The 57,671-nt window shown below is 27.1% G+C and carries 46 protein-coding genes, 3 tRNA genes and 1 pseudogene (2 of these 50 only partly in view); 34 read left to right on the top strand and 16 right to left on the bottom strand.

Annotated elements, in window-relative coordinates; genetic code table 11:
• From BINT_RS08775 to BINT_RS08765, 3 genes are all read left to right on the top strand, one after another.
• Positions 1-432, top strand: the 3' portion of a protein-coding gene (locus BINT_RS08775; RefSeq protein WP_014488216.1) for a bifunctional metallophosphatase/5'-nucleotidase. Its footprint begins 1,413 nt before the window's first position; 432 of the gene's 1,845 nt are visible here — the last part of the coding sequence; the start codon falls outside the window, past its left edge; it ends in the stop codon at positions 430-432.
• Between the two features lie 177 nt (positions 433-609).
• A complete protein-coding gene (gene nadD, locus BINT_RS08770; RefSeq protein WP_014488215.1) occupies positions 610-1,167 on the top strand; it encodes a nicotinate (nicotinamide) nucleotide adenylyltransferase in 558 nt (185 codons plus the stop codon).
• 45 nt (positions 1,168-1,212) lie between these two features.
• Positions 1,213-2,112: an ABC transporter substrate-binding protein gene (locus BINT_RS08765; protein WP_014488214.1), complete on the top strand. Its 900-nt coding sequence runs from the start codon at positions 1,213-1,215 to the stop codon at positions 2,110-2,112.
• A gap of 55 nt (positions 2,113-2,167) precedes the next feature.
• Here BINT_RS08765 and BINT_RS08760 read toward each other — a convergent pair whose 3' ends face one another.
• The 3 genes from BINT_RS08760 to gyrB all read right to left on the bottom strand — a co-directional run bounded on the left by BINT_RS08760 (position 2,168) and on the right by gyrB (position 5,472).
• The gene (locus BINT_RS08760; protein ID WP_014488213.1) at positions 2,168-2,470 is read right to left on the bottom strand and encodes a PTS sugar transporter subunit IIB; all 303 of its coding nucleotides are present in this window, start codon (positions 2,468-2,470) and stop codon (positions 2,168-2,170) included.
• A 27-nt stretch (positions 2,471-2,497) separates the two neighbouring features.
• Positions 2,498-3,469, bottom strand: a complete 972-nt coding sequence (locus BINT_RS08755) for an NAD(P)-binding domain-containing protein (RefSeq protein WP_014488212.1) — start codon at positions 3,467-3,469, stop codon at positions 2,498-2,500.
• Between the two features lie 92 nt (positions 3,470-3,561).
• A complete protein-coding gene (gene gyrB / locus BINT_RS08750; RefSeq protein ID WP_014488211.1) occupies positions 3,562-5,472 on the bottom strand; it encodes a DNA topoisomerase (ATP-hydrolyzing) subunit B in 1,911 nt (636 codons plus the stop codon).
• A 383-nt stretch (positions 5,473-5,855) separates the two neighbouring features.
• Between gyrB and tyrS the strand changes: the two genes are divergently transcribed.
• The 10 genes from tyrS (at position 5,856) to BINT_RS08700 (ending at position 20,191) form a co-directional block, all read left to right on the top strand.
• Positions 5,856-7,052: a tyrosine--tRNA ligase gene (gene tyrS / locus BINT_RS08745; protein ID WP_014488210.1), complete on the top strand. Its 1,197-nt coding sequence runs from the start codon at positions 5,856-5,858 to the stop codon at positions 7,050-7,052.
• A 27-nt stretch (positions 7,053-7,079) separates the two neighbouring features.
• A complete protein-coding gene (locus tag BINT_RS08740) occupies positions 7,080-10,016 on the top strand; it encodes an LPS-assembly protein LptD (protein ID WP_041177365.1) in 2,937 nt (978 codons plus the stop codon).
• A gap of 41 nt (positions 10,017-10,057) precedes the next feature.
• Positions 10,058-11,440 carry an ankyrin repeat domain-containing protein gene (locus BINT_RS08735; RefSeq protein WP_234944309.1) on the top strand — a complete coding sequence of 461 codons (1,383 nt, stop codon included), beginning with the start codon at positions 10,058-10,060 and terminating at the stop codon, positions 11,438-11,440.
• A 154-nt stretch (positions 11,441-11,594) separates the two neighbouring features.
• Positions 11,595-14,255: an ankyrin repeat domain-containing protein gene (locus BINT_RS08730; RefSeq protein WP_014488207.1), complete on the top strand. Its 2,661-nt coding sequence runs from the start codon at positions 11,595-11,597 to the stop codon at positions 14,253-14,255.
• 168 nt (positions 14,256-14,423) lie between these two features.
• Positions 14,424-15,458, top strand: coding sequence for an NADH:flavin oxidoreductase/NADH oxidase (locus BINT_RS08725; RefSeq protein ID WP_014488206.1), 1,035 nt, complete (start codon positions 14,424-14,426; stop codon positions 15,456-15,458).
• 210 nt (positions 15,459-15,668) lie between these two features.
• Positions 15,669-16,331 carry an ankyrin repeat domain-containing protein gene (locus BINT_RS08720; RefSeq protein ID WP_014488205.1) on the top strand — a complete coding sequence of 221 codons (663 nt, stop codon included), beginning with the start codon at positions 15,669-15,671 and terminating at the stop codon, positions 16,329-16,331.
• A 354-nt stretch (positions 16,332-16,685) separates the two neighbouring features.
• Positions 16,686-17,033 (top strand): immunity 51 family protein, encoded by a 348-nt coding sequence (locus BINT_RS08715; protein WP_014488204.1) that lies wholly within the window; start codon positions 16,686-16,688, stop codon positions 17,031-17,033.
• A 50-nt stretch (positions 17,034-17,083) separates the two neighbouring features.
• The gene (locus BINT_RS08710; RefSeq protein WP_014488203.1) at positions 17,084-17,959 is read left to right on the top strand and encodes an Rpn family recombination-promoting nuclease/putative transposase; all 876 of its coding nucleotides are present in this window, start codon (positions 17,084-17,086) and stop codon (positions 17,957-17,959) included.
• 67 nt (positions 17,960-18,026) lie between these two features.
• Complete coding sequence (locus BINT_RS08705; protein WP_014488202.1) at positions 18,027-19,430, top strand: tetratricopeptide repeat protein; 1,404 nt, start codon at positions 18,027-18,029, stop codon at positions 19,428-19,430.
• A 257-nt stretch (positions 19,431-19,687) separates the two neighbouring features.
• A complete protein-coding gene (locus BINT_RS08700) occupies positions 19,688-20,191 on the top strand; it encodes a flavin reductase family protein (protein WP_014488201.1) in 504 nt (167 codons plus the stop codon).
• 112 nt (positions 20,192-20,303) lie between these two features.
• Here the strand turns inward: BINT_RS08700 and gdhA are convergent, their stop codons facing one another.
• Complete coding sequence (gene gdhA / locus BINT_RS08695) at positions 20,304-21,656, bottom strand: NADP-specific glutamate dehydrogenase (RefSeq protein ID WP_014488200.1); 1,353 nt, start codon at positions 21,654-21,656, stop codon at positions 20,304-20,306.
• A 190-nt stretch (positions 21,657-21,846) separates the two neighbouring features.
• Here gdhA and BINT_RS08690 point away from each other — a divergent pair, with 190 nt between their 5' ends.
• The 6 genes from BINT_RS08690 (at position 21,847) to BINT_RS08665 (ending at position 28,019) form a co-directional block, all read left to right on the top strand.
• On the top strand, positions 21,847-22,392 hold the full coding sequence (locus BINT_RS08690; protein ID WP_014488199.1) for a BspA family leucine-rich repeat surface protein: 546 nt from the start codon (positions 21,847-21,849) through the stop codon (positions 22,390-22,392).
• Between the two features lie 11 nt (positions 22,393-22,403).
• Positions 22,404-23,042: a GNAT family N-acetyltransferase gene (locus BINT_RS08685; RefSeq protein WP_234944308.1), complete on the top strand. Its 639-nt coding sequence runs from the start codon at positions 22,404-22,406 to the stop codon at positions 23,040-23,042.
• 233 nt (positions 23,043-23,275) lie between these two features.
• Positions 23,276-24,946, top strand: a complete 1,671-nt coding sequence (locus BINT_RS08680; protein WP_014488197.1) for a Na/Pi cotransporter family protein — start codon at positions 23,276-23,278, stop codon at positions 24,944-24,946.
• Between the two features lie 17 nt (positions 24,947-24,963).
• Positions 24,964-25,896 (top strand): GDP-L-fucose synthase family protein, encoded by a 933-nt coding sequence (locus BINT_RS08675; protein WP_014488196.1) that lies wholly within the window; start codon positions 24,964-24,966, stop codon positions 25,894-25,896.
• 14 nt (positions 25,897-25,910) lie between these two features.
• Entirely contained in the window at positions 25,911-26,912 is a 1,002-nt protein-coding gene (gene gmd, locus BINT_RS08670) for a GDP-mannose 4,6-dehydratase (RefSeq protein WP_014488195.1), read from the top strand.
• A gap of 39 nt (positions 26,913-26,951) precedes the next feature.
• Complete coding sequence (locus BINT_RS08665) at positions 26,952-28,019, top strand: glycosyltransferase family 10 domain-containing protein (RefSeq protein WP_148258789.1); 1,068 nt, start codon at positions 26,952-26,954, stop codon at positions 28,017-28,019.
• 2 nt (positions 28,020-28,021) lie between these two features.
• Here the strand turns inward: BINT_RS08665 and BINT_RS08660 are convergent, their stop codons facing one another.
• The gene (locus BINT_RS08660) at positions 28,022-29,365 is read right to left on the bottom strand and encodes a transglycosylase SLT domain-containing protein (protein ID WP_014488193.1); all 1,344 of its coding nucleotides are present in this window, start codon (positions 29,363-29,365) and stop codon (positions 28,022-28,024) included.
• 387 nt (positions 29,366-29,752) lie between these two features.
• Here BINT_RS08660 and BINT_RS08655 point away from each other — a divergent pair, with 387 nt between their 5' ends.
• From BINT_RS08655 to BINT_RS08640, 4 genes are all read left to right on the top strand, one after another.
• Complete coding sequence (locus tag BINT_RS08655) at positions 29,753-30,172, top strand: Rrf2 family transcriptional regulator (RefSeq protein WP_014488192.1); 420 nt, start codon at positions 29,753-29,755, stop codon at positions 30,170-30,172.
• Positions 30,173-30,249: 77 nt separating this feature from the next.
• Positions 30,250-31,812 carry an AbgT family transporter gene (locus BINT_RS08650; RefSeq protein ID WP_014488191.1) on the top strand — a complete coding sequence of 521 codons (1,563 nt, stop codon included), beginning with the start codon at positions 30,250-30,252 and terminating at the stop codon, positions 31,810-31,812.
• Between the two features lie 83 nt (positions 31,813-31,895).
• On the top strand, positions 31,896-33,077 hold the full coding sequence (gene pepT, locus BINT_RS08645) for a peptidase T (protein ID WP_148258788.1): 1,182 nt from the start codon (positions 31,896-31,898) through the stop codon (positions 33,075-33,077).
• A 614-nt stretch (positions 33,078-33,691) separates the two neighbouring features.
• Positions 33,692-35,035 (top strand): MATE family efflux transporter, encoded by a 1,344-nt coding sequence (locus BINT_RS08640; RefSeq protein ID WP_014488189.1) that lies wholly within the window; start codon positions 33,692-33,694, stop codon positions 35,033-35,035.
• A 303-nt stretch (positions 35,036-35,338) separates the two neighbouring features.
• On the opposite strand, the gene BINT_RS08635 is transcribed toward BINT_RS08640, so the two are convergent.
• Positions 35,339-37,993 (bottom strand): valine--tRNA ligase, encoded by a 2,655-nt coding sequence (locus BINT_RS08635; RefSeq protein ID WP_014488188.1) that lies wholly within the window; start codon positions 37,991-37,993, stop codon positions 35,339-35,341.
• Positions 37,994-38,245: 252 nt separating this feature from the next.
• Between BINT_RS08635 and BINT_RS08630 the strand changes: the two genes are divergently transcribed.
• A complete protein-coding gene (locus BINT_RS08630) occupies positions 38,246-39,556 on the top strand; it encodes a bifunctional folylpolyglutamate synthase/dihydrofolate synthase (protein ID WP_041177617.1) in 1,311 nt (436 codons plus the stop codon).
• A gap of 35 nt (positions 39,557-39,591) precedes the next feature.
• Here BINT_RS08630 and BINT_RS08625 read toward each other — a convergent pair whose 3' ends face one another.
• The 6 genes and pseudogenes from BINT_RS08625 to BINT_RS08600 all read right to left on the bottom strand — a co-directional run bounded on the left by BINT_RS08625 (position 39,592) and on the right by BINT_RS08600 (position 45,687).
• Positions 39,592-40,296: a hypothetical protein gene (locus BINT_RS08625; RefSeq protein WP_041177364.1), complete on the bottom strand. Its 705-nt coding sequence runs from the start codon at positions 40,294-40,296 to the stop codon at positions 39,592-39,594.
• A 394-nt stretch (positions 40,297-40,690) separates the two neighbouring features.
• Positions 40,691-41,367 (bottom strand): annotated as a pseudogene (locus BINT_RS08620) (hypothetical protein).
• 495 nt (positions 41,368-41,862) lie between these two features.
• A complete protein-coding gene (locus tag BINT_RS08615) occupies positions 41,863-43,125 on the bottom strand; it encodes a 3-deoxy-D-manno-octulosonic acid transferase (RefSeq protein ID WP_014488184.1) in 1,263 nt (420 codons plus the stop codon).
• Positions 43,126-43,145: 20 nt separating this feature from the next.
• Positions 43,146-43,430, bottom strand: a complete 285-nt coding sequence (locus tag BINT_RS08610) for a hypothetical protein (RefSeq protein ID WP_014488183.1) — start codon at positions 43,428-43,430, stop codon at positions 43,146-43,148.
• A 93-nt stretch (positions 43,431-43,523) separates the two neighbouring features.
• Positions 43,524-45,140 (bottom strand): ComEC/Rec2 family competence protein, encoded by a 1,617-nt coding sequence (locus tag BINT_RS08605; protein ID WP_014488182.1) that lies wholly within the window; start codon positions 45,138-45,140, stop codon positions 43,524-43,526.
• Entirely contained in the window at positions 45,118-45,687 is a 570-nt protein-coding gene (locus BINT_RS08600; RefSeq protein ID WP_014488181.1) for a TetR/AcrR family transcriptional regulator, read from the bottom strand. The genes BINT_RS08605 and BINT_RS08600 overlap by 23 nt, the downstream gene beginning before the upstream one ends.
• Positions 45,688-45,869: 182 nt before the next feature.
• Here BINT_RS08600 and BINT_RS08595 point away from each other — a divergent pair, with 182 nt between their 5' ends.
• From BINT_RS08595 to BINT_RS08570, 6 genes are all read left to right on the top strand, one after another.
• On the top strand, positions 45,870-46,805 hold the full coding sequence (locus BINT_RS08595) for a hypothetical protein (protein WP_014488180.1): 936 nt from the start codon (positions 45,870-45,872) through the stop codon (positions 46,803-46,805).
• Positions 46,806-46,859: 54 nt separating this feature from the next.
• Positions 46,860-46,932, top strand: a tRNA-Met gene (locus BINT_RS08590).
• Between the two features lie 32 nt (positions 46,933-46,964).
• Positions 46,965-47,038, top strand: a tRNA-Met gene (locus tag BINT_RS08585).
• Between the two features lie 20 nt (positions 47,039-47,058).
• Positions 47,059-47,277, top strand: coding sequence for a 30S ribosomal protein S21 (gene rpsU / locus BINT_RS08580; RefSeq protein WP_012669718.1), 219 nt, complete (start codon positions 47,059-47,061; stop codon positions 47,275-47,277).
• Between the two features lie 186 nt (positions 47,278-47,463).
• Positions 47,464-49,095, top strand: a complete 1,632-nt coding sequence (groL, locus tag BINT_RS08575; protein WP_014488179.1) for a chaperonin GroEL — start codon at positions 47,464-47,466, stop codon at positions 49,093-49,095.
• Positions 49,096-49,759: 664 nt separating this feature from the next.
• Positions 49,760-50,665 carry a leucine-rich repeat domain-containing protein gene (locus tag BINT_RS08570; RefSeq protein WP_014488178.1) on the top strand — a complete coding sequence of 302 codons (906 nt, stop codon included), beginning with the start codon at positions 49,760-49,762 and terminating at the stop codon, positions 50,663-50,665.
• Between the two features lie 242 nt (positions 50,666-50,907).
• Here BINT_RS08570 and BINT_RS08565 read toward each other — a convergent pair whose 3' ends face one another.
• A complete protein-coding gene (locus BINT_RS08565; protein ID WP_041177363.1) occupies positions 50,908-52,737 on the bottom strand; it encodes a methyl-accepting chemotaxis protein in 1,830 nt (609 codons plus the stop codon).
• Between the two features lie 69 nt (positions 52,738-52,806).
• Positions 52,807-54,531: a YihY/virulence factor BrkB family protein gene (locus BINT_RS08560; RefSeq protein WP_014488176.1), complete on the bottom strand. Its 1,725-nt coding sequence runs from the start codon at positions 54,529-54,531 to the stop codon at positions 52,807-52,809.
• Between the two features lie 52 nt (positions 54,532-54,583).
• On the opposite strand from BINT_RS08560, the gene BINT_RS08555 reads away from it, so the two are divergent.
• Positions 54,584-54,664, top strand: a tRNA-Leu gene (locus BINT_RS08555).
• Between the two features lie 17 nt (positions 54,665-54,681).
• On the opposite strand, the gene BINT_RS08550 is transcribed toward BINT_RS08555, so the two are convergent.
• Positions 54,682-54,945 carry a hypothetical protein gene (locus BINT_RS08550; protein ID WP_014488175.1) on the bottom strand — a complete coding sequence of 88 codons (264 nt, stop codon included), beginning with the start codon at positions 54,943-54,945 and terminating at the stop codon, positions 54,682-54,684.
• A gap of 36 nt (positions 54,946-54,981) precedes the next feature.
• Positions 54,982-55,335, bottom strand: a complete 354-nt coding sequence (locus tag BINT_RS08545; protein WP_014488174.1) for a hypothetical protein — start codon at positions 55,333-55,335, stop codon at positions 54,982-54,984.
• A 315-nt stretch (positions 55,336-55,650) separates the two neighbouring features.
• On the opposite strand from BINT_RS08545, the gene BINT_RS08540 reads away from it, so the two are divergent.
• The 3 genes from BINT_RS08540 to BINT_RS08530 all read left to right on the top strand — a co-directional run.
• A complete protein-coding gene (locus tag BINT_RS08540) occupies positions 55,651-56,451 on the top strand; it encodes a thymidylate synthase (RefSeq protein ID WP_014488173.1) in 801 nt (266 codons plus the stop codon).
• Positions 56,448-56,954 carry a dihydrofolate reductase gene (locus tag BINT_RS08535; protein WP_014488172.1) on the top strand — a complete coding sequence of 169 codons (507 nt, stop codon included), beginning with the start codon at positions 56,448-56,450 and terminating at the stop codon, positions 56,952-56,954. Before BINT_RS08540 ends, BINT_RS08535 begins: the two co-directional genes overlap by 4 nt.
• Positions 56,955-57,101: 147 nt before the next feature.
• On the top strand, positions 57,102-57,671 hold the 5' portion of the coding sequence (locus tag BINT_RS08530; protein WP_014488171.1) for a tetratricopeptide repeat protein. 504 nt of this gene lie beyond the right edge of the window; the window shows 570 of its 1,074 coding nt (coding positions 1-570); the start codon lies at positions 57,102-57,104; the stop codon falls past the right edge of the window.

Raw genomic sequence — 57,671 nt, 5'->3', positions numbered from 1 at the left:
GGAAAATTAATATTTAATAAAAGGTACAATTCTTATGATACTATAACACCTTCATATAATTATGAAAGTGTTGCAGGATTAAATTATACTGTTGATGTAACTAAACCTAATGGAGAGAAAATTATAATAGAATCTCTTTCCGATGGAAGAAGTTTTGAATTGGATAAAGAATATAAAGTTGCAATCAATTCTTATAGAGGAAGCGGCGGCGGCGGACATCTTACTCAAGGAGCAGGAATAGATTTAGAAACATTACAGAATATGGATTTGGTATTAAAATCTACTGATAAGGATTTGAGATATTATATAATAAATTGGTTTGAAGAACAAAATGGTCCTATTACAGTAGAAAAACTTAATAATTGGAAAGTTGTTCCTGAAAATTATGTTAAGGCTGGAAAACAAAGAGATTATAAACTTTTATATCCTTAACAATTAATAGAGCATTAATAAATAAAATTTTTAATTAATGAAAATGTATAAATTAAGCCTGTTTAAATAATGATTAAATGGGCTTTTTTATTTAATCTTATTATAAAATTTCTTATTGCAAATTATTAATCTAAATATTAAAATACATGTCAAAATAAAATATAGGTTTTATAAATTATGAAAATAGCTATTCTAGGCGGTACTTTTGATCCTCCTCATTTAGGACATTTAATATTAGCTGATACTGTTATAACAAACTGCAATTATGACAAAGTAATTTTTATACCAGCAAAAATTCCTCCTCATAAGAATATAAGCGGTGAGGTATCAAATGAAGATAGGCTCAATATGCTTAAACTTTCAATAGAAAATGATGAAAGATTTTTATTGGATGAATATGAACTTAATAATGATGGTGTTTCATATACTATCAATACATTAAATTATCTATATAAAAATTATGATATTGAAGGAAAAATAGGGCTTATAATAGGGGCAGATTTGATAAAAGATTTTGATAAATGGAGAGAGCCTGAAAGAATAGCTGAAATATCAGATATAACAGTTGTGAATAGGGAAGATGATAAAAATCTATATAAAGAAAATATTGATAAATATAATATTAAAGTGATAATGGCTCCGCGTATAGATATATCATCAAGCCTTATCAGAAATAGAATAAAAGAAAAAAAGGATTCAGATATTTTGTTAAAGAAAAAGTTTATGATTATATAGTATCAAAAAATTATATTTATAAATTTGTAAAATAGGAAAAATAAAATGAAGAATATAAAATTAATATTGATAATGATTTTTATTTTTATAGGAAGTCTTTATTCTCAGGAAATGTATCTTCTTAGCGGCCCTACAGGAATAGGTGGTTTAAAAATGATGAAAGATTATAGGGGAGTAAATATTCACTTTGTAAATGCCCCTAATAATATGCTTTCATTGATAGTGAAAGGGCAGACAGATATAGCTGCAATTCCTGCTAATATGGCGGCTATAATTTTTAATAGACAATTAGATTATAAAGTTATTGCTGTAATATCTGAAACTAAACTTTTTATAGTGTCTGCTGATAATAAAATACAAACTATAAATGATATAAAAAATAAAACTGTATACTGCGGTACTAAATTGGCAGCACCTGATTTAATGCTTCAGTATTTAATATCAAAAGAAAATCTGCCTAAGGTTAATATTAATTATTCTTTGAGTAATCCTGATTTAGCAAAAGCTGTTGCATCAAAAAATGCAGATATTGCAATATTGCCTGAACCTTTTGTATCTTCTGCCATGCTTGAAAATAAAGATGTTCATATAGTTGTTGAAATGTCTAAATATGTTGAAAATTATCCTGTAGCTGTACTCATTGCTAAAAATAGTTTTATTAATCATAATAGGGCATTAGTTCAGGAAGTTTTACAGCAATACAAAAAATCCACTGATTATATAATAAATAATAAAAATGAAATAGAGAGTTTAATAAAAGATTCATCTATGATAATTAATGCTAAGTCTGCTGTTTATGGTATAAATAGAATGGGACTTACTTTTTATACTGGTGAAAAAATGAAATTTGCTTTAAATAGTTATTATAATTTTTTATATAACTTTGATAAGAAGTTAATAGGAAATAAAATACCTTCAAATGAATTTTATTATATAGAAAAATAATATATAGCTGCATAATACAAAATAATTTTTAATCGTATTATGCAGCATATTATAATTATTTATGTTTTAGCTCGTCTAAATATCCTGATTCTTCAAGTTTTTGCTTGAACTCTTCTTCAGATAATATATTTTTTATTCCGATTAATTTAGCACCTTTTTGTTCAGCCTCTTTGAAACTATCAAGAAAACTAGTAGGACAGAAAATTAAATCATAATCTCCTGTTTTACAATGATTCATATCACAATGGTCTATTGATAAATTTTCTATTCCTAACTTTATCAAAGCCATTTGAGCTTTTTCCTTCATCATTAAGCTGGTACCTGTTCCATTAGCACAAACCACTAATACTTTTAACATAATTAACTCCTTAAATATATTAAATTATTAATTACCAGATTTTTTCATTAATTCATCTATATATTTAACTATATCAAATCCGGCATTTAATGCTTTAGCAATAGATCCTCCTGATTTATATAATATATCTCCTGCTATAAATAGATTCTGAACAGAACTTTCATGATTATCATTAACCATAGGTACTCCATTCGCATCTAATTCTATATTACATCTTTTCAAGAAATCTACAGGGGCAACTCCTCCTAATGCATATATTACTCTGTCATAAGTATCTTCTGTACCATCAGTATAATGTACTAATACTTTTCCATCTTTGTCTTCTATTGAAGTTATATCAATTCCAAGTTTTGCCTTTACTTTTCCGCTTGATATATCTTCTTTAATAGTTTCCAAATTCTTTTCATTTGGTCTTGTAAATTCAGCTTTTCTATAGTTTATTGTAACATTATTATCTTTTCCTAACAAGTAGGCATATTCAACTGCTGAATTTCCTCCGCCTACAACTAATACCTTTTCATTTTCTTTACATTTATAAATATTGAAATTTACTACATTATTTAAACTAGCAGGTATAGTATAATCAGGTTTATTTGGTCTTCCCATTTTACCAATAGAAACTACAACATATTTTGATAAATATTTTTTATTATCGGAAGTGTTTACTTCTAAATATTCACCATTTTTTTGTATAGATTCAACTTCAGTATTAAACATAGCCTCTATATAGTTGCCGAATAAACATTCACTGAATAAATCTAATACATCACCTTTAGTAGCAGTTTTAAATTTTATGTTGCCCTTTAAATCTAGAGCCTCACCCTTATAGTCTTTATCAACTCTTTTATCATCTTTATAGAATTTCCTTATAGTAGTAGAGTGATTATCTCCTTTTTCTAATAAAAGAACTTTTTTCATTTCTAATATGGAAGCCTCAACAGAAGCAGCAATTCCTCCGGGACCGCCTCCAACAATAATTAAATCATATTTATTATCCATAATTTGTCTCCTTTTTTTAAAGTATACAATTAACCTATATTTGAAATAAAGATATTTAAGAAAAATACAAATATGGAATTATAAAGATATAATCAAACGTCTAAATTTTTAACATATCTTGCATTAGATTCAATAAAATCTCTTCTAGGCTTAACTTCATCACCCATAAGCATAGAGAATAATTGATCTGCTTTTTCAGCATCTTCTGTTAATACCTGATACATAAGTCTAGTTTCTGGGTTCATAGTAGTTTCCCATAATTGATCGGCATTCATTTCCCCCAAACCTTTGTATCTTTGTATATCATATTTTTTGTCTTTATTTTCAGCTAATATTTTATCTCTCTGCTCATCAGAATAAGCATAAACAAAATTTTTCTTGTCAAAACTTATTTTATATAGTGGAGGAACAGCTATAAATATATGCCCTAAATCTATTAAAGGACGCATATATCTAAAGAAGAATGTTAAAAGCAAAGTTCTTATATGTGAACCGTCAATGTCGGCATCGGCCATTATAATAACTCTGCCGTACCTTATTTTTGATATATCAAAAGAAGCTCCTACACCGCAGCCTAATGCCGCTATTATAGGTTTTAAACTTTCATTATCTATGATTTTATCAAGTCTTGCTTTTTCAACATTCAATACTTTACCTCTAAGCGGTAAAATAGCTTGGAAATGTCTGTCTCTTCCGCCTTTAGCAGTACCGCCTGCAGAGTCTCCCTCTACAAGATATACTTCGCATTTATCCACTTCCTGTTCTGAACAGTCAGCCAATTTTCCAGGCAATGAATCGCTTTCTAATGCATTTTTTCTTCTAGCTAAATCTCTTGCTTTTCTAGCAGCTTCTCTAGCCTGTGCTGCAGATATTATTTTTTCTAATATAGCTTTTATAACTTTAGGATTCTGTGAGAAATAGTCGTTTAATCCTTCAACTACAAGTTTTTCTGTTACTGCTCTTACTTCTGTATTACCTAATTTAGTTTTTGTCTGTCCTTCAAATTGAGGATTAGGAATTTTTACAGATACTACAGCAACTAAACCTTCTCTTGTATCTTCGCCCATAAATGTTATTTTGCTTTTTTTATCCAATTCAAGTTTTTTAGCAAAATCAGTATATACTCTAGTTAAAGCAGTTCTAAACCCAACTAAATGAGTACCGCCTTCAGTAGTATTGATATTGTTACAATATGTGAATATATTTTCATTATATGCATCAACATACTGCATAGCTACTTCTACATCTGTTTTATCTTCATTTTTGTGAAGATATATAGGCTTGTCATGCAATGGTTTTTTATTTTCATTGAGGTGAGCTATAAACATTTCTATACCGCCCTCATAATAAAATTCATTGCTTACAACTTCTGCTTCTCTTTCATCTACAAGAGTAATCCTTATTCCTCTATTTAAGAAAGCTAATTCTCTAAGTCTGTTAGCTAATATTTTATAGTCATATACTGTTGTTTCAAATATCTCATCATCAGCTTTAAATGTTACGGTAGTTCCTGTTTTTTTGCTTGTTCCAACCTCTTTTACAGGTTCTTCAGGAATACCTCTATGATAAACTTGTCTGTATAATTTACCGTCTTTATTGACTTCAGCTATTAACTCTGTACTTAAAGCATTAACTACTGATACACCAACACCATGCAAACCGCCCGATACTTTATATGTTTCATTATCGAATTTACCGCCTGCATGCAGTTTAGTCATAACAACTTCTAAAGCAGAAATTTTAAGTTTCGGATGCATATCAACAGGTATACCCCTTCCATCATCTTCAACTTGTATTATATTGCCTTTCTTTATAGTAACAGTTATATTCTTACAATATCCTGCCATAGCTTCATCTATACTATTGTCTACAACCTCATATACTAAGTGATGCAAACCTTGAGCACCTGTAGAACCTATATACATACCAGGACGCTTTCTAACAGGGTCTAATCCTTCTAAAACTTGAATATTCTTCGAGCTATATGTTTTTTCTGCAGCCATATTTGTAATTTTCCTCTTAATTTATTTTCAAATTTTAATGTATATATTATACAATGAATAGTTAAATATTACAAATTAATATTACTGTATTTTTCTATAAAAATTAGAATATTCTAACTTTTTTCTTCTTTTTGTATTATAAATAATTTTAATAAAATACAAATTCAAATCAGTTGTTTTTTATATAAATATGTGAATAAATGAGAAATATTTTCAAAAATAATGAAACATGAAATTATCTTCATATATCATTATTTTTTATATTATAAATTAACATAATAAAAATTCTTTATTTGACTTTAATTGAAATTTACATTATTATTAATATTCTAGTAAAATTATATATTTATAAAAAATAATTTTTTATTAAAAGGGATATAAAAATGGAAGATAAAAAATACAGTATAGATGAGTCTATAGAGTTAATTACAAGAGGAATAAGCGAAGTTATAGGACTAGAAGAAATAAAAGAAAAATTAAAAAGCGGAAAACAATTGACAGTTAAAGCTGGATTCGATCCTACAGCACCTGATATACATTTAGGTCATACTGTACTTTTAAGAAAGATGAGACATTTTCAGTTATTAGGACATAAGGTTATATTTTTGATAGGTGATTTTACAGGAAGAATAGGAGACCCATCAGGAAAAACTAAAACAAGACCAAGACTTACTTTAGAAGATGTTTTGAAAAATGCTGAAACTTATAAACAGCAAGTTTTCAAAATTTTGGATCCTGAAAAAACTATAGTTGAATTTAATTCTAAATGGCTTGAAAAAATGAGCTTTGCCGATGTACTTGGACTCACTTCAAGATATACTGTAGCTCAAATGATAGAAAGAGATGATTTTTCTAAGAGATATAAAAACGGACAGCCTATTAGTATTATGGAATTTTTATATCCATTAGCACAAGGATATGATTCAGTTTCTTTGGAATGCGATGTTGAGCTTGGAGGAAATGACCAAAAATTTAATTTGCTTGTAGGAAGAACTTTAATGAAAGAATACGGATTATCTCCTCAGGCAGTTATTACTGTTCCTTTATTAGAAGGTTTAGACGGTGTTGAGAAGATGAGTAAATCTTTAGGAAACTATATAGGAATATATGACAGTCCTAAAGATATGTATGGTAAAGCTATGAGTATACCAGATAGTTTAATAGCTAAGTATATGGAACTTCTTACAGATATACCTTTAGATGATATAAAGAACTATGTTAAAGCTATGGAAAATGGAGAAAATCCTAGAAACATAAAAGGAATATTAGCAAAAGAAATAGTAAAAATATATCATGGAGAAGCAGAAGCATTGAATGCTGAAGAAGAGTTCAAAAGAATATTTAGTTCTAAAGGACTTCCTGATGAGATAGAAGAAGTTAGTATTAGCAAAGATGATAATATTTTAAATGTGTTATCTATTTGTATGTCATCAGAAAGTAAATCTAACTTGAAAAGACTTGTATCTCAAGGAAGTGTTACATTGGATAATGAGAAGATAAATGATATAAATGCTGTTATTTCAAAAGAGGGTATTTTAAAAGTAGGTAAACGCAATTTCTTTAAAATTAAATTTTCTTGAAATTAATGATTGGTTTTAGAGGATACAATGCGAATCTTTATCTTGTTATTATTTACATTAATATTTAATGTGTGGCTTTATGCCCAAGATACTAATGCAGATAATACTATTGCAACAAATAATAATACTATCTCTACTAATAGAGGTGAAAGTGCAATAATGCAGATAAATAGATTCGATGCCAAAAGAAACCCAGTATCCTTTATTAATTTAGTTAATTTTACCCCATATTATGTACTTCAGGAATATGCCAGAGTTAATAATATAGAAATTTATCCTTATGATACAGAAAGCTCTTTAAGAGCAAGAATTATTGAAAGACAGGTAAATATAAAACAAGAAGTCATAAAAGGTAATGATCAAGTAAAAGAAGTTGCTAGAACAACTATAAACAAAGGCGGAGCTCAAGTAGAACTCATAGGAGCAGATTTTGCTGAAAGATATGCCGTAGAAGAAGCAGGAGAAGAGCTTATATCATTATATGGTAATGTTACCATGAAAATGTATAATAATACGTTAGTTGCTGATAGAGTTGTTTATAGTTTAAAAACAGGAGAGGTTTTTGCATCAGGAAATATAACTGTTAAGGCAGAGGGTAGTACGCTTAATGGTGAATGGTTTATGCTAAATAGAGAAAATAAAAAGGGTATTCTATTCAATGGCGGTACTAAATTTATGGGTTTTACAGTTGAAGGCCGTGTAATAAAATTTAATGATCAGGATTTTTTTGCTGAAAATAGCAGTGTTAGTTTTTCCCGTCTTACACCTGTAGCCCATGATTTTTTAGCAAGCAGGGTTTATCTTTGGGATAGTAAAAAGATGATGGTCTTTAACAGTATTTATAGGGTAGGAAGACAGCCGGTATTTTATTTCCCTCTATTTATTCAAAATAATTTTGGTACAGGTATTATAACTTCTTTCGGACAATCTTTGAGAGAAGGGGTTTATATACAGAACTATAAAATATTTGATTTGTATGGTGTTCAGCATAAGGTAAGATTTGATGCTTATCAAAAATTGGGTTTTTTAATTGGTGATGAGATAAGATATACAAGTCAGTATCAGAATTTAGCACTCGATGCTATGTTTGCTTTAGGAAGACAATATTATTTACTTGACTCCTATATAACATCAAGTATAGGTTATGGTACTAGGTATGTTAACTATTTTGCTTCAGGGGAATCTGGAAAATTTGTACCAAGATATAAATTTCAATATGATCATACAATTCAATTATATAACAGTAAAAATATAAATAGTTATGTTACAGGTAAATTGAATTTGAATAGTGATTTGTATTTTAGATCTGATTTTTACAATCAAAGAGGGCAATTTGATATATTAACATTTTTTACTTCTCTTACAGGAGAGTTGCAGGATATAGGAGATTCTTATCCTGAAAGATATATTGAAAATTCTGTATATGTTAATAATAATATTTACGGATTAAATTTAAAAGTAGGTGCTGAATGGGATTTGGAAGCAGTTAGGAATATATCAGTTGATGTTAATACTAATTTCGATTATTATATGCCTAAACCGTATAAGCTTATTCTTCCTTCTGTAGAAGCTAGCTACAGTTCTGTATTTGGAGATGAAACATCTTACTATTTTCCAAATGTTAATATTAACTATAATTTAAGAGCTAATTATAATCATACTATTAATTATAAAACTTCAGAAGGTATTGCTTTTTATAATAATCCTAGACTTGATTCTCAATTAAATGATAAACTTGCAGAAAGAAATAATCTTAATTTGTACGGGGATTTATCAAGAACTTTCACTAATGAATTCATAAGATTTGTACCTAGTGTTAATATGGAATATGCATATCAAAATAGTATATCTCCTACAGCTGAAGATTTGATTTATGATAAGGATAATACATATTTTGGTATAGGAACAGGAATGAATTTTTCTATGTTTTTACCATATAGTATATTACCTTATAATTTTACTAAGTATTTTGAACCTACTATCAGATGGGATACTACATATAGTTTGGGATATAGATTTAAAGAAAAATATATTGATAATAATTATGGAAATTCACAATTCGGCGAATTTAATAATCATAATTTTACAACTAAATTTTCTATGGGTGGAACAGGATATAGTTTATTTTATTTACCTGATTTAAATCTTAATATGGAAACATTTATAACAACAGGTTATGATTTTATACCTAGTTATAATGCTGAAACAAAAACTTATCAAGTTGAATTTTCTACAAATAAAATGTTAACAACTGAAGTTGGAGCTTCTGCAAGACTTTTATATAATCAGTCTTATATTTCTTATGATATAACTAGAAATTTATTAGGAACTAATTTAACGGCCAATAGAATAAATGCGTATTTTCACTTTCCTATACCTTTAGGTAAAATTACAGATTGGATTTTAATAAAAAACAATAAAAAGCCTTTTTTTGACGGCATAGTTAATGATTTTAATTTATATTTTGGTTTTTCTTTTACTCATGATTTTATCAATTACAGATACAATACAGCAGCATTTACATTTGGTATAGAACTTCAGGTTTTAGAGCAGTGGAAGTTTAGAATAGCAACTACTAGTGCGAATGAGAATGCCTACAGATATATAAAATCATATGCTGAGAAAGAAAATCAAACTTGGGTAAATCCTTTCTGGGATATTATAAATTCATTTAATTTCTCTGATTCTAAAAAGCGAACTGAGAGTTTATTCAAGTTAAAATCAATAGAGGCTAGTATTTGGCATGAATTAGATGGATGGCAGATTCAGGCTACTTTTGCTGTTAGACCTTCTACATTGCCTTCTGATATTACTTCTGGTTCAGTAAAAGGTGTTTATTGGAATAAAGAGTTTTGGATTGAGTTTACTCTTACAGACTTTCCTACTGTTGGTTTGCCTAAAAAAGAATATAATCTTAATAGTACCATTACTGATTTGCAAGATAGTGCTGCTAGTACACAATAATGATATATTAATATTGATTCTATGTAGAGAGTTATTTATTTATGAAGAGAATTTTTATTATAATGTTTTATTTCAGTACTTTCATTTTTTCTCAAGAAAATGATAATTATATATTTACTAATTACATTATGAATGATAATGTATATACTAATGAAGTTGTAAACAGTAATTACAATATTGATTATACTAATGAAGTAGAATACGATTATAATTCAAATATAAAATATAATAGTTTATATGAAGCCATAGATAATTATGATGTTGAATATGTAAGAACAGTTATAAGCAATGAAGATATAAATATCAACTCAAAACTTCCAGATGACTATCCAAATAATTTAGGAGGAGCTACTCCTTTACTTTATTCTATATATAAAAATGCTGGAGAAATAACTGAAATTTTAGTAAATAATGGAGCCAATTTAAAAGCTAGAGATTTTAAAACTTGGAATAGTATTATGTATGCAGCTGCTTTTTCTGATTTAAATACTATAGCATTACTTGCTGAAAAGGATAGCACTTTACTTGATACTAAAACAGAATTTAATGTAACACCTTTGCATATAGCTTGTGATTATAACAATCTTGACACAGTAATGTATTTATGTACTAATTCTAATATAGATATTAATGCTAGGGATATAGACGGCTGGACTGCTCTTTATCATGCTGCACATTCTAAAAGTATGGAAACTTATAATTTATTAATAATACTTGGAGCAGATACTAATATTGCTGATAATAATAATGTGCTTCCTGAAACTGTACTTACTAGAAAAATTGATAATGAAGTTAATGAAGTAAGAGAGATTGATATTGAATTATTTAAAGCTATAGAAAAAGATGATTCTAGGAGTATAAGAGCTTTAATAAATAGGGGAGCTAATATTAATGCTAAAGATGGTTATGGATTAAGTGTTTTACATTTAGCTATAAAAAATAATAGTATTAGATCTGTTAATGTACTTCTAGCAAATAAAAATATTGATTTAGAATCAAAACTTCCGGAGGGATATTTTACTCATTTGGGAGAAGACTCTTCAGATGCTGTTTATATAGGAAATGCGACTCCTCTTATCTATGCTATATTTAAAAGTAAAGGCGATTCAAGAATAGTTAATGAACTTATAAAAAAAGGTGCTAATGTGAATGCCACAGATGAAGAAGGATGGTCTACATTTTTATATGCGGCTGCTTTTGGAAATAGTTCTATGCTTAGAAATATTCTATCAAAAAATAAAAGTCTTATTAATAGTAAAACAAAAAATAATGTTACGCCGCTTCATATGGCTGTTGTTTATGATAATTTAGACAACATAAAATATTTAGTGAGAAATTTGAAAGTAGATATTAATGCTAAAGATGATGATGGTTGGACTGCTTTATATTATGCAGCTGCCAAACAAAAAAAAAGAAGCCTATAACTTACTTTTAAGATTGGGTGCTGACAAAAATATAGCCAATAATGATGGATTAAAGCCTGCCGATATTTTACAGTAAATTATCAATTTTGTTATATTGCATTAATTAATTATTATTATATAATTTTGTAATTATGTTTACTAGGGAATTATTTTTATGATTAGAAACGGATTTTTATTAATTATATTACTTTTTACTATCAGTTTTAATATATTTGCATTAACTCAAAAAGAGCAGGAATTTTTTAATGCTATAAAAGAAAATAAATATGAATCTCAATTAAAAAATCTTTTAAGATATAAAATGGATTTGAATGCTACAAATGAAAAAGGATTGACTCCGCTTTTGTATGCTATTGAATGTAATAATGAAAGAGCTGTAAGAGTATTGCTTGAATATAATGATGTTAATATTGAAGCTAAACTTCCAGATGATTTTGCAGATTATCCATATATAAATAAAGTTGAAGGTGATAGCTTTAATATAGGAGGGGCTACTCCTTTGATGTTTGCTATATTCAAAAGTAATCCAAGAATAGTAAAACAGCTAATAGACAAAGGAGCTAATGTTAAAGCTAGAGATAATGAAGGAACTCCTGTGTTTTTATATGCATGTGGTTTTGGAAATGGCAATATTATAAGAATGCTTCTTGTAAAAGACAGAACATTAGTTAATGATAAAACATCTAATGGAAATATTAATGGGCTTCATTATGCTGCTTCGCTTAACAATTTAGAAACTATTAATTTCTTGATTAAAAATGTTGATATGAATATTAATGACAGAGATTCAAACGGGTGTACCGCTTTATATTATGCCGCTTACTATGCAAAAAAAGAGGCATATAATCTTCTTATTAAACTTGGTGCTAATAAAGATATAGGAGATAATTATGGAGTAAAGCCTGAATATGTTTTATCAGGAGGAAGTTCGGCTGTTGATTTAGAAAATAATCAGGAAGAAAATAATAATTCACTTACGAATACTTATGAAGAAAATATGTTCATCGCAAGAACTATTCAAACATCAGACACTAATGCTTTAAGAAATATAATGATGTATTCTAATTTTAATATGAATGATGTAATTATAGCCTATGACACTCCTCTCACTTATGCTATACACCTTGGAAAAGATGATATGGTTAATCAGCTTTTTAGATATAAAATGAGCGGTACAAATATTATAAATATAGAAACTTCTTTCATACCAGCAGAAGAAGTATATTTTGATGAAAGCACTAATGGAATAGAGTTTACAGGAAATGTATATTTGGGAAATGCTAGTCCTTTGCAATATGCTATATTCAAAGGTAATACTAATATAATAAATACTCTTTTGAAACTTGGTGCTGATATAAACAGAAAAGATAGTTTAGGAAATAATGCTTTAATGTATGCAGCAAGTTATGGAAGTGCTGAAGTTATTGATACGCTTTTAAATTACAGCAGCAATTCTTATAGAGTTGTTGATATATATGGGGACACTCCTTTACATAATGCAGCGGCATTGGGAAATACTAATACTTTGATTGCACTTATGAATAGAACTCCTATTAATATAAATGCACAAAATATTGATGGTAATACTCCTTTGCATTTTGCAGTAAAAAATCATAATAGTAATACATACAGATTCTTATTATTAAAAGGTGCTGATTATACTATAAAAAATTATGATGGAAAAACTGCTTCCGATTTACTTTATGGTGATGGAGTTGAGAGTATAGAGAGTATTATAAGTAATAATCTAAATACAAATAATGTTATTACTAATGATATTATAACTAATGAGATTATTACAAATGATATTATGACAAATAATGGTTCCTATAGTAATTTTTATACTAATGAAAAATTAAATAATAGCAAAGCAAGTAATGATTTATATGGAAATACTAATTTTAATAATATGAATGATACAAACAATAACACTATATTAACTAATTCATATTATAATATGCAATATAATAATAATATATTTGATGAAGTGAAAGTGATGCAGGTTAATAATTTTGCTGATGATTTAATATACGAGTACAGTGATGATAAAACTCTTGATGATGAAAATGACGATTATGTAGAGCCTGATACAGATGATGATTATTCTCATATATATGAAACTAGTAAACCTTTATTTGATGCTATATATAATGGTAATATCGAGGAGATGCTTAAAGCTATTTCAAATGGTGTAGATATAAATTCAAGAAATGAAGAAGGATTCACCCCTTTGCTTTATGCCATTAATTATGATCAATTAGAAGCTATGAAGGCACTTTTAAGTTATAGTAATGTTATAGATATAGAAATGTCTCTTAATAATTATACAAATGTTTATTCTGTGAAAGGTGAAAATTTCAGCGGAGAAGTATTATTTAATGGTACAACTCCTTTACAATATGCAATATTCAAAGGAAATACTAATGCAGTAAACTTACTTATAGAAAGCGGCTCTGATATGAGAAAAAAAGATTATAATGGTTACTGCAGTTTATTTTATGCATCAGCATTTTCTAATCCAGACATGATACATTTTCTACTTTCAAAAGATTCTAGTTTAACTAGAGAAAAATCTTTAAGTGGAAGAAGCGTTATGCATTTTGCGGCTATGTATGGCAATAACAATGCTATATCATATTATTTATCTAATACTTTTTTAAGCATTAATGCTCAGGATAATGATGGAAATACCCCTTTGCATTATGCTAATGAAAAAGGATATGCCACTACTATAGAACTTCTTGTAAAGAGCGGTGCAAAAACTGATATAAAAAATAATGAAGGTCTTATAGCTTCTGATTTATTAAAGAAATAAACGTATAAAATGTATATCAAATAATTTATTCTTAATAATTACATTTTATTAAAAGTAATATAATCTTGTATTAATTATATTATTAAATTGAAATATAATTAAAATTACTGTATACTGTATCCCACTATATAGTAATAAATATTTAAAACTTTGATTAGGAGTTATTTTATGAAACCAGAAAAAAGTAATCTTTTTACACCTTTGAAAATAGGTAACCTTGAAATAAAAAACCGTGTAGTAATGCCTCCAATGTGTATGTATTCTGCAGAGGACGGATATGTTAATGATTGGTATATTCTGCATTATGCTACAAGAGCTATAGGCGGAACAGGTTTAGTTATTGTTGAAGCTACAGGAGTACTTCCTTATGTAAGTTCTATTACAGACGGAGATTTAGGTATATGGGACGATAAATATATTGACGGTTTATCTAAGTTAGTAAATGCTATTAAAAGCAATGGTGCTTCTGCTGGTATACAGATAAACCATGCGGGAAGAAAATGCGAATCTGCAAAAGTTGATAAAATTTATGCTCCTACAGCTGAAGCATTCAATGATAAATACAGAACTCCTGTTGAAATGACTCAAGATGACATTAACGAAGTAGTTGATGCATTTGTTAAAGCATTTGTAAGAGCTAAAAAAGCAGGATTTGATATGATAGAAGTTCATGCTGCTCATGGTTATTTAATTTCTACATTCTTATCGCCATTATCAAATAAGAGAACTGATGAATACGGAAAAAATAGAGCTAAAATTTTGGAAGAGATTTTAAGAAAAGGTAAAGAAGCATTAGGAAAAGATTATCCTATACAAATAAGAATATCTTCTTATGATTGGAAAGAAGGCGGAAACACAGTAAAAGATTTTGCAGATATGTTAAAACCATTGGAAGAAGAAGGTTTATTCGATTCTATCAATGTTAGTACAGGTGCTGTTACTGCTGACGGAAAAATCATTCCTTATGAAGGATATCAAATTCCATTCTGCCGTGAATTAAAACAATATATGAAAGTTCCTTGCATTGGCGGAGGATTAATAACTGATCCTAAAATGGCTAATATGATAGTAAGAAATGGAGCTGCTGATGCTGTGTATATTGGAAGAGAATTATTAAGAAATCCATATTGGGCATTACAAGCTGCTAGAACTTTAGGTATTGATGTGCCATTCCCTAAACAATATGAACAAGCTAAGAGATAATAATCATTAATATTTTTTATTTAATTTGAGGTCTGATTATGTTTAGGCATAGTCAGACTTTTTTATTTGTATGATTATTAAATTTAATAGTTGATATATTTTTATTTAGTAATAGAATTGTAAATTATGAAAACCGTATTTATTGTCATATTTATAAGCATCTGCTGTAATATTATTTATTCATTTACTCAAAAAGAAAATGATTTAATTATGGCAGCTGAAAAATCTGATATTATGTCAATTAGAAATATACTTAATAAAAAAGATGTTAATATTAATGTTCAAGATAGATATGGTGTTACTCCTTTGATGCATGCGGTATTTAATAAAGATATTTATATATTAGAGTTATTGCTAAAAAACAATGCCAATCCCAATATGCAAAATGACAGCGGAAAAACTGCTTTAATATATGCAAGCAGTACTTGTGATTTTGATATGATACAAATGCTTATATGGTACAAGGCTGATGTTAATCTTACAGATAATTATAAATCTACACCTTTGATGTATGCTTCAAGCAGAGATGTAAATATTATAAAATTGCTTGCTGAATCAGGTGCAAATATGAATGCCCAGAATTTAGATGGCAAAACGGCTTTAATGTATAATATTTTAAATAAGACTAGTCTTGATATGGTTAAAACTTTTATTGCTTTGGGTACTGATGTTAATATTCAGGATATTCATGGTTATAGTGCTTTGATGTATGCAGCGATATTGGATTATAGAGAATTGGTTGAAATATTAATAGAAAATGGTGCAGATGTAAATAAAAGAAATAATTATAATAAAACAGCTTTAACTATGTCGGAAGAAAATAAAAATTATAAAATGGCTGAAATTTTAATTAAATATGGTGCTGTAAGGTAATAGTAACTTGTTTTAAACTTATGTTCATTTGTTTCTAATAATTTGACAAAATCTATTTTTTATGATATAATACAAAAATAGATTTAGGAGTAAACTCTAAACTCTAAACTCTAAACTCTAAACTCTAAACTCTAAACTCTAAACTCTAAACTCTAAACTCTAAACTCTAAACTCTAAACTCTAAACTCTAAACTCTAAACTCTAAACTCTAAACTCTAAACTCGTTTAAAGTTTAAATGAGATTAGAATAATTTTAAATTTATAAAATATATAATATTTTTATAAAGGTTAAAATAATTTACAAAATTTAATTATCAATGTTTATTAATTTTATAAAATTAAAAGGAAACAATAATGAACAATAATTTTGATGAAAAAATAAAACCTTTCTTTTTTGTAGAGCATGAAAATACTGCTTCTCTTTGTCTTAATGTTGGCGAATATAAAGCAGAAATATTTGAAGAAAGAGAAGATGAAGGATTTGAAGGCAGCGGTTATGATTGGCAGTCTTTAGCTTTGGTGTTTTTAGATGAAAAAGTACCGGAATTAAGAGATGTTATTGATTTTGATTCTGAGGCAAGTATGTTCTGTGCTTACAGCAGCGATATTGAAGCATTAAAGAAATTTGCTTTATTATTTAAAGAGGCATGTGAAGACGATAAATTGATAAGAGATTTATTTTCAAGGGCTGAACTTGATTAATTAATATATAGTTTTTTGACAAACTTAATAATTTTCAGTATAATATACTTATGGAAAATAAATTAAAAACCAAACAAATAAAATATTTTAATCCTTTGAATGATTATTTTATGCGTTATATGTTTGCTAAAGAAGGACATGAACATATTTTACTTAATTTAATTAATTCTGTAAGGGCTGACTATAATCAAGAGATATTTGAAGAAGTAAAAGTTCTTAATACTTTTAATTTAAAAGAAACTGTAAATGATAAACAGTCAATAGTAGATGTAAGAGCAGTTACAAAAAGCGGCGAAACTGTTTTAGTAGAAATACAGAGAGTAGGAAATCAATCATTTGTTTACAGAAGTTTATATTATTGGGCTAAAGGCTATGTTTCTAATTTGAGAAATAATGAAAAATATAATGATTTAAAACAGGTTATAGTTATTAATATTTTGGATTTCAATTTGTTAAAGGATATTGATAAAGAACATAGTTGTTATGTAATAAAAGAATTAGAAACTAATCATATACTTACTAATCATTTGGAAATGCACTTCCTAGAACTTCCTAAATATTTATCTAGTACTTCAAGTCTTACAGATGAATTAAATGCTTGGTTTTGTTTTTTAACAATTAAAGAAAAAAGAGAAAAAATGGAGGAAATTATGAAAATGCTAGTTAAAAAAAATCCTATCATGAAAGAAGTTTATGATGAATATAATAAATTTGTAGATACAAAAGATTTATTTGAAAATTATGCAGAATATGAGAAGAATTATTTTGATATATTAGCATTAAGTGAAGAAAGAATGAAAGGCAGAGAAGAAGGAGAAAAAAATAAGGCAATATCTATAGCTAAAAGTTTAAAAAAGTCAGGTTTGGATGCAAAATTTATAAGCGAGAATACCGGATTAAGTATTAAAGAAATAGAAAAATTATAAACTAATAACAATTTTATTTATAATATCATATAGTAAGTTTTATTAATTTAATAATAGAGGTGGTGCTATGAACATAATAGAAGAAATAAATCAATTACATGAAAATGATGAACATGAAAAAATTATTGATATTATAATCGAAATTCCTGAAGATGAAAGAAGTGCAGAACTTTTTAGTTTGCTTGCCAGAGCTTATAATAATATAGAAAAGTATGATGAAGCATTGAACAATTTAATGTATATAAGAGAAGAAGGTATTGATGATGCTTTATGGAATTATAGAGTAGGTTATGCTTATTATTATAAAGGCGATAGAGAAAATGCAGAAATGTATTTTAAAAAGGCTTATGATTTAAATAATGATGATACAGATGCTTATAATTTTTATATGCTATGTTCTGAAGATAAAGATGATGGAATAAATTTTGAAGAGAGAGTTAATAGGTTTTGGAAATGGTTTGAGGAAAATGAAAAAGTTATATCTGATTTTATAGAGCAAAAATCTGATATGTCATCAGATGAAATAATTGAATTTATTTCTAATGGTGTAGCTTTAATATCAAACAATTTGCAGTTTGTTTTCGGTGGTAATTATGAGTTTACATTTACTGTAGAGGGCAAAGAATATTTATTTTATTTTACACCTAGAATAGTTGCTGCTATGCCTGAGAAATTAAAAAGTAAATGGAAATTTTTTCCTTATATGCAAAAACAAGATATAGCTAACTCTAATTTTAGAATGTATAATAAAGATTTAAGCTTTAAAGAAATTTTGGTATATCCTGAATATGATGAAGATACCAATTTCTTTAATTTGAAATTCTATAATAAAAAATTAAATGAACTAGAAGAAGATTATGCATACAATGCTTTTTATATAATGCTTGAACATGCAGTAGGTGAGAATATATTTAAATTATATTTATTAGGAAATGTTGAAAAAAGTGATAAAAAACTTGATGGTATGATAGAGCTTACAAAACTTTATGATTTTATAATGGACACTCTAAAAAATAAAAATAAGGAAATTATTCTAGACCCTATAAATAGATATACGGTTTATGAGTGTAAGCCTACAGATAATTTTTTCAGAGAAGATATATTTATGGGTAATACATGCTATATGGAACTTATAGATGATTATGTTAATTACAATATAGATACTATTGTTAATATTTCCAAAATGGGAGCAAGGGCTGTATATTTGACTTATGTATTTTCAGATAATAAAGATAATGATTTTAATGATGAAAATATAAATCAAAAACTCTTTGATGAAAGAAATAATATTTCAGATGAGCTTGAAAGCATGATGGGTGAGAAAGGAAGTGGTAAAGAAATAGGTATTGTGTTAGGCAGTGCTTTTGGAATACTATGCGGATATATAGACTTGCTTTTGTATAATCAAGATGAGTTTATAAAAAGAGCTGAAGAAGTATTAAAAAATACAATTATAAATTTAAATTATTGAGATTCAGACAATATTCGGAAGTTATAAAGACATTTAATGATTAATTAAATAAAATAATAGTAATGTGCTTTTTAGTGCATTACTATTTTTTAATAATTAATTATCTATTAAAAATATATATCCTTTATATATAACTAATTTTCAATTATAACAATTTTTAGATTTAATAAAAATTAGTTTATTATTTTTTTGCTTGTTTTTTATTATAAATTAATTATCATGTTAAATATTTTTTAATATTTAAGGAGTATTTCATCATGGAAAAAATAAATTTGGCAAAAGCATCATTAATTACTTCTCCAAATCCTGTGGCATTAGTATGCATCAATAAACCTGATGGAGAAACTAATGTTACTGCAGTATCTTGGTATACTTATTTATCTTATAATCCTAGTATGATAGCTTATGCAATGAATAAAGATTCTTATGGCGGTGAATTAGTTCGTGAAAATAAAAAAGTTATAATTACGATTCCTAGTGAAAATATTAAAGAAATTGTAGTGGGATGCGGTATGTATAGCGGAAGAGAAATTGATAAAATAAGAAATTTAGGAATAAAAATGCAAAGTATTCCTACAAGTGATATAAAAATTCCTCTTCATAGTGCAGCTGCTATTCAATGTAATTTGAAAGAATTTATTGAAACAGGAGATCATTATCTATATATATGCAATGTTGAAGAAGTATATGCTGATTATAAAGAAAAACCTGTATTTGCTTGGGAGGGTTATTCTAAAATAGCTGCAGCTAAAGAGGCATGATAATTATTCATTAAAAATATTAATTATTTTAATTTTACTAAGACAATAATAAAAAAGCCGTTAGTATATTTAATATATATACTAACGGCATACAGCATTTTATTAAATAAAATTAAACTAAACCGTAAGGAATCATAATATCGGCAACTTTAACAAATCCTGCTATATTAGCACCTTTCAAATAATCACCTTTGAATCCGTACTCTTCAGCAGTTTCATAACAAGTATTGTGAATATTAGTCATAATATTTTTAAGCTTGTTATCAGTATAATCAAAATCCCATTTATCCATAGAAGCATTTTGCTGCATCTCTAAAGCAGAAGTAGCAACACCTCCAGCATTTGTAGCTTTACCAGGTGCGAACAATATTCCAGCTTTTTGGAATACTTCAACAGCTTCAGGAGTAGAAGGCATATTAGCTCCTTCAGTAACAGATATACATCCGTTTTTAACTAATGTTTCAGCACTTTTAGCATCAAGTTCATTTTGAGTAGCACAAGGCAAAGCGATATCGCAAGCAATGTCCCAAATGTTTCCGTTTTCCATATATTTAGCAGAAGAATGAGCATTAACATACTCTTTAATTCTTTTTCTTTCTACTTCTTTTAATCTTTTTACAGTGTCTAAATTGATGCCGTTTTCATCATAAATAACTCCGTTAGAGTCAGAACAAGCAACAACTTTAGCACCTAATTGAGTAGCTTTTTGCATCGCATATATAGCAACGTTACCAGAACCTGAAACTATTACTTTTTTACCTTCAAAACCATTTTTGCCGTTAGTTTTAAGCATAAGGTCAGTGAAGTATACAAGTCCATAACCAGTAGCTTCAGTACGAGCTAAAGAACCGCCGTAACCTAAGCCTTTACCTGTCAATACACCAGGTTCAAATCTATTTTTAAGTCTTTTATATTGACCGAATAAATATCCAATCTCTCTAGCACCAACTCCTATATCTCCAGCAGGTACGTCTATATCATATCCTATATGTCTTTGAAGCTCAGTCATAAAGCTTTGGCAGAAACGCATAACTTCATTGTCGCTTTTTCCTTTAGGATCAAAATCAGAACCTCCTTTACCACCGCCTATAGGTAAACCTGTTAAAGCATTCTTAAATATTTGTTCAAAACTTAAGAATTTGATGATACCTAAATAAACAGATGGGTGAAAGCGAAGTCCGCCTTTGTATGGTCCTATAACGCTTGAGAACTGTACACGGAAACCTCTGTTTACATGTATTTCTCCTTTATCATCCATCCAAGGAACTCTGAACATAATTTGTCTTTCAGGTTCGCATATTCTTTCTATTATCTTTTGTTCAATATAATGAGGCTTTTTCTTCAATACAACTTCTAAGGTGCTTAATACTTCTTTCACTGCTTGGTGAAATTCAACTTCACCAGGATTTCTTTTTACTATTTTGTTGTAAATGGCTTCTAATTGTTCGTTCATTTGAGAAGACATAAATTAATCTCCTTTTTTATTTTTTTATTTGTTGGAAACATTATACACTAAATAGTATTATTGTCAATAGTAATGTTACCGGTTTTTTATTGATATTACTATTTTTTTAACAAATTTATAATTTTTATATAAAAAATTGAAATATAGTTTAAAATGTAGTATTTTTAAAGAAATAATTAAGGAATATATCATGAATAAAGAAAAATATAAACCCCAAACAAAAGATGAATTAATAGATTTGATAGAAAGAAAAATAAAGTTTGATAGAATAGATACAAGTCTTATAATAGATATGTCAGGATTATTTGAAAATTCTATGCTAAGAAATTTTAAAGGAATTGAAACTTGGGACACTTCAAAAGTAACAGATATGAGTTCAATGTTTTGCGGTGCTAAAAGTTTTAATCATGATATATCTAGTTGGAATGTATCCAAAGTTAAGAATATGAGTAATATGTTTTGCTTTGCAGAAAAATTTAATCAGCCTTTGAATAGCTGGGATGTTTCCAATGTTACTAATATGGAAAATATGTTTAGGATTGCTAGAGTATTTAATCAGCCTTTAGATAATTGGAATGTGAGCAAAGTAAAAAATATTGATGGTATGTTTTGGGTTGCGGATAGTTTTAATCAGAATTTAGATTCTTGGGTTTTGGCAAAAAATGCGAAGATGTATATGTCTTTCTACTGCTCTGCCATGCAGGATAATACGCCAATTTGGTATAAAAGTGAGTAATGAGTATTGAAATGAAAAAAATAGAAGATAGTAATTTATTTATGATGTGCAAATCAATTAATAAAAATGCATTATCAGATATTCCTAATGGTTATCATATAAGAAATTGCAAAAGAGATGAATTAAATTTATGGTTTGAATTTCCATTTGATAATGAAGAAGATAAGAAAAACTATAGAAATTTTATGGAGCAGTATTTCAAAGATGTGTATGGAAGTAATGAAAAATTATTTTTTGAGAAATGCTTATTTATTTGTGATGATAACGATACTCCTATAGGAACATGCTTTGATTGGAAGGCTTATAATTCTATAACTACAATACATTGGTTTAAAGTAAAAAAAGAATATGAAGGGCGGGGTATAGGAAGATCTTTAATTTCTCATGTTTTAAATTCCATAGATAAAAAAGATTTTCCAATATATTTGCATACTCAGGCTGGAAGTTTTAGAGCCATTAAACTGTACAGTGATTTAGGTTTTGTTTTGCTTACTGATGAAAAAATAGGGTATAGAGAAAATCATTTAAATATTGCCTTGCCTTATTTGAAAGATAAAATGCACTCAGAAGATTATAATAAATTAAAGTTCTATAAATCTCCTAAAGAGTTTTTATATGCTGTAAGCACTTCTGCAATAAATCAGTTTTAATTAAAAATATTGATTCTTTATGTATTAATAAAAATAAATAAAATAGCATTAATATGAATATTTAAACTTTTTATACAAAATATTATTAATTTGTAAATATATTGTATATTATTATTGTATTTGACTATATAAATGTTACAATTTGTTAACATAATAATTTATTTTGATTGACTTTTTAGCTATTTATGATATTCTAAGCACTCCTAGTTTTATAAAATTTATAGGATATATATATGCTTTTAACATTATCTTTTTATTTAATCGGCGGATTCGGACTTTTTATGTACGGTCTTAAAGTTTTTTCAGATGGACTTCAGGAAAGTACAGAAAACGCATTAAAAGATATACTTCATAAAGTAACACAGAATAAGATCCTAGGTATATCATTAGGTTTTCTTATAACTGCTATAGTTCAGTCTAGTAGTGCAGTTACGGTAATGACGGTAAGTTTTGTAAATGCTAATTTGCTTACTTTATCCCAAGCTATTAATATAATACTAGGAGCCAACATAGGTACTACTGTTACGGGTTGGATAATATCTTTAAATATAGATGTGCTTGCATTGCCTTCTCTTGGTATAGGTTCTATAATAGTTATATTTGGTTCGGAAAATAGAAAGCTAAGATTTTTTGGTGAAATACTGATGGGATTCGGTATGATATTCTACGGACTTATACTTATGAAAACTGCTTTTGAAGGTGTAAGAGGTTCAGAAGATTTTGAAAAAGTCTTTTTAATGGCTAATGCTGACACAATGTATGGAAGATTTTTATGTGTAGTAATAGGTATGGTTGTAACAGCTATAATACAGTCAAGTAGTGCTGCTTTGGGTGTAACTATATCATTAGCTTCAGTTGGTTTGATAGATTATCCTACAGGCGTGGCATTGATATTAGGACAAAACATTGGTACAACAATCACTGCAGTTTTAGCTACTCTTGGAGCTTCAACTAATGCTAAAAGAGCTGCTTTGGTGCATTGTTTATTTAATATATTCGGTGTTATATATATGTTCTTCTTATTCCCATACTATATTAAATTAGTTGATATTATTGTTGGTTTTATGAATATAGGGGATCCTAATCTTATAGTAGATAATAAATATGTTAATATATCATTCTATATAGCAGCTGCACATACTATGTTTAATATTATAAATGTTATAGTATTTTACTTCTTAACAGAGAAACTAGAAAAAATAGTTTGTTTTATTATTAAAGAAAAAGAAGATGAAAAACATGTCAGTGTTCTTTCTGATAAGCTTCTTAATATGCCTGTTTCTGCTGAAATAGAAGTAAGAAAAGAAGTAACGTATATGGGCGATATTGCTAAAAAAATGCTTGCAAGAATAGAACAATTATTTGATAATCCAAGCGAAAGACTTCTTACAAAGATAAGAGATCATGAAAAAATGTTGGATAATACAGATCAAGAAATTCACTCATTTTTATTAAAACTATTGGGTAAAAATACTTTGAATTCAGCCAATATAGCTTCTCTTATAAACATAAGTACATATTATGAGAATTTGGGTGATAATTTAAAAGATTTGGGAAAGGCTATCATTAAAGGAAGTGAAAAGAAAACATTATTTAATGAAACTCAAAAAGAAGATATAATAAAAATGCTTCATAATAATAAAGATTTTATAGATTATTTATCAGGATTAATACTTCAATATTATTCTTTGAATAGAGAAAAAACTTATGATGAGGCTATGGAAAAATATCATCAGATTAAAGGTTTTTATTACGAAGCTAGAGAAAGGCATTATGATAATGTTGATAAATCATTGATACCTGCTTTGAATGCCCATTTATATGGTGATGTATTGGTGTATTTTAACCGTTCTATAGCAAATTTAGTTAATATAGTAGAGGCAATAACAGGAAAAGATAAATAAAATTTTTTGGGGGGATTTTGAAAAAAGTATATATTGCAGGACATAAAGGTTTAGTAGGAAGTGCTATAGATAGAGTTCTTACTAAGAATGGTTATAATAATATATTAAGAAAGACACATTCAGAATTAGATTTAAGAAATAAAGAAGATGTGTTTAATTTTTTTGAGAAAGAGAAACCTCAATGGGTATTTTTATCTGCTGCTAAAGTAGGCGGAATATACGCTAATAATACATATCCAGTTGATTTTCTTTTATATAATTTGCAGATACAAAATAACATAATAGAAGCATCATATAAATATAATGTTGAAAAATTAATGTTTTTAGGTTCAAGCTGTATATATCCTAAAGAATGTACTCAGCCTATAAAAGAGGAATATTTACTTTCCGGATATTTAGAAAGTACAAACAGGCCTTATGCTTTAGCTAAAATTGCAGGTATAGAATTATGCGATGCCTATAACAGACAGTATAATACTAATTATATATCTGTTATGCCATGTAATCTTTATGGTATAAATGATAATTATCATCCTGAAAATGCCCATGTTATACCAATGCTTATTAGAAGATTTCATGAAGCTAAAATAAATAATTTGAAAGAAACTACCATTTGGGGAAGCGGTACTCCTTTAAGAGAATTTATGTTTTCTGATGATTTAGCGGAGGCTTGTCTTTACTTGATGGAAAATAAAAGTCATGAAGATATAGGAAAGTTTATAAATATAGGTTCAGGAAAAGAAGTTACAATTAAAGAATTGGCTGAATTGATTAAAAAGGTTATAGGCTTTGAAGGTGAAATAAAATTAGACAGTTCTAAACCTGATGGTACTATGAGAAAATTACTTGATGTATCAAAAATTAATTCATTAGGCTGGAAATATAAAACAGAACTTGAAGAAGGTTTAAAAATAGCTTATAACGATTTTTTGAAAAATTATAATAAATAATAGGAATATTAAATATGAAAAAAGCACTTATTACAGGAATAACAGGACAAGATGGTTCTTATTTGACAGAACTTTTATTAGAAAAAGGTTATGAAGTACATGGAATTATTAGAAGAAGTTCATCTTTTAATACTGAAAGGATAGATCATCTTTATAGTGATCCGCATATTAATGATGTTAGAATGTTTCTTCATTATGGAGATTTGTCTGACAGCTCTAATTTATCAAGAATATTAGAGAAAATACAGCCTGATGAGATATATAATTTAGCAGCTCAAAGCCATGTAAGAGTAAGTTTTGATATGCCTGAATATACAGCTGATGTTACAGGATTAGGTACAATAAGACTGTTAGATGCTATTAAAGAAACTCAGATAAAAACAAGATTTTATCAAGCATCAACTAGCGAATTATATGGAAAAGTAGTTGAAACACCACAAACAGAAAAAACACCTTTTTATCCTAGAAGTCCTTATGCTTGTGCTAAAGTATATTCATATTGGATAACTGTAAATTACAGAGAAAGTTATGATATGTATGCTTGTAATGGTATATTATTTAATCATGAAAGCCCTAGAAGAGGCGAGACTTTTGTTACTAAAAAGATTACACATGCCATCGCTAGAATTCTTAATAAAGAACAAGATAAATTATATTTAGGAAACTTAGATTCTAAGAGAGACTGGGGATATGCTAAAGATTATGTTGAGGCTATGTGGCTTATGCTCCAGCAAGAAAAAGCTGATGATTATGTTATAGCTACAGGTGAAACACATTCTGTTAGAGAATTTTTAGATGAGGCTTTTGGACTTGTAGGGCTTGATTGGAAAAAATATGTTGAAATAGATCCTAGATATTATAGACCTACAGAAGTCGATCTTTTACTTGGAGATCCTACAAAAGCAAAAGAAAAATTAGGCTGGCAGCCAAAAACTACTTTTAAAGAATTAGTAAAAATAATGCTAGACTATGATTTGAAAAGTGTAGGTTTGAGTTTGGATAAATTTAAAAATTAAATATTTTATGTATGATAAATTAAAATTTAAAAAAATTTAATTGAATATTTAGTTTGGTTCATTCCAATAAGAAAATTAAGAAATAAAATAAGAATAGATTCTATTTATTTTAAAGATTTAGGTTATAAAATAAATTATAATCATTATAAAGATGATATAAAAAATAACATTACTTTTTTTGTAAGAAATGATTGGCCTATCAATGAAAAAGAATTTAATAATAATTATTTTTATAATTTAATAAAAAATAATTATATTAATAATTTAGTAATAAGTTATAATCCAGATATAGAATTTTTTGGACCTATAGGTAAAAGGTATTTTTTAGAAAATTCAAAAGCTAAAATAAAAATATTTTATACTGGTGAATGTGTATCAAATGAAGCTATTGATAAAAGATGGGCTAGCTATTGTGATAATTGCATTAATGATGTTGATTTATCAATGAGTTTTGACAGACTAGATGAGAATAAATATGATAATTATGTAAGATTTCCTATTTGGATATTTTATAATTTCAATGGATTACTTGACAATAAAAACTATACTAAAGATGATATCAAAAAAGTCATAGATAATATTAATAAAGCAAAATCCAAGAAAAATAAATTTGCTTCATTAGTTGCTAGTCATGATGCCACCAATATAAGAACTCAAATATATAATAAAATAATAAAAATAGATAATATAAATTGTCCAAGTAAATTATTTCATAATGATGATACATTAAAAACAGATTTTAATAATGACAAAATAGAATATCTCAAAGAATTTAAATTCAATATATGTCCTGAAAACACTATTAGTGATGGATATATAACTGAAAAACTCTTTGATGCTTTCAAGGCAGGATGCATACCTATATACAATGGTGATGAAAATATAGAATTAGACTTAGTTAATAAAAATGCATTATTATTTTTCAAAAAAGATGAAGATAATACAGAACTCATCAAAGAAATAGAAAATTTACATAAAGATGATAAATTATTTGATGCTTTCCAAAAACAAATAAAAATATATGATTCTATGGTTGATTATCTTTGGGATAGGAGAGTAAAAATATTAAGTAAGTTAGAAACTCTTATAAATGAAAGACTTAAATAATATTATTTATTTACTGGTATTCTTAAAAATATTTCTGTTCCTATAGAAAGTACATTACTGTTTAATTTATTCCAAGCTTTTATTTCTGCTATATCAACATGAAATCTTCTTGCAATAATCCAAAGAGTATCTCCAGCTCTGACATGATACATTATATCTTTATACTCATAATCAGGAGGAGGCAAAGACTCAAAATAAACAAATTTACCTTCTCTTATTCTTTGCTGTTCTTCTTCATATTGAGCCAAATCAACCTGTTTAGCATTATCAAGTCCTTGAATAGGGATCATTACTTGCTGACCTATATTAAGACTTCTTGATTTTAATTTATTTATTTCTACTATGGCATTTATAGGTACGCCGTAAAATTTAGAAAGATGTGAAAGAGTTTCATTCATTTTTACTTCATGCCTTCTGAAAGTAACTCTCTCTGAAGCGGGTATTTTAGCAAAAGTTTCATTAAATTTTTCTCCCAATCCTTCAGGAACTCTTAAAGGATATCTAACCATACCTGGAGGAGTTACTCCTCTTGCTAAATGCGGATTTAAAGCCTTCAAATCTTCAGTATCAGCATCTATCATCTTAGCTATAACGGATAAATCAGCAGCATCATCAACATAAACTAAATCACCTTGAGGAAATACTACTTTAGGTTTATTCACTTTAAAACCAAATTTTTCAGGATTTTTTGCTATTATAACAGCGGCAACATATTTAGGTATATATTCTTCTGTTTCTTTTGGAAGAACACCAGCTTTTAATAAATCTTCAAAATCATTGCTTTTTACTTCTCTTATAGCCCTCGATATTCTTCCTCCTCCTGCATTATAAGCTATTAAAGCAATAACCCAAGATTTAAAATTTTTATCGAGTCTTACTAAATGATCAGCAGCAGCTTTTGTAGAACGTTCAGGATCGAATCTATCATCAGACCAATAGTTAACTTTGAGATTATATATAGCACCTGTCATAGGCATAAACTGCCAAAGTCCGGCTGCACCGGCATGAGAAACTGCCTGAGGATTGAAATCGCTTTCTATTATAGGTAAGTAAACTAAATCTTCAGGAACTCCTTTTTCAGCGAATACTTCTTTTATATAAGGAAGATATATTTGAGACCTGTCTATAATTTTCTGCATATAGTTTTTCCAGCTTCCCTGATATCTATTTATATAGTAGGAAACTCTATCATTTCTAAAATTATTTACATCAAATCCTCTAAGCTCTACAACTTTTATATCACCTCCAAGTGATTCTCCAAAAACACTAAGTTCGTATAAATTTACTCCGTCTAATGCTTTTCTTATGTACATATCAAAAGTGTCGCAAGAGCTTGCAAATAACATTATTATTATAAGGAAAATAATTACTATATGCTTTTTTATATTTCTAATAATAAACCTACCTTAAAATTATTGATATATTTAACATTATTATTGAAAGATTTTCAAGTTATTTTTACATTTTAAAATCGGATATTATTGCAAATAAATTTAATTTATATTAATACTATGATATTTTTATAGTTTTATTATGATATATAGATTATATTTAATAAATTATTATAAAATAATATTTATTTTTAAATTTTATAATTTAATAAACCTATTGTATTTTATATATTTAAATTATATATAATAATTGTAATATTAAGTGTTACAATTATTATATAATTATATTTGCATTAATGATATAAATATATTATAATTTTAAATGTTTGAAGGATAATTTTTATGAAAATTAGTTCAAGATTTACAATAGCAGTTCATACATTACTTTGCATATTAGAGTTCAAAGATGAGAAAATGACATCAAGTCTTATATCAGATAGTGTAAATGTTAATCCTGTAATAATAAGAAATATTTTAATACAGCTTCAAAAGGCAGATATTATTACAGTTAAAAGAGGAACAGGTGGTATTTCTTTAAATAGAAAAATAGAAAATATAACTTTACTTGATATATTCAATGCTGTAGAAAGTTTAGATGATAATAAACTTTTCAGCTTTCATGAACATCCAAATAAAAAATGTCCTGTAGGAAGCAGAATCAATGATATACTTCAGCCTAAATTAGATGATGTTCAGCATGCTATGGAAAAGGAGCTTAAAAAAACTACATTAAAAGATATTTATAAAAGTTTTAAAAATTAATATAGTTTTTACAAAATAAAAATATTTTAGTATTTATATAACAAATATTTATAAACTATTATTAAGGATATATTTTTATGGAGAAAGAAAACGTAAAAGAAAATGTTAATGGTAAATTTGAGCATTTTCTAAAGGCAGTTGAATTTTTAGGTAATAAACTTCCTGATATAACTATTTTATTTTTGATAGCATTTTTTATAATGATTATACTATCATGGATATTATCGCATTTCACATTTAATTATTTTCACCCAACTACAGGAGAGCAGATAAAAATTATAAATATGCTTGCTCCTAATGAATTAGCAAAATTTATAACTAAAATGATAAGTAATTTTGTGAGTTTCCCACCTTTAGGTATAACACTTGTAGGAACATTGGGAATAGGTGTAGCTAATGGCAGCGGATTCATTAGAATGATTATAATTAAAATATCAAGCGTAATACCAAAAAAGGCTGTTACTCCTGCTGTAATGTTTATATCTATATTAAGTCATATAAGTTCAGATTCAGCTTATGTTATATTAATGCCTGTAGCTGCTATGATGTTTTTTTCTTTTGGTAAGCATCCATTAGCTGGAATTTCTGCTTCATTTGCAGGACTTGCAGGAGGACATTCAGCAAGTTATACTCCTTCGATAATAGATCCTATAATGCAGGGATTCACTCAAAATGCGGCAAGAATGATAGATCCTACTTATACGGTTAATGTTTTATGTAATTATTTTTTAAGTTTCTCATCAACATTTGCTGTAATTTTAGTAGGCTGGTTTGTAACTGATAGAATAGTAGAGCCTTTTTTATGGAGGACTATGCCTATTGATAAAGATGCTACTGTAGAAAACACTGATATATCTTTAGTCACTAAAGAAGAAAATAGAGCTTTCAAAATTGCAGTATTAGTTTTAATATCGATGATTATTCTTTTAATAGCTTTGCTTGCCCCTAAAAACTCTTTGTTAAGATCACCTGACGGAGAATTAACTACACCTGATGCACCTATTATGCAGGCTATAGTACCGGTTATATTTTTATTTTTGACAATACCGGGATTTGTATATGGAAAATTAACCAATAAATTTAAAACATCAAGAGATTTCAGCAATGCTATGGCTGACAGTATAAAAAATTTAGCATCATTTTTAACTTTTGCTTTTTTCTGTTCTCAGTTTTTATATATGTTTGGAAATTCAAATGTAGGTACATTAATGGCTATATCAGGAGCTGAGTTTTTGAAATCCTTGAATATGCCTCCTCAAATAACCATTGCAGGTATTATTTTGCTTACAGGTGTATTAGATATATTGATAAGTTCAGCTTCATCAAAATGGGCTATAATGGCTCCGGTTCTTGTTCCTATGCTTATGGCTGTTGGTATATCTCCTGAATTGACTCAAGCATCATACAGAGTAAGCGATTCGGCTATGAATATTGTAACTCCTATGTTCTCATTTTATCCTTTGATTATTTCTTATTGTCAAAAATATTGTAAGAAAACAGGAGTTGGTACATTATCCTCAATGATGATACCTTATAGCATAGGAATATTTATTGCATTGCTTATAATGCTTTATGGTTTCTGGGCATTGAATATACCTATAGGATTTAATAGCGGATATGTTTATCCTCCTGTTCATTAATATTTTTTATCAAAAGGTTTATAGATGATTAGCGATGAAGATATTAAAAAAATTCAAATAGATAGTTTTTTAAATATGTAAAAATACCAAGTCAGAGCAAAGGAGGTTCAAACACTATACCAAGTTCTGAAGGACAAATGAAACTTGCTGGTATTCTTGTTGATGATTTAAAAACTTTGGGATTAAAAAATATTATATTGAATGATAATGCTATAGTTACGGCATTGCTTCCTAAAAATAAAGATAATGTACATTCTATTGGATTTGTGGCACATCTTGATACTGTTGATATAGGACTTGACGGAAATGTTAATCCTCAGATATTAAATTTCAAAGGTGATGACTTTTATTTGAACAAAGAAAAGAATATAATATTTAAAGTATCAGAACATAATGAAATAAATAATTATATAGGTGAGGATATTATATTTTCAGACGGGACTAGCGTACTTGGTGCAGATAATAAAGCGGCAATAGCTACTATTATGTCGGCATTAAAATATATCATAGAAAATAATATAGAACATGGGGATATATACATAGCATTTGTACCTGATGAGGAGATTGGACTTTTAGGTTCTAAGGAATTGGATTTGAATGTGTTTAAACCTGATTTTGCATACACAATAGATTCATGTGAAATAGGGGAGATTGTGTACGAAACATTTAATGCTGCTACTGCTATTATAAATATAGAAGGTGTAACTGCTCATCCTATGAGTGCTAAAAATGTATTGGTCAATCCCATATTAATAGCCATAGATATAGCTAATGAATTTGATAGAAAAGAAACTCCGGAATGTACAGAAAAAAAGGAAGGTTATATTTGGGTGCAGGGTATAAGCGGAAATCAGAGACATGCATCTTTAAGATTGAGTATAAGAGATCATAATAAAGCTCTTTATGAAAATAAAAAATCAAAAGTAAAAGAAGCCGTTGAAAAATATAGAAAGTTAAATTCTAGAGCTAATATAGAATTGAATCTTCAAGATGTATACAGCAATATATCAGACTCTATAAAAGATGATAGATTTGCAATAGATATTATGTATGAGGCTATGAAAAATCTTAATATAGATCCTAAAACTTTATCTATGAGAGGTGGCACTGATGGTTCTGTTTTATCATCTAAAGGGCTTCTCACTCCTAATTACTTCACTGGTGCTCATAATTTTCATTCTATATATGAGTTTCTTCCTATATCTTCATTTTATAAGAGTTTACAAACTACAATTGAAATAATAAAAATTATATCTTCTAAATAATTATTTAAAATATTTTATTTCTTTCTAAAACTATTAAATATATGCTTGACATAAAAATATAAAAGTATTATACTTATTAGTAAAAAATCGGACTATAATTTATTTTGTTAATGGGGATAAATAAATGTTAGGCTATCTAAAAATATTTATAACTTCAAAAGTTAATATATTATTCTTTATATACAAATCACTTACAAAAGTATTCTAATTTTATTTAATCAATTTTATCTATAAAAAAATATATATACTGAAAATTTTTAACTTTGTCAATTTTTTTATTGTTCTTTTTCCCGCCGCAAAAAGAACCAAAAAGTGCAAGTGTAAAATTAGTTCTAAATAGTACTAATTTTGTTTTACAAGTAATATATATTATTAATTTAAGCTAAAATATTACCCTTCGCGAAGCGTATCCGAGCCTGTCGAGGATATAGCTTCTCGCCGTAGGCGGGCTTCGCCTGTGGCAATACTTACAGTACTTCTTTCGGTTGCAAAAGAACTGGGGTATTGCGTAAGCATGCAGAGCAGCGGGCAAAGCCTTGCAGATATTTAAAATTAAAAAAATATTTCTGACAAAGTATATTTATTTAGGTATATACCAATCTATGAGGTGTACTATGCAGCTTAATAATAAAGTTTTAAAAGAAAATTCTAGTAAAAAAATATTTATAAACTATGCAATTCCAAGTATGCTCGGAATGCTTATGGAAAGTTCAGCAGTATTTATAGACGGTTTATTCGTAGCGAATTTTATATCATCGGAGGCTTTTTCTGCAATAGGTATTGTTTGGCCTATTACAGCATTATCATTTGCATTGTATGTTATGCTTACATTAGGTTCAATTGCTATAGCTGGAAAATGTATAGGTGAAAATAATATGAGGCGTGCGAGTTTAATATTTACTCAAACTTTAATAACTGTTATAACTTTAACTACTCCAGTATTGATATTAATTTATATATTTAGAGAAACATTGCTTCCATTATTCGGGGCACATGGAAACATATATAATTTCTCATTAGAATATATTAATGGTGTTATTGTAGCTGTATTCTTTTGGGGAATGGCTTATGTATTCAGTCAATTTATAAGGCTGAATGGTTCTCCAAAGTTTGCATCATTGATGTTTATAACTTCATCTTTAACAAATATAATATTAGATGCTATATTTATAGTAGTATTAAAATTAGGTATTTCAGGTGCTGCTTGGGCTACAGCTTTTTCATATATAATTTCATTTATAATAGGATTTTCATATTTCTTTAATCCTAAATGCAAAATAAAAATCATAAAAGTATATGGAGGATGGAATTATATATTCAAAGCTATATTAAATGGTTTTTCAGAGTTTTTAAGTAATATTTCTTCTGGAATAATACCATGGTTATTTAATATAACAGCATACAAAATATTGGGAAACAATGGAATACTTATTTATTCTGCTGCAAATTATATAATTACATTTTTTATAATGATTGCAAGCGATATAGGAGAAATTTTATCATCTTTAATAAGCGTTTCTTACGGAGCTAAAAATAAAAACAAAATGAAAGATTTTCTAAAAATGGGAATTATATTTGTTTCATCATTATCAATATCAGCTTCTATAATATTGCTTATAAATCCAAATATATTAGTTAATGCTTTATTAAAAAATATAGATTCAAAAACTGCTGAAGATGCTATGTTTTTTGTAAGATCATCTATACCAATATTTATATGCGTTGGTATAAATATAATAATGAGTGCCTATTATACTTCTATTCAAAAAGCTGGAGCATCTGCTTTGATTGCCGGTTTAAGAACTTTAATTTTACCTGTTTTATTAGTACTTACTTTGCCAAATATATTAGGATTTTTAGGTCTTGTTTTGGTTCTTCCTATAAGCGAGATTATAACATTAATTGTATCAATGGCCTTATACAAAAATAGAAGCATTGATATTTTAATTAGATATTAATTATTTTTAGATATATGAGTATATTTTATATATTTAATTTTTCTATATTAGTATTTGACTTTTTTGTCAATAGTAAATTAGTTAAAATAAAAAACTTGACTTAAATTAACAAACATAAGCCAAGTTTTTATATTTTAACAATTATATTAGTAATTTTTTTATTATTTGCAGGGCTTTGCCCCGCACCCCAGTTCTTTTATTGGTATAAGGCACAGCCCGCCTTCGGCGAGAACCAAAAGAACTGCATATTTATATTTTATAAAAAATTATAGTTTAATTGTTTTATATATTTATTATTAAAAATTATAGAGATGATAAAACTTCCTCTATACCTTTTAATTTATCTTCAAACTCTTTTTTCTTTCTATTTTCAGTGTCAATAGCTTCCTGTTTAGCTTTTTTCATGAAGTTTTCATTAGAAAGTTTTTTGTTTACAGCTTCTAAATCTTTTTTGTATCCTGCTGCTTCTTTTTCTAATCTTTTCTTCTCTGCCTCTAAATCTATTATACCAATAAGATTAACATTGATTTCACCGCCTTCAAATACTTTAACAAATGAACCTTTATTTCTTTCACTTTCTGCTGAAGAAACTATATTCAATGATTCTGTAAGTGAAAGTGCTGATATAATATCCTTATAGCTTTCTGCAGTATTTTTGAAATAATCTGAAGTATAGCGAATTATTACATCAAGTTTTTTGTTTGGAGGCAAATTAAATGATGAACGTGAGTTTCTTATTCCTGACACTATATCTTGAATCAAGTTGAAATCTTTTTCTATATCTTCAAATATATATTTAGCATTAGATTTAGGATACTCTCTAATCATCAATGCTTTTGAATCAATATTATGCTTTGGTAAATTAGAGTAAATTTCTTCTGTTATAAATGGCATAAATGGGTGAATCATAGCCATTGATTCTTCAAGTACATATAATAATACAGCAATAGTTTTTTCTTTCTTGCTTTCATCTTTCAAATCGAATTTACTTATTTCTATGTACCAATCACAGAACTCATTCCAATAGAATTTATAAATTGTCTGAGAAGCCTCATCAAATCTATACTCTTTTAATTTCTGAGTAGTTGATTCAATAGCTTTCTGAAGTCTTGATAATATCCATTTATCTTTGTTTTCGAGAGTGTAGCTGTCTAAATCTTTTATATTAGCATTATCATCGATATTTCCAAAAATATATTTAGCACTGTTATAGATTTTATTAGCAAACTTTCCGCCCATCTTGAAAAGTTCTCTGTCAAGCCAAATATCCTGTCCGCCTAATGAAGTTATGAATGATAAAGTAAATCTGAATGCATCAGCACCATGCTCATCAATAATTTCTATAGGGTCAATGCCGTTTCCTAAACTCTTAGACATTTTTCTTCCGATTTTATCTCTTATAAGTCCGTTAAGATAAACATCTTTGAAAGGCACATCATTCATAAAATGAGTTCCTGCCATAATCATTCTAGCAACCCAGAAGAATAATATATCATAACCTGTAACAAGTGCTGTAGTAGGGTAGAAGTATTTTAATTCCTCATTAACTTCAGGCCATCCGAAAGTAGAGAAAGGCCATAACCAAGAAGAGAACCAAGTATCAAGTACATCTTCATCTTGATGAATATTTTTAGATTTACACTTAGTACATTCTGTAATATCTGTTTTTGAAACCATCATCTCGCCGCAGTCATCGCAGTACCAAACAGGAATTCTATGTCCCCACCATAATTGTCTGCTTATACACCAATCTCTGATATCAGTCATCCAGTGATTGTAAGTGTTAATCCATCTTTCAGGATAAATTTTTGTATTGCCGTCATTAACCGCCTTGTATGCTTTTTCTGCTAAAGGCTTCATTTTTACAAACCATTGATCGCTGTAATAAGGCTCTACAACATTATGACATCTGTAACAATGTCCTACTTGGTGTTTAATATTATCCTTTCCAACGAATGCACCTAATTTTTCAAGTTCATGTATTATCAAAGCTCTTGCTTCTTTAACTGTTTTACCTTGATAATTAGCAGGTGTATTTTCATTGAATGTACCGTCGACATTAAGTATATTTATTATTTCTAAATTATGTCTTTGAGCTATAGCAAAGTCATTAGGGTCATGTGCTGGAGTGATTTTTAAAGCCCCTGTACCGAACTCTTTATCAACATAAGTATCTTTTACTAGTCTTAATTTTCTGCCTACAATAGGAAGTATTAAAACATCTTGTTCTGTAAGATTGGCATATCTTTCATCATCAGGGTGAACAGCAATAGCAACGTCAGCTAAAATAGTTTCAGGTCTTGTAGTAGCTATTTCAATATATTCATCTTTTCCTTCTATTTGGTATTTAACATGATATAAAGCACCAGCTACTTCTTCATGCTCTACCTCATCATTAGCTAAAGCAGTACCGCAGCTAGGACAATAGTTAATAAGATATTTTCCTCTATATATTAAACCCTGATTATAAAGCTCAACGAATACCTCTCTTACAGCATTGCTAAGTCCTTCATCAAGAGTAAATCTTTCTCTGTCCCAATCGCATGAACAGCCTATTTTTTCTAACTGTTTTACTATGATAGAGTGATGTTCATTAGCAACTTCCCAAGTTTTTTTAACGAATGCCTCTCTTCCTAAATCATGCTTATTTTTGCCTTCAGCCTTTAATCTCCTTTCAACAACATTTTGAGTGGCAATACCAGCATGGTCAGTTCCAGGCATCCATAAAGTACATTTTCCAAGCATTCTATGAAATCTTATAAGTATATCCTGAAGCGTATTATTAAGACCATGTCCCATATGAAGTACGCCTGTAACATTTGGAGGAGGTATGACTATAGAATATGGCTCTTTATTTTTATCCATAACAGCATGAAAAAATCCATTCTCTTTCCAGAAATTATATAATTTGTCCTCGATATTTTTAGGGGTATATGACCCTTCTAAAGTATGTTTCATATTCTTTTCCTCCAATCAGTCAATAATAATATTAAAAATTGATAATATATTTTATACTATATAGAATATTTTTCAATTATTAATTTTTATTTGTATCAATTTATTAATATAATATTAAATATTAAAACTGTAAATTTATTGATTTTTTATTTTGTAGATTTTATGGTTTTATATTGCAGTCTTTTTTAAAATATGATATTCTTATTTTTTTGAGACTATGATAAATAATATGATAAATGAATGGAAACAAATATGAACAATATGAATGAAGCCTTAGACTATATATACTCATTTATGGGTAAAAAGACATTGCATAAAAATAGTTTTAATCATATGAACAATGTTAAAGGTATTTTAAAAATTTTAGGATACAAGCAGATTTTTAAAGTTATACATATAACAGGAACAAAAGGAAAAGGCTCTACTACATTGGTATTGTCAAAAATGCTTTCATCTATAGGCTATAAGTCTGGAGCTTTCATTTCTCCTCATATAGTTAATGAAAGAGAGAGAATATCTATAAATGAAGAATGGATAAGCGAAGAAGATTTTATTAATATAACAAATAAATTAAAGAATATTATAGATAATAATGAAATATATAGTAATGTAACCGTATTTGAAATATTTACAATAATGGGGCTTTATTACTTCTTTATAAAAGGCGTTGATTATGCATGTATTGAAGTTGGTATAGGAGGTAAATTGGATTGTACTAATATAGTGGAATCTGATATAAGCATACTCACATCAATATCTTATGATCATATGGAAGTGTTAGGCTATACTATAGAAGAAATAACTACTCAGAAAGCAGGAATAATAAAACCTAATTCTGTTGTAATATCAGCTTATCAGGAAGAGAATTCTATAAAAATAATAGAAAACATATCAAAAGAAAATAACTGTAAATTATATGTTTTTAAAAGAGATTTTAATTCAGAAATAATACTAAATAGCAATGAAAAATTAGAATTTAATTATTTGGAGAATAATAAAAAATATAGTTTTTCAACTGTTTTGCTTGGGGAACATCAGGCAGAAAATATATCTCTTTCTTTTAAAGCATTAAATATACTTCTTAAAGCGGATAATAATCATACAGAAAAAAATATTAATAAGGCAGTAAAGTCTTTAAAAGATTTTAGTATAAATGCAAGACTCACATTTATGCATAAAAATCCTGATATAATAGTAGATGGTGCTCATAATTCAAAATCATTAGAAAGAATACTGAACACTATATATAAATGGTATGATGATGTTATAATATTATTTGCACCTTTGAGTCAGAAAGATATAAAAAATATGTCTGAAGTATTAAAACAACATGATTCATTAATAGTACTAAGTTCACCGGACAATATAGCCCATAAAGAAGCAGACAGCTATAAAACTTATAAATATTTTAAAGATAATAGTAATGTTAAGCACATACCGAATTTTCATGAAGCAGTTGAAAATTTAAAATCAATTAATAAAATTAATAAGCCTGTACTTGTAATAGGTTCATTATATGCAGCCAGTGAATTTATAAGTTTATATAAAAATAAGGATATATAAAAATATATTTCAATATGTTATAAAACTTTTTCTAATTATATAAATAATAGTTCTTCTCTTTCTTTTTCACTAAATTTGAATATATCTAAATGTATGCCAAACTGAACACCTACATCAACAGAAAATAATTTACCAGGATATTTGTATCCTTCGCCTAATGAACCTAAATTATCTTTTATTGCCATGTTTGGAATATCAAAATTAACGTATAATGATAAACTTAGAACAATTAAATTTATACCTGTATAAAGTCTTATATAAGGTATTAAAGGGTTATTAAATCTTGATGATAAAGTTCCGCCATTTAATCCTGTATCATTACCTCCAATCCAATATTTACCTGTGAAAGGAAATTTAATGCCTCCTCCTATGCCTAATTGAAATATTGCAGGCCGCCATTCAAAATTAATCCCTGTCATAAGGCTGTCAAATTCATGTGTAAAATCCTGATAATCATATTGAAATTTGAATGTATCTCTATACCAGCCTATATCTAAGCCTATAGAAATATTATGAATACCTTTTCTACCTATATTAAAATTGATTCTAGGTTGAAATATAACTCCTACTTCAAATGCACTTTGAGGAGATAATGTTAAATTTGGATCTGCATTATTATTTTGATAGATACTAGGAATGCTTCCTCCTAATGGGATATAAAGTCCTAATCCTAAAGAGTTAGAGTAGGCTAGTGCTGATGTCATTATAAATATAGTGATCATTATAATACTTTTTTTCATATTTTTCTCCTTAAAACCATTATGTTTAGGGATATGATAGAAACATGAAATAATTTAGAATATTCCTTTTTGATAAAAAAATAATGAAAGAATAAACGAATGTTTAAAATTTGAGAATACAAACTTAGAATTTTTAAAATAGAAATTTGAATATTGCATAAATTAATTCCATAAAACTTTTCATAAACCTATTACTAATGTAAATGTTTTTATATAAAAGTCAATATAAAAATATATAATTTTGTTATACCTTATATTGGTATTTGTATTTTTTTAAATTATATTCTGTATAATTAAACTATATTAGTTTATATAAAATAGGGATATATAAAAATATATCCCCATTGTTATAAAACTTTTTCTATACTGAATTATTTGATAGTTTCTTAATAGGTTATTGATTCTCTCCGAATTCGAATATATCTAAATGTAAACCAATCTGAACACCTATATCAACAGAAGCTAATTTTCCAGGATAGCTATATCCTTCACCTAATGAAGATAAGTTATCTTTTATTTGCATATTTGGTATGTCGAAATTAACATATAATGCTAAACTTACAAGATATAAATCTATACCTGTATAAAAGCTTATATAAGGTATAACAGTATTATTAAATCTTGTTGAGAAATGTCCTACGTTTAATGCTACATTACTGTCTCCTGTCCAATATTTACCTAAGAAAGGAAATTTAACACCTGCTCCTATACCTAATAGAAATAGAGAAGGACTCCATCTAAAATTAATCCCTGTCATAACAGTATCAAATTCATGTGTAAAGTTTTGAGAAGCAGTTTGGAATTTAAATGTGTCTCTATACCAACCTACATCTATACCTATATGTATATTGTTATATTTATCTATATTAAGAGTAACTCTAGGATTAAATATAACACCTACTTCAAATGCTGTTTTAGGACTCAATGATGCGGTCGGATTTAAATTGTCATTTTGATATATGCTAGGAATACTTCCCCCAATGGGATATAAAGTCCTACACCTAAAGAGTGAGAGTAGGCTAATGCCGATGTAATCAGGAATGTACTGATTAGTATAATGCTTTTTTTCATATTTTTCTCCTTAAAACTATTATGTTTAGGGATATGATAGAAACATGAAATAATTTAGAATATTCCTTTTTGATAAAAAAAATAATGAAAGAATAAACGAACGTTTAAAATTTGAGAACACAAACGTAGAATTTTTAAGATAGAAATTTAAATATTGCATAAATTAATTCCATAAAACTTTTCATAAACCTAATATTAATGTAAATGTTTTTTATATAAAAGTCAATATGAAAATATATATTTTTGCTATACTATATCTTAGTATAGAGTTTTTATAATATATAATGTTAATTTTGTATAATTATAAAAATGGGTATATATAAAAATATATCACCATATGTTATAAAACTTTTTCTATTATGATGATTTATTAATAATATGTATATTATTCTTCTAATGAAGATAAGTTTTACTTTATTTTGAAATTTGATATATAGAAATTCAAATATTGCATAAATTAATTATATAAAAGTAAATACGAATTATATGTTTTTGTTATACTATACCTTGGTATTTATTTATGATATCTATAGTTCTTTTGGAAGCACCATTGTTTTGTATTAATAAATTATATGCTTTATCTGCCAAATTATTTCTAAGCTCTTCATTTTGATATGCTTCTTTTATTGTATCGGCTAATTTTACTTTATCATCACAAGTGAGTACAGCTTCTTTCATATATTCATATATTTCAATAAAATTATACATATACTTTCCAACTATAACAGGCTTTTTAAAATAAATAGCTTCTAATATATTATGTCCGCCCATAGTTCCCATAAAAGTACCACCCATTATAACTAAGTCAGAAAGCTTATACCAATTCAATAATTCACCTATTGTATTTATTATTATTCCGTCTTCAGATGTTTTATCATAATCTGTATAAAGAGGCATTTCATAATCTAATTTATTAGCTAGTTTTTGTATATCTTCACCTCTGTTTATGTCCCTTGGTACTATAACTATATATACTTTATCTTTAATTCCAAGATCATTTATAGCTTTTAATATGAGTTCTTCTTCCCCTGCATGCGTACTTCCTGCTGTTATAACAAATTTATTTACAGGAATCATATTTTCTAAGTCATCTATCTTTTTTTCATCTACATGATAAGTTATATCGTATTTTAAATTTCCTGTAACAGTGATAAGAGATTCAGGCATTCCTATATATATCATATTTTCTTTATCTATATTACTCTGAGCTAATATTTTTGTATACATATTGAAATAAGGCTTAAAAAAGAATTTAAAATTTTTATATCCTTTTATTTCTTTTTTACCTATTCTGCCATTAATCATATATAAAGGTATCAATTTTTTATGAAGCGAATATATAAGAGTAGGCCATATTTCTATTTCTGCTATCATTACATATTCAGGAGAAATTAAATTTATCAGTTTATTAATCATATGCGGATAATCTAAAGTAAGATAAAATAGTTCTACTTTATCGCCATAATTCTTTTTAGCTATGTCATAACCGCCAACTGTAGTAGTAGACAAGTAAATTGTATATCCTTTATCTATCAAAGTAAATATTATTTCTTTAACCGCTACTATTTCTCCTACACTTACAGCATGTATCCATACAGCATTTTTATTGTTTTCTTTAGGATATATGAAACCTAATCTTGATAAAGCGCCTTTTCTTATAGGTTTATTAAATATCATCATAATGGAAAAAGCTATAAATATTATAGGATAAAAAATATATCCGAATATTGTATATACAGACATCAAAAATTTCTGCATAGATTATTATTTCCTTTAAATTATAAAATAGCCGCCATAGTCATTATAATAATAAGTAAGTACACAATAAAAGAAATACCTGCCTTTACTAATGCATGATGTTTTCTTGTACCCCATTCACATTTAAAATATAATATTATAAACGCAATAAATAATAATATTTCAACAGCATTTACTATAATAAAAATAGCTTCATATATTCCTGTTTTTATATTATTATGCTCTACAATGTAAAAAGCTGCTATAGGGAAAAGCATAAATATAGATGCGTTAACTATTCTATGTATTAAAATATATTTATTCATAGCTTAAATTATACTAAAATATATATAATTGTCAAAGTAAATTTTAGTTTTATTTTAATTTTTCAATGCTTGTTATAATATGAAATTTTTTTATTATGAAGAGGAATTTGATTTATTAATTTTTACTCTTATTATAATACCTATAAATACTATTATAAACGTTATAAATACTGCAGAATATAAATTTAGGCTTAATTCATATTTAAGAAAATTTAAATTACTGAATTTATTTGCCAATTCTATTAAAACACTAGAAAAAAATTTTGCTGTTTTTGAAGGGAAAATTGATAATGGAGCATATATTTGATATGTGATTATCGTTAATATTGATGATGAAAGTATTATAAATGATATAGGCACAGCAAATATATTGGATATCAAAGAAGTAATATTTAATATTGAAAAATGATGTATGCTTAATGGAAGAACAGCAATAAGTGCAAATATGCTTATAGATAAAAATGCTAATAGTTTTATAGAAATATTTTTTATCAAGTTTGTAATTTTATTATTCGTATTTATATTATTTATCTTTTTAATTATATAAAAATTGAATATAGGATAATAAATAATTATTCCTAAAGTTGCTAAAAATGAAAATTGAAAACTTATATCTTTAATAGAGTTTGGATTTAAAAGCAGTATAATTAATCCTGATAAAAATAATGCATTAATAGAATTTCTATTTCTATCAAAATAATATGATATAAGCAGACAAAATGCCATTATACTTGCTCTTATTATAGAAACTGAAAACAATGTTATAGGCGGATATATTATTATGGTTATGATCGTTGATATTAATATTCTTTTATAAAAGTTTATAGGAAAGAAAGATAATATTAAAAATAAAATTGAAAGTATCATCGAAATATGAAGACCTGATATAGAAAGTATATGAGATATTCCAGAATCTATAAAGTATTGTCTTATATGATATGGTATTATGTTTTTATCTCCAATCATTATTCCCTGTGCTATAGAGTAGGGTATAGCTTCCATATTTGAGCCTAATGATTTTTTTATCATGTTTCTTATTTTTATGGAATGAGCATTTATATAATTAACAATAGAAAATCCGTTTTTTTGAATTACAAAATTATTATATCTGTATATGCTAGCAACACCATAAAGCATTCTGTCTGCTAGAACTTCTATTATTATTTTAGAATTATAAATATCATTATTAGTTAATATGTTTTTGTATAAATTTATTTTTGAAGATACTGTTATTTCATCATTAATGAATAATGTTTTTAATGAATCATTGTAAATTCTTATATTTCCAGCATAATTATACCAATTAGTGCCGTCATAAACTTTATCTACATAAGCAATGTATCTTTCTCTAAAACCGACAACTCCGTCATAGGATAATATTTTTGCATTGTATGCTTCTATTGGTCTGTCAAAATTACTAAGCGGATTTTTTAATATGTCATAATATCTAATAACTGTATAACTATATCCAATGAATAAGCATGAAAATATAAGTATCATTATAGAAATATTTAATTTATTTTTTAATGCCAATATTATTGATAAAACTATAAGTATAAAAGAAATTATAATTGAAATATTAAGAAAGCTGTTATTTTTAAATGCGACTGCTATACCAATTGCAAATGATAATGTAATGTATATTATATATGTGAGAGGATATAGAAAAAAGAATTTATTATAATTTTTAATCTCTTTTAACGATTCCATAGAAAATAATATTTATAATGGTGTCTAAATCTTTTTCATAAAGCTCTGAATTTTTATTTTTAGCCCATTCCAATTCAAAACCTTTTATTATTGCAAGAATAGCTTCAGTGGCAAGTCTTAAATCTATATTGAATAAACCCTTTTTTACTCCGCTTCTCAATATCATTTTTATAGTATTGTATTCTTCTTTATGATATTGTGCTCTCATATGCTCTATAAGGGTAAAGTCCTCGAATATTTCACTATGAAGTGCTTCGTAAAGATTGGCAAGTTTTATATAACCTTTTTGTCTTGTTAGAATATATGCTCTTAATTTTGCTTCTGCGGTATCTTCTTTTTTTATTGCCTCGTATAACTCTTTTTTTAAATCATTAGCTTCATTTTCGGCTATTGCAAAAAATATTTCTTCTTTACTTTTAAAATAATGATAAATACTGCTTTTAGATTTATGCACCATCAATGCTATATCGCTCATAGATGCTTTTTTGAATCCGTATTTTTTGAATAATCTTTTTCCAGCATTTACTATCTGTTCACGAGGAGTCATTTTACTAGCCTTTAACCCATATTTAATTATATTATATACTCTATTTTTTATTTGTCAAAGTTTATTAAAAATAAAGAATGTTAATATATGTATATATAAAAATATTTGTTATTAATAATATGATAATTTTTAATTTATAAATTTATATTGATGTATAAATGTTTTTATGTTAATATATTACTATGTGTAATAGGTTTGATATAAATATATTTGATGATATTGATATTTTAAAAGAATTAGCAAAAACTTGGCATGCTTATTATAATTTTAGAATGTCTTGTATATCATTAAAAAATTCAGAGTATTTATTAAGTATATTATCTTTAATACTAAATCCAGCCAATCATTATGAATATAAAGATATTGGTATGATATCGTATGGTATTTTAGAAGAATATCATTCTAAACATAAAGAGTTTGGCATATTAAAAGAGTTTTTAGATAGAGAATATAATTCAGAAATTTTATCAGAGATAGTAACTTTATTAGAGGGGAATGATATTGTCATTGATAAAAAATACGATGAAGATATTAATTATATAGATAATTTGGATTTAGATCCTATTTTAAAATTATTAGTTTATCAGAAAATATCTTATGAATATGTTAAGAAGTATCAAAGCAGTTTTATAATATGCCGTGTTATATTTAATATATATTCATATAAATTAAAATTATTAGATACACCGATATTATATCCTTATCAATTTTTTGAAGCGAGTATGAATGGTGCTTCAGATAAAGAGTCTATAATAAGGTATTTAAAATTTTTAAGAGGAATATGTTTATACGCTGTAGATACTATTAGCTTTGTTCATAAGAATTTATTAGTACTTAAAAATAAATTACTTCTTAATAAAAATTTTAAGAAATTGACTGATTCTAATGTATTTTCTATTATATTTATTACTCCTTATATAAGAATAGTTGATTTAATGGAAATATTTGATTGGAAAAGAGATAAAGCAGCAAGATTATTATCAAAATTAAGAGAAGAGGGCTTATTTTCTGAAACTAAGGTGAAAAAAGAGAAAATATTTGTGAATAAGTACATAATAGGCTTATTTGAGTCAGGAGAAAATGAAAAACCTGAAGAGTTTTTGAATAAGTTTATATAAAAATGCTTGACATTTTTTTAAAAACATGTACAATGCTTATGATTTAATAGACATCGCGGGGTGGAGCAGTTGGTAGCTCGTTGGGCTCATAACCCAAAGGTCGTAGGTTCAAGTCCTGCCCCCGCTAATAGCCAAAAATAGACTTAGGCTTATTGTTTTGGCGGCGTGGCTCAGGTGGTTAGAGCATGCGGCTCATATCCGCAGTGTCAGGGGTTCAAGTCCCTTCGCCGCTAATAATTTTATAAAAAGGCAGGTGAGTGAATTGGTAAGAGTATTCGCTAATGAAGGCGAACCAGTAGAAAGCGTTATTAAAAGATTCCGCAGAGCTTGTGAAAATGAAGGTATTTTACAGGATCTTAAAGAAAAACAATTCTATAAAAAACCTTCTCTTGAGAAAAAACTTCAAAGAGAAAAAGCTCTTAAGAGAATGAAAAGAAAAATCAAAAAAGAACGCAGACTTGGTTTGTTATAATTTATCTGTTTTTTTATTCAAAGCATTGATATTTCGTATCAGTGCTTTTTTTAATCTAGTTAATATATATACTTGAAAATATTTATTATTTAATGTATAATTCTCACAATTTTAAAATGAAATAATTTTAAAAGTTTAATAAATGATAATAATTTTAATTTAATAATACTGAAAAGGAGAAAATATATGGCAGCAAAACAGCTATTATTTGATGAAGAAGCTAGACGTGCCCTTATGAGAGGTGTAGATGCTTTAGCTAATGCCGTAAAGGTAACTTTAGGACCACGTGGACGTAACGTTGTAATAGACAAAAAATTCGGTCCTCCTACTATAATAAATGATGGTGTAACTATCGCTAAAGAAATAGAATTAGAAGATCCATTTGAAAATATGGGTGCTCAAATAGTTAAAGAAGTAGCTACTAAAACTAATGATGTTGCAGGTGACGGTACTACTACTGCTACAGTTTTAGCTCAAGCTATGGTAAAAGAAGGTTTAAAAAATGTAACTAGCGGTGCTAATCCTATGCTTATTAAAAGAGGTATAGAAAAAGCTGTTAGCGAAATAGTTGGATATATCAAATCTGAAGCTAAACAAATTAAAGGTAAAGAAGAAATCGCTCAAGTTGCTACTATTTCTGCTAATAATGATAAAGAAATAGGTTCTTTAATCAGCGATGCTATGGAAAAAGTTGGTAAAGAAGGCGTTATCACTGTTGAAGAAGCTAAATCTTTAGAAACTAGCCTTTCTTTAGTTGAAGGTATGCAATTCGACAGAGGTTATATTTCTCCATATTTCGTAACTAATGGCGACAGTATGACTGCTGAATTAGAAGATGCTTTACTTCTTATATATGACAAAAAAATCTCTAATATGAAAGAACTTCTTCCTATACTTGAGAAAATTGCTCAAACAGGAAAACCTTTCATTATTATTGCTGAAGATATTGAAAATGAAGCTTTAGCTACTTTAGTATTAAACAAAATGAGAGGAGTATTAAATGTATGTGCAGTTAAAGCTCCTGGTTTTGGTGATAGAAGAAAAGCTATGTTAGAAGATATAGCTATTTTAACTGGCGGACAAGTTATCAGCGAAGATTTAGGTATGAAACTTGAAAATGCTGCTATCGAACAATTAGGTAGAGCTAAAAAAATCACTGTAGATAAAGAAAATACTACTATTGTTGAAGGTGCTGGAAGCAAAGAAGATGTTAAAAGCAGAGTAGCTACTATTAAAAAACAAATAGAAGAAACTGACAGCGATTATGACAGAGAAAAATTACAAGAAAGATTAGCTAAACTTTCTGGCGGTGTTGCTGTTATCAATATAGGTGCTGCTACTGAAGTAGAAATGAAAGAGAAAAAAGCTAGAGTAGAAGATGCTTTATCTGCTACTAGAGCTGCTGTTGAAGAAGGAGTAATTCCTGGCGGCGGTATCACTTACTTACATGCTCAGCATAAATTAGAATCTTTAACTGTAGAAAACCCTGATGAACAAGTTGGTGTTAATATAGTTAAAAGAGCTATAGAAGAGCCTATCAGAATGATCGCTACAAATGCTGGTTTAGACGGTTCTGTTGTTGCTATTGAAGCTAAAAAACAAAAAGGCAATATGGGTTTCAATGCTCTTACTAATGAATGGGTTGATATGTTAAAAGCTGGTATTATTGATCCTGCTAAAGTTTCAAGAAGTGCTTTACAAAATGCTGCTTCTATTGCTAGCCAAGTATTAACTGCTGAAGTTATTATTACAGATATACCTGAACCTGAAAAACCAATGCCTCCAATGCCTGGCGGCGGAATGGGCGGTATGTATTAATAAATAGCCTATATAAAAGAAAATATAAATTATAGTAATTAAGTTTATATAAAAAAGCCTCAGTATTTTTACTGGGGCTTTATTTTTATTAATTATACTGAAACGATTTCATTTTGCCGACTACTTCACATTATATAATTATTATCAACTTTTTTGACGCACAAAAAAGTTGCAAAAAACGCAATTGCTAGAACTTTATACCTAAAATATATGTATTAAATGTAGAATATAACCTAAATTTAGACTAAAAATGCAGTCTTTTTGGTTCTCGCCGTAGGCGTACTTCGTATGTGCCAACAAAAGAACTGGGGGTTCGGGGGCTAGTCCCCGAAAATAACAACAATATAAAAAATATTTTTTGACAAAATATAGTTGTTTAGGTATATACTAGACTTGCTTCAAAAGTACTTAATAATTATCAATATAATTTTTACTATAAAATAGCGGCTTATATGTTGTATCATTAATTGTTATAAACGCACTTACTACAGATATGCTTCACATGGCAAATTACAAATTTTAAACACTGGAAAATAATCAGTATAAATATTTTTTAATTTAGTTTTTAAACGATTATAATTAAAAAATATATTATAAATGAGTTTACTTTTTTTACTCTCTGTTATATTATAAATATCTTTTGTATTTTATGGAGTAAATATTTATGATTAAAAAAAGTTTATTAATATTAATATCATTATTTATATTGCTGTCATGTGCTGAGCATGTTGCAGCTCCAGAATTATATAGTATAGATGTAAGTTTACCATATGAAGAATTAAAGCAGGAAATAAAAGAAAACTTAAAATTTTATTTTGAGAAAGAAGGTTCATATAAAGTAGTATTGACTGGAACTCCTTCTATAAAATATGATAGGACTAATTCTGTGGCAGAAGCATTAAAAAATGCTTTAATTGAAATGGATATTAAGGATATAACTATAGATATTGATATTAGATATATCAATTATATAAATGGAACTTTAACAGAAAGGATGTTTTCGCCCGAGATAGGTAATTACATTTCAGTATTCTATAATTTTATATTCCCGGAAAACAGAATAACAACTATAGGAAACCGTGCATTCGAGATTAATTATAGTATAAAAGAAATAGTAATACCAGATTCTGTAACAAAAATAGATTTTGCTGCTTTTGGTGGTTGTCATAGGTTAGAAAAAATTACTTTAGGTAAGGGGATTAAACGTCTTGATGGCGAGCCATTTTGGCCTTCCGATAACCTAAATGAAATTGATACATCTCGTTGTTCTTCATTGGAATATATAGGAAGAAGGATATGTTGTCAATTACCGGCACTAACAGAATTTGCTATACCTGCTTCTGTAAAAGAAATAGATAGGTTTGCATTTTATGACTGTCCTAATTTAACAACTATAATTTATTATGGTGATTCTCCAAATAATATAAAATTTCTAGATAAAAATATTTTTGATAATTGCCCAGTTAAAAATTTAATAGTACCTAATGCTATAAATCCGGATGATGATGCTTGGAAAACTTTTGGTAACGCTAATTTTACTTATGTAGGAAGAGAAAAACCAAAACAATGATATTTTAATATATTGACGGCACTATTTTGTATAATAGAGTTATTTCAAAATTATTTGATTAATTTTCAATATAATTTTATATATATTAATGTTTCATATATTTTATAATAATTGATTTTAATGTATAAATCTGACTATCCTGCTTATACTATGTGTAGGCAGGTATAGCAATTATAAAATTTAAAACATTAAAAAATAAGCAGTATAAATATTTTTTAATTTAGTTTTTAAACAAGTATATTTTATTCTAATGAAAAATATTCTAAATCTTTTACCATCGCCTCTGTTTTTTCTGATACATTTTTACTGAGATTAGCACTTTCCTGAGCCATATAAGAATTCTCTTGAGTAATATCATTTAAAGAGTTAACTGCCATTTTTATTTGAGTGATATTGTCATCTTCTTCTATTATAGCATTTGTTATATTAGATAAATCTTCAGATACTTCAAATACAAAAGCTTCTATATCGCCTAATAGTTTAGCAGATAATTCTACAGCCTCATTTCCTACATTTATTTTATTTATAGTATCTGATGTGATATTAGTTATTTCATTTGCAGCATCATTAACATTTTGTGCTAATGTTCTTATTTCGGAAGCAACAACTGCGAATCCTCTTCCTTGTTCTCCAGCTCTTGCCGCTTCTACCGCTGCATTTAAAGCCAATATATTAGTTTGAAATGCTATGGATTGTATCATCTTTGTTATATCAGATATTTTTTTACTAGCTTCAGAAATATCCTGCATATCTTTTAATGTTCTGTTAGATGCTTCTACGCCGTTTTTTGTAGCTTCGGCAGCTTTAGTACTTACTTCTTTAGCCTTTGATGAGTTTATAGAAGTGTCTCTCAAAGAATTTGACAATGCCTCTATAGAACTTGCTAATTCTTCTAAAGATGCTGCTTGTGATGAAGTTCTGTCAGATAGATGTATGCTTCCATTTGATATTGTAGCAGCATCGCTGTTTATATTATTGATTTCTTGTTTAAAATTGGATATAACTTCGGATATATGAGATTGCATATCATTTATAGAATTAACAACTCTTCCCATTTCATCTTTCTTTTTATTGTATTTATCATCAAATTTTATATGGAAATTACCTTCCGCCATCTTACTCATATTCAATGCAACTAAATTTAAACTGTTTGATATAGGCCTTGCTATTACCATAACCAATATAGTTTCTAAAAGTATTAGCAGCAATATAATTATTAATAATAAAATTTTAAAAAATGCTAATGATTTATTTAGTTTTGTATTATCTCCATAACTTGTACATATCCATGATACAGAAGGAATTTTCATGCTTATTATCCAATTCTTATTGTCCAAATTATAAAAAATTTCTTTTCCTGTAACATCATTGATATATTTTGAAAATAAATTATTTTTTGATAATGTATTTTGTTCGCTAAGCAAATAATTTTTATCCTTATGATTCAAGTATATTCCTTTATCTGTAACAATATTAATAGTAGCATTATTTTCATTGCCGTATTTATCAGATATTGTTTCTAAATTTTTTAAAGATATGTCCATACCTATAACACCTTTTAAAGCATTATTAGTATAAACAGCCTTTGCAAATGTAACAACTACTTCTCCGGTAGTTGCTGCTATATATGGAGCACTTACATAGAAATTTGTAGTTTTTAATGCTCCCTGAAACCATTCTCTTGTAGTTTGATCATAATCAGGAGGCAAACTTGCTTCTAAAAGGTTTATGAATGAACCTCCGTCTTTGAAAGGTATATCATTGGCAAAATATAAATCCACCATTCCCGGATCTTTTAATATTTCACCAAATGCTATTAACATATCTTCTTTTGATATTGGAGCTGTATTGTATGATTTTATAACTTCTATCTTTGAATTAAAATACAATAACCAATTTGATATATCAGACTCAACATTATGCATAAAATTGATATTGTCTTTCATAAAATTTTCTTTGTATATAGGTTCATATATTAATAATATAACTATATACACTGTAAATAAGAAAGCTGAAAATGGAAATAAAAATTTAAACATCAAGTTATTAATATGTTTTATGAAAGTTTTCATAATGTTACCCCCAACATATTATATAACTCTATTATAGTAAATATAACTTATTCAAGTCAATAATATTTATTATTTTTTATATTTTACTAAATCAAGCAGATTAGTATTATAATCTTTTTTTGATATTTCTCTATTTTGATATATTATATTTTTATATTTATCATCAGTTTTTATACTTTTATTTCTAAATCCGCCTTCCATTCTTACGCAATATAAAATATCTCCTATTCTAATTGATTCAGGCTGGCATCCTAAAGAGTATGATATATTAGGGCCATTTGATATTTTTATAACATACATTGATTTTTCCAATGGTTCTGATATTTCCGTAATAATTGTAGGTGCTGTTCTTAATTCTTTAGCTAATTCATACATGGTTATAGCTTTTTTCTTTTTGATAAATCTATATGCAATTGTATGCATAAATTCTAATGCTATAAGTTCTTTTTCAGCAAATGATAATTTAATGCTGTTTTTATCAACACCATAAGATCTGAAATATTGTATAGAGTAGGTGAGTTCTGCCCCAAATAATATTATATTCCAAACGATATATAATAATAATAGTAAAACAGGTATTTGAGCAAAAGAGCTTGCAGAAGATAATTCAGCAGGCATTATACTTGTAAGCATATTGTTTTCGCTGCTTATAGTAACTATATCATCTATTTGGAAATTGTATTTTAATAATTGTTCTGATACATTAGGTGAAAAAGTTTGGAATTCAAGCATATTAGTATCTATTGGTTCTTTTTCATAAGTGGTAGCAGATATACCAGTTCCTACATTCTCTATAATAACATAACTTATTCTTTCTATTTTAATACTTTTTATGTTTTCTACATCAATTTTTGTATTTTTTTGCAGCATATTTTGAGTATTATTTGTTGTTAAATCATTATTCTCATTTTCGATAGTTTCATTATTATTTATATTTTCTTCTTCATTTCCTGTATTTATTTCTTTTACTAAATATTCTATTTTATATTTATCACTGTCAAATATTTGCTTGTAATTTTTTACATCTATATTAAGTTTAAAATATACACTGAATAGAGTTATTATAGCCATAGCAACTAATACAGATGATATAGTAGCATTAGACCAATTAACTTTGGTTTGAGGCACTAATACATATAAAAATAATACTAGTATGGATGTTGATATTATAGGAGTAACCCAAGATAATAATATTTTTATTAATGCAGGAAGATTATGCAGACTTATTGAAGTATATGTGATTAAAGTAAATGATATACCAATAAGTATAGGTATTAAAAATAATAATGCTATATAATTAGCGACTACTCTAGGCACAGAAGTTTTAATTTTAACACGCCATATTTTTATTAATGATTTTTGTATGCTATGAAGTATTAAAGCAACACTCACTATTGTAGATATAATACCTATGATACCAAAACTAGTTAGATCTGTATTATCAGCTATATTAAGTATTTGTCTTACCATAGGCTCATAGAATGGGGCATTTTTTTCCATCCAATCAAATATAAAAACAAATATATTCTGATATATATTGAATATTCTTAATATAAAGAGTCCTACTATCAATGTTGGTATGAATGATAATGTTACAAGGTAAGTTAATGCTGCTGCTCTTATTGTACAGTCATCTTTAAAGAAGTCTGTTACAGCGAATACTACTATTCTATAAGAATTAAGAAAAAACTTTTGTATAGGGTTAAATAGTTTAGGATCCGTATAATATATCTCTTCATTGAAAAAAATCTTCAATTTTTTGAAAAAATTTTTAATTTTTTGAATTTTAGCCATATAACACTTCTTGCAAAAAAAAATTAAATAATGTATAATATATAAACATTAAGCGAGGGTGGCGGAACTGGCAGACGCACTAGACTTAGGATCTAGCGCCCTAGGCATGAGGGTTCGATTCCCTCCCCTCGTAATCTTTTATATATATTATCATTTATTCCCATCATTTTTATTATTATCAATTTCTACAGAAAATTTGCATTTATTACAAACTTTTTTATAGCCTGTTGAAGTTTTTATAATTCTCATAGAGTTTTTACATTTACAAAATGGACAGTCTTCATGATTTCTAAATATTATCATTGATATAAAGTCTACTATTTTCCCTATACCAGATACGAAAAATAATATCCCAAACATTAAAATAAATATAATTATAATAGCTATGAAAAATATAATAACTAATAAATCCACTTTTATATATCCATTGATAGTTTTCTATATTATATCTTAAATATAAGATTTTTTAAAGAAGTCTGAGTATATTTTTATTGTATTTGTATTAATATATTTTATAGGAAAATCAGACCAACTATCAAGTTCATTATTCCATAATCTGTAATAATAGTTATCTCCTTCTTTTTTCCATTCATAAGTATATATTTGTTTTTCCTGACCATTACTGCTTGTATATTCTATTTTATTATTATTAAAAAAAGTATATTTTTCATTTCCGTTTATTAATTTCCAGCTTCCTACGAATCTATGATCTACAACGCCTCTTTCTATACTGATAATTTCTTTTCTTTGGCATGAACCTATGATTATTGAAAATGATAATAATAATATTAATATTTTATACATTAGCTGTCCTTTTGTTTTATATGCTATATAATATCGTAATAATTATCATAAAATAAAAATAAGTGCGTAAAAATAAAATATATTAGATAGATACTATTTAAAAATATAAATATAGTTCATATGATAGAATATATGTTTTTATACCTAATCTTAATTAATGCATAAAAGAGTCATTTTTCAAATAATTAATGACATTTTATTATGTAAAAAAATTAATGTAAAATAGATTATTGATAAAATATTTTAAACATATATAATAGTGATTCTGTAACAACATACTATAGAATGATATAATAAAAAATATTAGGATTATTTATGCAGAACTATTTAGAATTATTAAGAGAAGTATTAGAAGAAGGCGAAGAAACTAAAGACAGAACTGGAGTAGGTACAAGAAGAATATTTGGTCCTCAATTAAGATTTAAATTTGAAGGAAATAAAATACCAATCATAACTACTAAAAGAGTTTTTATGAAAGGCGTTATTATAGAATTACTTTGGTTTTTACAAGGTTCTACAAATATAAAATTTTTATTAGAAAATAATGTTCATATATGGGACGAATGGGCTGATGATATGGGAGAGCTTGGACCTGTATATGGAAAGCAATGGAGAGCTTGGGAGACTAAAGAAGGTAATAAAATAGATCAAATATCAAATATTGTTAATACTTTAAGAAACAATCCGACAAGCAGAAGAATCATTTTGAATGCTTGGAATGTAGGGGAGATTGATCAGATGCATCTTCCTCCATGTCATATGATGTGTCAGTTTTCTGTTAATAGCAAAGGAGGAATAATTACGCATTTATATCAAAGATCTGCAGATTTATTTTTGGGAGTTCCTTTTAATATAAGTTCATATGCTATACTTACAAGACTCCTAGCTATGCATAGCGGACTTCATGCTTCAGAATTAATAATGACATTCGGAGATGCACATATTTATAATAATCATATAGAACAGGTTAAACTTCAGCTTTCAAGAGAGCCTTTCAATCAAACAACAGAATTATTTATAGAAAATCGTCCTAATATATTCAGCCATGTTTATGAAGATTTTAGATTAGAAGGATATAAATATTATCCAACTATAAAAGCGGAGGTGGCTGTTTGATAGTTTCATTAATTGCTGCTGTTGATTCTAAAAATGGCATAGGATTAAATGGTGTCATGCCTTGGGGACATATAAAAGAAGATATGCAGTTCTTTAGAAGCACAACTACAGGATATGCGGTTGTTATGGGCAGAGTTACTTTTGAGTCTTTAGGTTCAAAGCCTCTTCCAAATAGAAAAAACATTGTTATATCTTCTAGTATAAATAATGATCTTCTAGAAAAGTATGATAATCTTTTTTATGAATCATCTTTTGAGAATACTATTTCTAAATTGTTATTAGAAAAGAATAATCAAATATTCATTATAGGCGGAGAATCAATATATAAAAAGGCTTTAGATTATGCTGATATAATATATCTCACTCATATAGATAAAGATTATAATTGTGACAGATTTTTTCCTCAAATAGATACAAAATTATTTCAATCCAGCAAATTAAAAACTTTTTTTCATAATGACATTAATATAAATATAATAAAATATACTAGAACTTTGCTGTAAAATAGTTGAAAAATATAAAAACTATTATACAATTTTTACGGGTACATTAGTATTAAAAATATATTCTTTAGGGTTAGGATATTTATTGTTTTTTATAGCTTGTACTAAGCTGTAAATTATTTTATAGCTTTAATATTTGGGGTTATTATGAATTGTATAGATAATTTATTGGAATTAGCCAATAAAGCTTTTGGCAGTGCAGATTATAAAAAATCTTTAGAATATTTTGACAAATTAATTTTCTATTATGGAGATAGTGTTGAGATATATAATAATAGAGGATTAGCCAAAAGCAGTTTAGGAATGTATGAGGAAGCTATTTCCGATTTTGAAAAGGTTATAAGTATTGATGCTGAATATGTTAATGCTTACAATAATATAGGATTGGTTAAGCATAATTTAGGAATGTATGAGGAAGCTATTGATTATTATAAAAAGGCTTTGTCATTAGATAATAAATGTATTCAGGCTTTCAATAATATAGGTTTAGCCAATCATAATTTGGGAATGTATGAAGAAGCCATCAAATATTATATTAAAGCTATAGAAATTTCTCCTAATGTTCATACATATAATAATATAGGATTGATAAAGAATGATTTAGGTATGTATGAAGAAGCTATTGAATATTTTAATAAAGTTATACGATTAGATAATAATTATATTAAGGCATACTATAATATAGGGTTATCGAAATATAATTTAAAAAAATATGAT

The sequence above is a fragment of the Brachyspira intermedia PWS/A genome, from assembly GCF_000223215.1.
In the GTDB taxonomy this organism is placed as follows: Bacteria; Spirochaetota; Brachyspiria; order Brachyspirales; family Brachyspiraceae; genus Brachyspira; species Brachyspira intermedia.
Note: the sequence above shows the minus strand (reverse complement) of the source record. Positions and strands in the feature narration are given on the sequence as shown.

Coding starts and splice junctions, on each gene's coding strand:
- BINT_RS08545 (WP_014488174.1), bottom strand. CDS start 55,335: ATGTATAAAATATTAATATTATTATTATCATTTTCAATAATCATAGGT.
- BINT_RS08655 (WP_014488192.1), top strand. CDS start 29,753: ATGAAAATTAGTTCAAGATTTACAATAGCAGTTCATACATTACTTTGC.
- BINT_RS08650 (WP_014488191.1), top strand. CDS start 30,250: ATGGAGAAAGAAAACGTAAAAGAAAATGTTAATGGTAAATTTGAGCAT.
- BINT_RS08685 (WP_234944308.1), top strand. CDS start 22,404: ATGAAAAAAATAGAAGATAGTAATTTATTTATGATGTGCAAATCAATT.
- nadD (WP_014488215.1), top strand. CDS start 610: ATGAAAATAGCTATTCTAGGCGGTACTTTTGATCCTCCTCATTTAGGA.
- BINT_RS08600 (WP_014488181.1), bottom strand. CDS start 45,687: ATGACTCCTCGTGAACAGATAGTAAATGCTGGAAAAAGATTATTCAAA.
- BINT_RS08760 (WP_014488213.1), bottom strand. CDS start 2,470: ATGTTAAAAGTATTAGTGGTTTGTGCTAATGGAACAGGTACCAGCTTA.
- BINT_RS08705 (WP_014488202.1), top strand. CDS start 18,027: ATGAACATAATAGAAGAAATAAATCAATTACATGAAAATGATGAACAT.
- groL (WP_014488179.1), top strand. CDS start 47,464: ATGGCAGCAAAACAGCTATTATTTGATGAAGAAGCTAGACGTGCCCTT.
- BINT_RS08765 (WP_014488214.1), top strand. CDS start 1,213: ATGAAGAATATAAAATTAATATTGATAATGATTTTTATTTTTATAGGA.
- BINT_RS08715 (WP_014488204.1), top strand. CDS start 16,686: ATGAACAATAATTTTGATGAAAAAATAAAACCTTTCTTTTTTGTAGAG.
- BINT_RS08700 (WP_014488201.1), top strand. CDS start 19,688: ATGGAAAAAATAAATTTGGCAAAAGCATCATTAATTACTTCTCCAAAT.
- BINT_RS08680 (WP_014488197.1), top strand. CDS start 23,276: ATGCTTTTAACATTATCTTTTTATTTAATCGGCGGATTCGGACTTTTT.
- tyrS (WP_014488210.1), top strand. CDS start 5,856: ATGGAAGATAAAAAATACAGTATAGATGAGTCTATAGAGTTAATTACA.
- BINT_RS08725 (WP_014488206.1), top strand. CDS start 14,424: ATGAAACCAGAAAAAAGTAATCTTTTTACACCTTTGAAAATAGGTAAC.
- BINT_RS08640 (WP_014488189.1), top strand. CDS start 33,692: ATGCAGCTTAATAATAAAGTTTTAAAAGAAAATTCTAGTAAAAAAATA.
- BINT_RS08610 (WP_014488183.1), bottom strand. CDS start 43,430: ATGAATAAATATATTTTAATACATAGAATAGTTAACGCATCTATATTT.
- BINT_RS08755 (WP_014488212.1), bottom strand. CDS start 3,469: ATGGATAATAAATATGATTTAATTATTGTTGGAGGCGGTCCCGGAGGA.
- BINT_RS08615 (WP_014488184.1), bottom strand. CDS start 43,125: ATGCAGAAATTTTTGATGTCTGTATATACAATATTCGGATATATTTTT.
- BINT_RS08595 (WP_014488180.1), top strand. CDS start 45,870: ATGTGTAATAGGTTTGATATAAATATATTTGATGATATTGATATTTTA.
- BINT_RS08630 (WP_041177617.1), top strand. CDS start 38,246: ATGAACAATATGAATGAAGCCTTAGACTATATATACTCATTTATGGGT.
- BINT_RS08730 (WP_014488207.1), top strand. CDS start 11,595: ATGATTAGAAACGGATTTTTATTAATTATATTACTTTTTACTATCAGT.
- BINT_RS08635 (WP_014488188.1), bottom strand. CDS start 37,993: ATGAAACATACTTTAGAAGGGTCATATACCCCTAAAAATATCGAGGAC.
- BINT_RS08660 (WP_014488193.1), bottom strand. CDS start 29,365: ATGTTATTTGCAAGCTCTTGCGACACTTTTGATATGTACATAAGAAAA.
- BINT_RS08735 (WP_234944309.1), top strand. CDS start 10,058: ATGAAGAGAATTTTTATTATAATGTTTTATTTCAGTACTTTCATTTTT.
- BINT_RS08560 (WP_014488176.1), bottom strand. CDS start 54,531: ATGGCTAAAATTCAAAAAATTAAAAATTTTTTCAAAAAATTGAAGATT.
- BINT_RS08540 (WP_014488173.1), top strand. CDS start 55,651: ATGCAGAACTATTTAGAATTATTAAGAGAAGTATTAGAAGAAGGCGAA.
- BINT_RS08720 (WP_014488205.1), top strand. CDS start 15,669: ATGGCAGCTGAAAAATCTGATATTATGTCAATTAGAAATATACTTAAT.
- BINT_RS08625 (WP_041177364.1), bottom strand. CDS start 40,296: ATGAAAAAAAGTATTATAATGATCACTATATTTATAATGACATCAGCA.
- BINT_RS08740 (WP_041177365.1), top strand. CDS start 7,080: ATGCGAATCTTTATCTTGTTATTATTTACATTAATATTTAATGTGTGG.
- gmd (WP_014488195.1), top strand. CDS start 25,911: ATGAAAAAAGCACTTATTACAGGAATAACAGGACAAGATGGTTCTTAT.
- gdhA (WP_014488200.1), bottom strand. CDS start 21,656: ATGTCTTCTCAAATGAACGAACAATTAGAAGCCATTTACAACAAAATA.
- BINT_RS08690 (WP_014488199.1), top strand. CDS start 21,847: ATGAATAAAGAAAAATATAAACCCCAAACAAAAGATGAATTAATAGAT.
- BINT_RS08710 (WP_014488203.1), top strand. CDS start 17,084: ATGGAAAATAAATTAAAAACCAAACAAATAAAATATTTTAATCCTTTG.
- BINT_RS08605 (WP_014488182.1), bottom strand. CDS start 45,140: ATGGAATCGTTAAAAGAGATTAAAAATTATAATAAATTCTTTTTTCTA.
- BINT_RS08565 (WP_041177363.1), bottom strand. CDS start 52,737: ATGAAAACTTTCATAAAACATATTAATAACTTGATGTTTAAATTTTTA.
- BINT_RS08570 (WP_014488178.1), top strand. CDS start 49,760: ATGATTAAAAAAAGTTTATTAATATTAATATCATTATTTATATTGCTG.
- gyrB (WP_014488211.1), bottom strand. CDS start 5,472: ATGGCTGCAGAAAAAACATATAGCTCGAAGAATATTCAAGTTTTAGAA.